Source organism: Rhizobium sp. 05N430 (assembly GCF_056396985.1).
The window spans coordinates 1-54,325 of sequence record NZ_JBFTMO010000024.1 but is presented as its reverse complement, the minus strand read 5'-3'; the positions used below and the strand labels follow the sequence as shown (position 1 = coordinate 54,325).

Annotated in this window: 61 protein-coding genes and 4 pseudogenes (1 of these 65 cut by a window edge); 33 read left to right on the top strand and 32 right to left on the bottom strand. The window is 57.0% G+C overall.

Annotated features, from left to right (window positions below; translation table 11 throughout):
* From AC1DJO_RS28140 to AC1DJO_RS28120, 5 genes are all read left to right on the top strand, one after another.
* Positions 1-271 carry the 3' portion of a hypothetical protein gene (locus AC1DJO_RS28140; protein ID WP_112443995.1) on the top strand. It extends 20 nt beyond the left edge of the window, so 271 of the gene's 291 nt are visible here — the last part of the coding sequence; its start codon lies beyond the left edge, outside the window; the stop codon is at positions 269-271.
* Positions 272-436: 165 nt separating this feature from the next.
* Positions 437-910 (top strand): Hsp20 family protein, encoded by a 474-nt coding sequence (locus AC1DJO_RS28135; RefSeq protein WP_112443996.1) that lies wholly within the window; start codon positions 437-439, stop codon positions 908-910.
* Positions 911-987: 77 nt separating this feature from the next.
* A complete protein-coding gene (locus AC1DJO_RS28130; RefSeq protein ID WP_112443998.1) occupies positions 988-1,287 on the top strand; it encodes a DUF982 domain-containing protein in 300 nt (99 codons plus the stop codon).
* 11 nt (positions 1,288-1,298) lie between these two features.
* Positions 1,299-1,574: a hypothetical protein gene (locus tag AC1DJO_RS28125; RefSeq protein WP_112389376.1), complete on the top strand. Its 276-nt coding sequence runs from the start codon at positions 1,299-1,301 to the stop codon at positions 1,572-1,574.
* An 830-nt stretch (positions 1,575-2,404) separates the two neighbouring features.
* Positions 2,405-2,635 carry a hypothetical protein gene (locus AC1DJO_RS28120; RefSeq protein ID WP_112444000.1) on the top strand — a complete coding sequence of 77 codons (231 nt, stop codon included), beginning with the start codon at positions 2,405-2,407 and terminating at the stop codon, positions 2,633-2,635.
* A gap of 1,075 nt (positions 2,636-3,710) precedes the next feature.
* Here AC1DJO_RS28120 and AC1DJO_RS28115 read toward each other — a convergent pair.
* The gene (locus AC1DJO_RS28115) at positions 3,711-4,277 is read right to left on the bottom strand and encodes a 3'-5' exonuclease family protein (RefSeq protein ID WP_477973954.1); all 567 of its coding nucleotides are present in this window, start codon (positions 4,275-4,277) and stop codon (positions 3,711-3,713) included.
* A gap of 147 nt (positions 4,278-4,424) precedes the next feature.
* Positions 4,425-4,625, bottom strand: a complete 201-nt coding sequence (locus AC1DJO_RS28110; RefSeq protein ID WP_477948295.1) for a hypothetical protein — start codon at positions 4,623-4,625, stop codon at positions 4,425-4,427.
* A gap of 452 nt (positions 4,626-5,077) precedes the next feature.
* Between AC1DJO_RS28110 and AC1DJO_RS28105 the strand changes: the two genes are divergently transcribed.
* Positions 5,078-5,344, top strand: a complete 267-nt coding sequence (locus AC1DJO_RS28105) for a hypothetical protein (RefSeq protein ID WP_477973953.1) — start codon at positions 5,078-5,080, stop codon at positions 5,342-5,344.
* A 253-nt stretch (positions 5,345-5,597) separates the two neighbouring features.
* Here AC1DJO_RS28105 and AC1DJO_RS28100 read toward each other — a convergent pair whose 3' ends face one another.
* Together AC1DJO_RS28100 and AC1DJO_RS28095 are read right to left on the bottom strand one after the other, a co-directional pair.
* On the bottom strand, positions 5,598-6,695 hold the full coding sequence (locus AC1DJO_RS28100) for a sialidase family protein (protein ID WP_477973952.1): 1,098 nt from the start codon (positions 6,693-6,695) through the stop codon (positions 5,598-5,600).
* Positions 6,692-6,952, bottom strand: coding sequence for a SemiSWEET family sugar transporter (locus tag AC1DJO_RS28095; RefSeq protein ID WP_477973951.1), 261 nt, complete (start codon positions 6,950-6,952; stop codon positions 6,692-6,694). The genes AC1DJO_RS28100 and AC1DJO_RS28095 overlap by 4 nt, the downstream gene beginning before the upstream one ends.
* Positions 6,953-7,116: 164 nt before the next feature.
* Between AC1DJO_RS28095 and AC1DJO_RS28090 the strand changes: the two genes are divergently transcribed.
* Entirely contained in the window at positions 7,117-7,407 is a 291-nt protein-coding gene (locus AC1DJO_RS28090; protein ID WP_477973950.1) for a hypothetical protein, read from the top strand.
* Positions 7,408-7,753: 346 nt separating this feature from the next.
* Here the strand turns inward: AC1DJO_RS28090 and AC1DJO_RS28085 are convergent, their stop codons facing one another.
* Positions 7,754-8,218 (bottom strand): OmpA family protein, encoded by a 465-nt coding sequence (locus tag AC1DJO_RS28085; protein WP_477973949.1) that lies wholly within the window; start codon positions 8,216-8,218, stop codon positions 7,754-7,756.
* 176 nt (positions 8,219-8,394) lie between these two features.
* A complete protein-coding gene (locus AC1DJO_RS28080) occupies positions 8,395-8,847 on the bottom strand; it encodes a DUF1573 domain-containing protein (protein ID WP_148194380.1) in 453 nt (150 codons plus the stop codon).
* A gap of 660 nt (positions 8,848-9,507) precedes the next feature.
* On the opposite strand from AC1DJO_RS28080, the gene AC1DJO_RS28075 reads away from it, so the two are divergent.
* Genes AC1DJO_RS28075 through AC1DJO_RS28065 form a run of 3 tightly spaced genes read left to right on the top strand, consistent with a single transcriptional unit; the run spans position 9,508 to position 13,635 of the window.
* Complete coding sequence (locus tag AC1DJO_RS28075) at positions 9,508-10,164, top strand: ABC transporter ATP-binding protein (protein ID WP_112389366.1); 657 nt, start codon at positions 9,508-9,510, stop codon at positions 10,162-10,164.
* Entirely contained in the window at positions 10,164-12,572 is a 2,409-nt protein-coding gene (locus AC1DJO_RS28070; RefSeq protein ID WP_477973948.1) for an ABC transporter permease, read from the top strand. The genes AC1DJO_RS28075 and AC1DJO_RS28070 overlap by 1 nt, the downstream gene beginning before the upstream one ends.
* Positions 12,562-13,635 carry a lipocalin-like domain-containing protein gene (locus AC1DJO_RS28065; protein ID WP_477973947.1) on the top strand — a complete coding sequence of 358 codons (1,074 nt, stop codon included), beginning with the start codon at positions 12,562-12,564 and terminating at the stop codon, positions 13,633-13,635. The genes AC1DJO_RS28070 and AC1DJO_RS28065 overlap by 11 nt, the downstream gene beginning before the upstream one ends.
* A 159-nt stretch (positions 13,636-13,794) precedes the next feature.
* On the opposite strand, the gene AC1DJO_RS28060 is transcribed toward AC1DJO_RS28065, so the two are convergent.
* The 5 genes from AC1DJO_RS28060 to AC1DJO_RS28040 all read right to left on the bottom strand — a co-directional run bounded on the left by AC1DJO_RS28060 (position 13,795) and on the right by AC1DJO_RS28040 (position 17,222).
* Complete coding sequence (locus AC1DJO_RS28060) at positions 13,795-14,607, bottom strand: DUF1206 domain-containing protein (RefSeq protein ID WP_477973946.1); 813 nt, start codon at positions 14,605-14,607, stop codon at positions 13,795-13,797.
* A gap of 130 nt (positions 14,608-14,737) precedes the next feature.
* Positions 14,738-15,142 carry a copper resistance protein CopC gene (locus AC1DJO_RS28055; RefSeq protein ID WP_477973945.1) on the bottom strand — a complete coding sequence of 135 codons (405 nt, stop codon included), beginning with the start codon at positions 15,140-15,142 and terminating at the stop codon, positions 14,738-14,740.
* Between the two features lie 452 nt (positions 15,143-15,594).
* A complete protein-coding gene (locus AC1DJO_RS28050; RefSeq protein ID WP_477973944.1) occupies positions 15,595-15,885 on the bottom strand; it encodes a hypothetical protein in 291 nt (96 codons plus the stop codon).
* A gap of 459 nt (positions 15,886-16,344) precedes the next feature.
* Entirely contained in the window at positions 16,345-16,953 is a 609-nt protein-coding gene (locus AC1DJO_RS28045; protein WP_477973956.1) for a J domain-containing protein, read from the bottom strand.
* Between the two features lie 26 nt (positions 16,954-16,979).
* The gene (locus tag AC1DJO_RS28040; RefSeq protein ID WP_477973943.1) at positions 16,980-17,222 is read right to left on the bottom strand and encodes a hypothetical protein; all 243 of its coding nucleotides are present in this window, start codon (positions 17,220-17,222) and stop codon (positions 16,980-16,982) included.
* 132 nt (positions 17,223-17,354) lie between these two features.
* Here AC1DJO_RS28040 and AC1DJO_RS28035 point away from each other — a divergent pair, with 132 nt between their 5' ends.
* Positions 17,355-19,541: a bifunctional diguanylate cyclase/phosphodiesterase gene (locus AC1DJO_RS28035; protein ID WP_477973942.1), complete on the top strand. Its 2,187-nt coding sequence runs from the start codon at positions 17,355-17,357 to the stop codon at positions 19,539-19,541.
* Between the two features lie 229 nt (positions 19,542-19,770).
* Here AC1DJO_RS28035 and cyoD read toward each other — a convergent pair whose 3' ends face one another.
* From cyoD to cyoA, 4 genes are read right to left on the bottom strand one after another with little or no spacing between them, the layout of a single operon-like run.
* Complete coding sequence (cyoD, locus tag AC1DJO_RS28030; RefSeq protein ID WP_477973941.1) at positions 19,771-20,154, bottom strand: cytochrome o ubiquinol oxidase subunit IV; 384 nt, start codon at positions 20,152-20,154, stop codon at positions 19,771-19,773.
* Positions 20,154-20,771 carry a cytochrome (ubi)quinol oxidase subunit III gene (locus AC1DJO_RS28025; RefSeq protein WP_477973940.1) on the bottom strand — a complete coding sequence of 206 codons (618 nt, stop codon included), beginning with the start codon at positions 20,769-20,771 and terminating at the stop codon, positions 20,154-20,156. Before AC1DJO_RS28025 ends, cyoD begins: the two co-directional genes overlap by 1 nt.
* Positions 20,768-22,723, bottom strand: coding sequence for a cytochrome o ubiquinol oxidase subunit I (gene cyoB, locus AC1DJO_RS28020; protein ID WP_477973939.1), 1,956 nt, complete (start codon positions 22,721-22,723; stop codon positions 20,768-20,770). Before cyoB ends, AC1DJO_RS28025 begins: the two co-directional genes overlap by 4 nt.
* Complete coding sequence (gene cyoA, locus AC1DJO_RS28015) at positions 22,723-23,553, bottom strand: ubiquinol oxidase subunit II (RefSeq protein WP_477973938.1); 831 nt, start codon at positions 23,551-23,553, stop codon at positions 22,723-22,725. Before cyoA ends, cyoB begins: the two co-directional genes overlap by 1 nt.
* Positions 23,554-24,524: 971 nt before the next feature.
* On the opposite strand from cyoA, the gene AC1DJO_RS28010 reads away from it, so the two are divergent.
* Complete coding sequence (locus AC1DJO_RS28010; RefSeq protein ID WP_477973937.1) at positions 24,525-24,806, top strand: hypothetical protein; 282 nt, start codon at positions 24,525-24,527, stop codon at positions 24,804-24,806.
* An 88-nt stretch (positions 24,807-24,894) separates the two neighbouring features.
* Positions 24,895-25,119 (top strand): annotated as a pseudogene (locus AC1DJO_RS28005) (hypothetical protein); the annotation flags it as partial.
* Here the strand turns inward: AC1DJO_RS28005 and AC1DJO_RS28000 are convergent.
* Both AC1DJO_RS28000 and AC1DJO_RS27995 read right to left on the bottom strand, forming a co-directional pair.
* Positions 25,116-26,378 carry a HipA domain-containing protein gene (locus AC1DJO_RS28000; protein ID WP_477973936.1) on the bottom strand — a complete coding sequence of 421 codons (1,263 nt, stop codon included), beginning with the start codon at positions 26,376-26,378 and terminating at the stop codon, positions 25,116-25,118. The pseudogene AC1DJO_RS28005 and the gene AC1DJO_RS28000 sit on opposite strands and share 4 nt — an antisense overlap.
* A complete protein-coding gene (locus tag AC1DJO_RS27995; RefSeq protein ID WP_112517401.1) occupies positions 26,375-26,605 on the bottom strand; it encodes a helix-turn-helix transcriptional regulator in 231 nt (76 codons plus the stop codon). The genes AC1DJO_RS28000 and AC1DJO_RS27995 overlap by 4 nt, the downstream gene beginning before the upstream one ends.
* Before the next feature lie 663 nt (positions 26,606-27,268).
* Between AC1DJO_RS27995 and AC1DJO_RS27990 the strand changes: the two genes are divergently transcribed.
* Together AC1DJO_RS27990 and AC1DJO_RS27985 are read left to right on the top strand one after the other, a co-directional pair.
* The gene (locus tag AC1DJO_RS27990; RefSeq protein ID WP_477973935.1) at positions 27,269-27,664 is read left to right on the top strand and encodes a response regulator; all 396 of its coding nucleotides are present in this window, start codon (positions 27,269-27,271) and stop codon (positions 27,662-27,664) included.
* 16 nt (positions 27,665-27,680) lie between these two features.
* Positions 27,681-27,983: a hypothetical protein gene (locus AC1DJO_RS27985; RefSeq protein ID WP_112540246.1), complete on the top strand. Its 303-nt coding sequence runs from the start codon at positions 27,681-27,683 to the stop codon at positions 27,981-27,983.
* An 85-nt stretch (positions 27,984-28,068) separates the two neighbouring features.
* Here AC1DJO_RS27985 and AC1DJO_RS27980 read toward each other — a convergent pair whose 3' ends face one another.
* Together AC1DJO_RS27980 and AC1DJO_RS27975 are read right to left on the bottom strand one after the other, a co-directional pair.
* Entirely contained in the window at positions 28,069-28,485 is a 417-nt protein-coding gene (locus AC1DJO_RS27980; protein WP_112444051.1) for a hypothetical protein, read from the bottom strand.
* An 88-nt stretch (positions 28,486-28,573) separates the two neighbouring features.
* A complete protein-coding gene (locus tag AC1DJO_RS27975) occupies positions 28,574-29,014 on the bottom strand; it encodes a MarR family transcriptional regulator (protein WP_112444053.1) in 441 nt (146 codons plus the stop codon).
* A 243-nt stretch (positions 29,015-29,257) separates the two neighbouring features.
* Between AC1DJO_RS27975 and AC1DJO_RS27970 the strand changes: the two genes are divergently transcribed.
* Positions 29,258-29,422 carry a hypothetical protein gene (locus AC1DJO_RS27970; protein WP_477973934.1) on the top strand — a complete coding sequence of 55 codons (165 nt, stop codon included), beginning with the start codon at positions 29,258-29,260 and terminating at the stop codon, positions 29,420-29,422.
* Positions 29,423-29,842: 420 nt separating this feature from the next.
* Here the strand turns inward: AC1DJO_RS27970 and AC1DJO_RS27965 are convergent, their stop codons facing one another.
* The 3 genes and pseudogenes from AC1DJO_RS27965 to AC1DJO_RS27955 form a co-directional block, all read right to left on the bottom strand.
* Positions 29,843-30,394: a hypothetical protein gene (locus AC1DJO_RS27965; RefSeq protein WP_477973933.1), complete on the bottom strand. Its 552-nt coding sequence runs from the start codon at positions 30,392-30,394 to the stop codon at positions 29,843-29,845.
* A gap of 108 nt (positions 30,395-30,502) precedes the next feature.
* Complete coding sequence (locus AC1DJO_RS27960) at positions 30,503-30,898, bottom strand: GFA family protein (RefSeq protein ID WP_477973932.1); 396 nt, start codon at positions 30,896-30,898, stop codon at positions 30,503-30,505.
* Positions 30,899-31,163: 265 nt separating this feature from the next.
* Positions 31,164-32,518, bottom strand: a pseudogene (locus AC1DJO_RS27955) (chloride channel protein).
* A 125-nt stretch (positions 32,519-32,643) separates the two neighbouring features.
* Here AC1DJO_RS27955 and AC1DJO_RS27950 point away from each other — a divergent pair.
* Complete coding sequence (locus tag AC1DJO_RS27950; RefSeq protein ID WP_442208165.1) at positions 32,644-32,853, top strand: acetyltransferase; 210 nt, start codon at positions 32,644-32,646, stop codon at positions 32,851-32,853.
* A gap of 30 nt (positions 32,854-32,883) precedes the next feature.
* Here AC1DJO_RS27950 and nhaA read toward each other — a convergent pair whose 3' ends face one another.
* A complete protein-coding gene (gene nhaA, locus AC1DJO_RS27945; protein WP_477973931.1) occupies positions 32,884-34,071 on the bottom strand; it encodes a Na+/H+ antiporter NhaA in 1,188 nt (395 codons plus the stop codon).
* 623 nt (positions 34,072-34,694) lie between these two features.
* On the opposite strand from nhaA, the gene AC1DJO_RS27940 reads away from it, so the two are divergent.
* Positions 34,695-34,904, top strand: a complete 210-nt coding sequence (locus tag AC1DJO_RS27940; protein WP_162698825.1) for a cold-shock protein — start codon at positions 34,695-34,697, stop codon at positions 34,902-34,904.
* Between the two features lie 810 nt (positions 34,905-35,714).
* Here the strand turns inward: AC1DJO_RS27940 and AC1DJO_RS27935 are convergent.
* Positions 35,715-36,797 carry an AI-2E family transporter gene (locus tag AC1DJO_RS27935; protein ID WP_112446139.1) on the bottom strand — a complete coding sequence of 361 codons (1,083 nt, stop codon included), beginning with the start codon at positions 36,795-36,797 and terminating at the stop codon, positions 35,715-35,717.
* Between the two features lie 542 nt (positions 36,798-37,339).
* On the opposite strand from AC1DJO_RS27935, the pseudogene AC1DJO_RS27930 reads away from it, so the two are divergent.
* From AC1DJO_RS27930 to AC1DJO_RS27910, 5 genes and pseudogenes are all read left to right on the top strand, one after another.
* Positions 37,340-37,486: pseudogene (locus tag AC1DJO_RS27930) on the top strand (type II toxin-antitoxin system HipA family toxin); the annotation flags it as partial.
* Positions 37,487-37,836: 350 nt separating this feature from the next.
* Complete coding sequence (locus AC1DJO_RS27925) at positions 37,837-38,250, top strand: CBS domain-containing protein (RefSeq protein ID WP_112389269.1); 414 nt, start codon at positions 37,837-37,839, stop codon at positions 38,248-38,250.
* 48 nt (positions 38,251-38,298) lie between these two features.
* Complete coding sequence (locus AC1DJO_RS27920) at positions 38,299-39,201, top strand: DUF72 domain-containing protein (protein WP_442208169.1); 903 nt, start codon at positions 38,299-38,301, stop codon at positions 39,199-39,201.
* A gap of 44 nt (positions 39,202-39,245) precedes the next feature.
* On the top strand, positions 39,246-40,271 hold the full coding sequence (locus tag AC1DJO_RS27915; RefSeq protein ID WP_477973930.1) for an ATP-dependent DNA ligase: 1,026 nt from the start codon (positions 39,246-39,248) through the stop codon (positions 40,269-40,271).
* 800 nt (positions 40,272-41,071) lie between these two features.
* Positions 41,072-41,353, top strand: coding sequence for a hypothetical protein (locus AC1DJO_RS27910; RefSeq protein ID WP_442208171.1), 282 nt, complete (start codon positions 41,072-41,074; stop codon positions 41,351-41,353).
* Positions 41,354-41,525: 172 nt separating this feature from the next.
* Here AC1DJO_RS27910 and AC1DJO_RS27905 read toward each other — a convergent pair whose 3' ends face one another.
* Complete coding sequence (locus AC1DJO_RS27905) at positions 41,526-42,251, bottom strand: Crp/Fnr family transcriptional regulator (protein ID WP_112446142.1); 726 nt, start codon at positions 42,249-42,251, stop codon at positions 41,526-41,528.
* Positions 42,252-42,883: 632 nt separating this feature from the next.
* Here AC1DJO_RS27905 and AC1DJO_RS27900 point away from each other — a divergent pair.
* The 5 genes and pseudogenes from AC1DJO_RS27900 to AC1DJO_RS27880 form a co-directional block, all read left to right on the top strand.
* Positions 42,884-43,036, top strand: a pseudogene (locus AC1DJO_RS27900) (hypothetical protein); the annotation flags it as partial.
* Positions 43,037-43,115: 79 nt separating this feature from the next.
* On the top strand, positions 43,116-43,388 hold the full coding sequence (locus AC1DJO_RS27895) for a DUF4142 domain-containing protein (RefSeq protein WP_442208173.1): 273 nt from the start codon (positions 43,116-43,118) through the stop codon (positions 43,386-43,388).
* Between the two features lie 1,490 nt (positions 43,389-44,878).
* Positions 44,879-45,079 carry a hypothetical protein gene (locus tag AC1DJO_RS27890; protein WP_112389264.1) on the top strand — a complete coding sequence of 67 codons (201 nt, stop codon included), beginning with the start codon at positions 44,879-44,881 and terminating at the stop codon, positions 45,077-45,079.
* Between the two features lies 1 nt (position 45,080).
* On the top strand, positions 45,081-45,287 hold the full coding sequence (locus AC1DJO_RS27885) for a hypothetical protein (RefSeq protein WP_112389263.1): 207 nt from the start codon (positions 45,081-45,083) through the stop codon (positions 45,285-45,287).
* Between the two features lie 346 nt (positions 45,288-45,633).
* Positions 45,634-45,891, top strand: a complete 258-nt coding sequence (locus AC1DJO_RS27880) for a GlsB/YeaQ/YmgE family stress response membrane protein (protein ID WP_112389527.1) — start codon at positions 45,634-45,636, stop codon at positions 45,889-45,891.
* A gap of 461 nt (positions 45,892-46,352) precedes the next feature.
* Here the strand turns inward: AC1DJO_RS27880 and AC1DJO_RS27875 are convergent, their stop codons facing one another.
* Together AC1DJO_RS27875 and AC1DJO_RS27870 are read right to left on the bottom strand one after the other, a co-directional pair.
* Positions 46,353-46,583 carry a hypothetical protein gene (locus tag AC1DJO_RS27875; protein ID WP_112540252.1) on the bottom strand — a complete coding sequence of 77 codons (231 nt, stop codon included), beginning with the start codon at positions 46,581-46,583 and terminating at the stop codon, positions 46,353-46,355.
* 314 nt (positions 46,584-46,897) lie between these two features.
* Positions 46,898-47,128 carry a hypothetical protein gene (locus AC1DJO_RS27870; RefSeq protein WP_112446145.1) on the bottom strand — a complete coding sequence of 77 codons (231 nt, stop codon included), beginning with the start codon at positions 47,126-47,128 and terminating at the stop codon, positions 46,898-46,900.
* 435 nt (positions 47,129-47,563) lie between these two features.
* Here AC1DJO_RS27870 and AC1DJO_RS27865 point away from each other — a divergent pair, with 435 nt between their 5' ends.
* From AC1DJO_RS27865 to AC1DJO_RS27845, 5 genes are all read left to right on the top strand, one after another.
* On the top strand, positions 47,564-47,833 hold the full coding sequence (locus tag AC1DJO_RS27865) for a DUF982 domain-containing protein (RefSeq protein WP_112389260.1): 270 nt from the start codon (positions 47,564-47,566) through the stop codon (positions 47,831-47,833).
* 438 nt (positions 47,834-48,271) lie between these two features.
* Positions 48,272-48,481 (top strand): cold-shock protein, encoded by a 210-nt coding sequence (locus AC1DJO_RS27860; protein ID WP_037135461.1) that lies wholly within the window; start codon positions 48,272-48,274, stop codon positions 48,479-48,481.
* Positions 48,482-48,605: 124 nt separating this feature from the next.
* Complete coding sequence (locus AC1DJO_RS27855; RefSeq protein ID WP_112389259.1) at positions 48,606-48,830, top strand: hypothetical protein; 225 nt, start codon at positions 48,606-48,608, stop codon at positions 48,828-48,830.
* Positions 48,831-48,861: 31 nt separating this feature from the next.
* A complete protein-coding gene (locus tag AC1DJO_RS27850) occupies positions 48,862-49,242 on the top strand; it encodes a DUF6481 family protein (RefSeq protein ID WP_112389258.1) in 381 nt (126 codons plus the stop codon).
* A gap of 486 nt (positions 49,243-49,728) precedes the next feature.
* Positions 49,729-50,835: a Fic family protein gene (locus AC1DJO_RS27845; protein WP_112446146.1), complete on the top strand. Its 1,107-nt coding sequence runs from the start codon at positions 49,729-49,731 to the stop codon at positions 50,833-50,835.
* Between the two features lie 124 nt (positions 50,836-50,959).
* On the opposite strand, the gene AC1DJO_RS27840 is transcribed toward AC1DJO_RS27845, so the two are convergent.
* The 5 genes from AC1DJO_RS27840 to AC1DJO_RS27820 all read right to left on the bottom strand — a co-directional run bounded on the left by AC1DJO_RS27840 (position 50,960) and on the right by AC1DJO_RS27820 (position 53,895).
* Complete coding sequence (locus AC1DJO_RS27840; protein ID WP_148194382.1) at positions 50,960-51,211, bottom strand: hypothetical protein; 252 nt, start codon at positions 51,209-51,211, stop codon at positions 50,960-50,962.
* Between the two features lie 133 nt (positions 51,212-51,344).
* Positions 51,345-51,587: a hypothetical protein gene (locus AC1DJO_RS27835; protein ID WP_112389255.1), complete on the bottom strand. Its 243-nt coding sequence runs from the start codon at positions 51,585-51,587 to the stop codon at positions 51,345-51,347.
* 68 nt (positions 51,588-51,655) lie between these two features.
* Complete coding sequence (locus AC1DJO_RS27830) at positions 51,656-51,847, bottom strand: XRE family transcriptional regulator (protein WP_112389254.1); 192 nt, start codon at positions 51,845-51,847, stop codon at positions 51,656-51,658.
* Between the two features lie 836 nt (positions 51,848-52,683).
* Positions 52,684-53,517: an ammonia-dependent NAD(+) synthetase gene (gene nadE, locus AC1DJO_RS27825; RefSeq protein ID WP_477973929.1), complete on the bottom strand. Its 834-nt coding sequence runs from the start codon at positions 53,515-53,517 to the stop codon at positions 52,684-52,686.
* Between the two features lie 48 nt (positions 53,518-53,565).
* Positions 53,566-53,895, bottom strand: a complete 330-nt coding sequence (locus AC1DJO_RS27820) for a hypothetical protein (RefSeq protein ID WP_112446148.1) — start codon at positions 53,893-53,895, stop codon at positions 53,566-53,568.
* Between the last annotated feature and the right edge of the window lie 430 nt (positions 53,896-54,325).

Sequence of the window (54,325 nt, the reverse complement as noted above, 5' to 3'; positions counted from 1 at the left end):
CATCAAAGGTGCCAGCATCCCGGAGAGGGAGGAGATCATTGTTGATTTCGCGCGCTGGCTCGAGACTGCCTCGCAAGATGCACTTGTCTACGGTGAGGGCCGTTTTGCTGTGATGTCGGCGAATATGGCGCAAGCGATCCGCATAAACGCCGACGAACTTGCGCGCGACAATCCCGAAGCGACCGAACGGGTACTGCAGCAAGCCTGCGCGATGATTTCAAAGTTCAAAGCAGCGTACCCGCATCGCGTTCTCAGTCGCTCAGTGCACTGACGATGGGGCAACTTGCGATCGGCGAAAAAAATGCGCAGCCGATCTTGAAATGGAAAATCGCTAAAACCAAATCGATTATTGCCAGCCGCTGAGACAGGGCTGACTTCGCCGGGAGCGCCGCTTTTGGCACTCTCGTACCCATGTTGCTTCAAGGAGGATATGGCTATGGCAACATCTTACGACTACGCACCTCTCTACCGCTCGAGCGTAGGTTTCGACCGGATCTTCACTCTTCTGGAGAACGCCCAGCGTGCCCGGTCGACCAATGACTGGCCGCCTTATGACATCGTCAAGAACAATGACGACACCTATACGATCTCGATTGCGGTGGCTGGATTTGCACAGGACGATCTCGATATCACTTTCCAGTCCAATCTGCTGACCGTCACCGGTAAGAAGCAGGAGACACCGGCCGATGGCTACCTGCATCGCGGCATCGCCGGACGCCCGTTTGAACACCGGTTCGAGCTTGCCGACCATGTCCGGGTGAACGGAGCAGATTTGAACAGCGGCCTTCTCTCGATTGAGTTGGTCCGTGAGATCCCTGAAGCATTGAAGCCCAGGAAGATCTCAATCCAGAGTACGCCTGCGTTGACGTCGACTGCTCCGGCGCAGATCGAAGCGCAGAAGGCGGCGTGACCTTTTAGTTCATTCAATGGTCAGCGGCGCCATCGCGATGGCGCCCATCGACATTCCGGGTTGGAAAGGAGAGAACGATGAAACCCGATATGTTCAGAAAACCTGTCACCATTCTCGTCGGCCTTGGCTTTCCTGCAGAAGTTCGCACCGTCATGGATGCTTACCGACATCTTGTTGAGTGGCCCACTTCGTTCAGGGACACGGCGCATTCAGTCGCCCTTAAAGCATGCCAGGCGGCGCTTCGTGGCGAGATCGAAGCGGAGACGGCGCGTGGTTTGTTTGTAGCATTCGCGCAGAAGCATGAACTTCTTGCGCCTCAAACATCTGCTGTCGTGGCGTCTCGCGCGCGAAGCGACCGCGATCCCCACGTGCAGTGAGGTCAAGTATTATGAGGCACATCGTGTTGCAGCAGTTGATCGACAATGCAGCAACAATGGGTCCGATTGTGTTGATGCGGGGGATGCATCTTAGACGGCCGACAGATGTTGTAGAGGCGTCGTCTCTCTCGACCGATGACAAACGGACGATCCTTGCTGCGTGGGCGTCCGACCTTTACGCGGTCGACTCGAAGCCGGCGCTTCGGCACTTGCCGGGAACGCCAGAACCGGTCTTAATCGATGAGGTTCAGTCAGCACTAATAGAACTCGATTTGCGGAATTCTTAGTTCCGTGCACCACACCGGAAGTACGGACCTTTCCCCAATGGGATGCCGGACTGCGGTTTAAAAAGATGAGGATTTGGCCCTGTGGTCGAGGAGATGCACGGTGTTCGAAAGCCGTGCATCGAAACGACGGTATCGATGTGGCGACACGTTGCCCGTATGAGCCGACACGAAGGCTGGAATGCAGACACGCACTTCCTGTGGTAGCGATCTCGTTTAGGGTTTCGGCTGCCACCTAGATGGTGGCGGCAACCGAGCGACATGGCAGGTGATCAACCCCCGCTAAGTCTCAAGGAACTGCCTCATCGTGACCGCGCAACGCATATTGCGGCCAAGGCTCGAGGCCCCGCGGCCCGTGCTTAATCAGAAGCGTTGTCGTTTACCCCGGGCGCTGTTGGCTTGCTTTGATCTACCACGGCCTCGCGGGTGAACCTCGCGCGGCCGTAGTTACCGACGATCATGCCTATTCCTTCCAGCCGCACGTGTGGAGATCGTACAAGCGTGGGCCTGTGCAAAGTCTTGGGCGTCCCGTCAAACGATGACGTCAATGCTCTGTTGAGATTCGCCAATCTAGCAAAAGGCCCGCCGGAGAACGTCGGGCGGGCCAAGAGCTGGATGGGTCCAGAAGGCTGATGCCTGTTTCAGCCGTGCCGACTGAACCATCAAGCCGAAGACATGGCAACACGCTTAATGTGCTGGACTTCAGTGTAGCCGCGCAGGAACCAGAACACGGCCAAGTGCATTTTTGTATTCGGTCGTGTGCACGTGGCCGCGCGGCCGAGCCCCCCAAAGTGTGGAGGGCGCGCTATGTAACAGGTCATGGTGGAGCTTGCATGAAACAGTACAGTTGGACCCTGATGAGGCCTGGAGCCATTCCCAACATCGGGGTGGGAACCCTTGATGAAGTGGCAGGAGCGGTGCATCGTTGTCAGCTGCCGGGAATTCCATCTGCAGCCTGGCTGATGGACGAGATGAAGGCCAGACAAGATTTGACCGGTACGGCCAGATATAATTACGCGCTAGGTCAACCCGACGAATGGCGCTTTGCCTGGATTGCCCAGTGAAGCGCTTACAGGCTGGCGGCATCTCACTTGGCAGGATGACAGGCTTGTCCCTAGAGCAGTAGTCCTAGAGGGGATTTCTCGTTCTCTGATGCCGTTGCGAGACGCGGGTTTGCTTCGCAATTCCTTTTCAATGCCCGAAGCCGACTTCCAAGGCCAAACGTCGACAAGAACGCGGCCCATCCAGAGTTCCGGTAAATTGCGGCCGCGTCCCTCCGTTCGGCGGTAATCACCAGCGTGATTGAGGCGAGCGGGTAGCGAAGATGCGGCGTCTGATAGACTTTATGGCAGAGCGGCACGGCGCCCATTTCGAAAAGGCCGTGTCGCATCAATGGAAACATTCAGAGTTGAGGACAAAGGCCGCGCGTCGAGCTGATGCTCTCCAGCAGCGAGCAACGGGATGATTGACTCGGCTTGCCATAGGCCGACGATCTGGACGATGATTTGAAGACCCTCGCCACTGGTACCGAACCCATCGCAACACCGGCAGGTCAGTGACGTTCAGCGCCCGCCAGACCGCCGAATCCGGCGCCTCCATGCGATCAAAGCGTCGCGCGCTGCTGTGACGGCGTCTCGCGAAAGCCCGGTTGCGATGATGTCGTTGATCGCTTCGTCGACGATACTTGCTGTGTTCCGGACTAGGTCTTCGAAATCGCGATCGCCTGCGCAGCAGCCGCCGAAGAAGACGAATGTGTTGCGGCGAGGAACTAAGCCAGCTTGATGAAGCAACTGCGCGAGGCGACGACCGACGACGGGATTGTTTCCCATGCCTATCATAGGTTCGCTGGTACGCATGCCAGACCGGTGAAAACCCCGGTGGCTCGGGCAAGAACAGTAGTCCGTCGTAGTCGTCGTCGCACGGATGACGCGTCCTCCCGGTCACAACGCGCATGCCATGTTGCGCACCACATGTAGCGGGTCGGGGATATGCCAGCGTACGAAGCGGGAATGAGCGACGCCCAGCTTGTCATCGCGGAAAGGCGGATCGAGGATGTTGCCTCCTTTCATCTCAAAGAGATCGGTTTCGCCGTCGGTTCTTAGAATTCGCCGACCAGTCTCAAAGCCGGAGTCGGTTGGTTCACCCTTCGGCGATTTGGGTAGGCGACGGCGCGGCGACTAAGCTCTCGACAGCCTCTTGCACCATGTGCAATCTCTTGAGTTCTAGGGCGGCGTCCGGGAGCGCGCGATGGGCAGGCCTAGCGGGCTCTGAGCCGGCGATAACTTCGGAGACGAGCGCAGCAGGGTCGACGCCCCGCATTTGGCTGTCGTGAAGCCGCTTCGAAGCAAATTCAACGAAGAGATCGTCCGACTTGCGAACGCGAAGCGCGTGTCTCGCAACGCCACCAGCGCGAAGGAGGACGCTGAGCCACTTCCCATCCCACGACGGTGAGCTCGCGTAGAGATCATGATTTGCGAGCGTCGCCATCATCTCTTGGACGACAAGGGTAACCGGAACGCCTTCATTGGCTAGCGCCGTTCGGGAGATGCCGTGGATGCCTTCGGCCTCTGCCGACCAATCCGTCCAGTTCGGCGCCGGGGCGATCAGGAGGGACCGTGACCGGCCGTCCTCGAACACCCATGCGATTTCGATCGGGTAGCTGTGCTTGCCAAGCGAGGAAGCTTCGAAATCGAGGAACACGTTCATGATAGATCTCTAGTCGAAATCGCCGGTTCTACCTAGCCGGAAAACGACGACGGGGTCGGCTTCTTCTCCGACTGCGGGACGGCCATCTCGCCGCACCACAAGAACGCCGGCGTGGTGGCCCGCGCCACAAGCGCGGGCCTCAAAACGTCAATGGCTGTTCTTATGGCTCTGCTGGCCCGCTTTCACGTGCTGCTCATGCGAGCCGCCCTGCTTACCGGAGGACGTGCTGCCGGTGTCGGGCGACGCCGACTTCGCGGTCGAAGACTTGCCAGGGGAAGCCTGCTTGGAGCCCGACTTACTCTGACCAGCCTTCGCGTGCTGCTCGTGCGATCCGCCTTGATTTGCCATGGTGTTTTCTCCTCTGTTTGAGACCTTCATGGTCCCGTCTAGAAACTTCGGCACCTTGATCCTTGTTCCGCAGAATGTTCGAAGGTTTACCCCTGTTCGCACTGGGCTGCGCTGGTACCGTTCATTACGCAAAGCGGCCCGAGTTTCACCTTCGGACAGAGGCCCGCCCCAATGAAGGCACGTAGAGGTCCATCAACGCCAAATCTGGATGACCGAGCAGGGTCGCCTGATAAACAGAGCCCACCCACCGAGACGGTGCCATCATTAGAACGGGGCAGTCTCTGAGCGCACCCTGTGACCGAGTCGGCACAGCCTTAGTGTGATCGACATCCGCCGTACCGGCGCAAAGCTTTAGTCGCACTATTGGCAACTGACCGCATGTCTGTCTACTTCCGCACGGGAACCTCTTCAGCGGCAAATAAGTTTTCTCCGATCACAACAGAGGTAGTCAGATGCAGCTTATCGAAACCCATATCGGAAATTTGAATGACGGGATGATCACGGTCGAGTTCCGTGGAGAAGGCGACGAGCTGGTGGCTGTGAAGCTCGCTTCCGACGGATCACTCGATGGCGATGCAGCCGTAGGTTACGCTAAGGCCGTCCTCATTCAAATCACAACTTTCAGCGACGACCGTGACCCTTCCAATGACGAGTTCGAACATTCGGTGGACGATGAAACGGCGATTGATGGTTCGCGCGGCGGAGAGCCCAACCGGTGAGTCTTCCCATTTGCGTGAACAAAGCAGCGGTCGGGCTTCGCCCGGCCGCTGCCGTCCCCACTAGATCATAAACCTTGCCTCTCGCTGCAACGGACAAGCTCTTCCTCGACAGTCTGTAGTTCGTTATGCCGTCATCCAGTTGACTACTAGCGGAGGAGAGGCCTGGGACTGTGGTCGACCCGGTGAGGCGAGACGACTGCGATATTGGCATGGGCGATCTCCACGCCGACATCGGGTTGGCACGAGGGCCGAACTAATGACCGTCGCCCGAAATGGTGGACGCCGCGATGAAGCGTTCCTTCCCGAAATTGTAATAGTAGAGAGAGAGGATACGCCCGTCGTTGAGGACGACGGAACGGGGATATCCTATGTCCGGCAGCACTGCGTCCCTGCGGATGTCGATCGTCTCCGACCATTTCCGTCCGCCGTCTGAACTGGTGACCATAAGCATGCCAGGGCGGTCGCCCCGGAACCCGTAGACAAGAGCAAGGCGCTGCGGGCCCAACCGAACAAGGCTTCCGGGATTGCCGCCAGGTCCGGTATCCTCGACTGGAATGCCTAACGGATGCCACGTGGCACCGTTGTCTTCAGACCGGAAGGCCTCCAGCCAGCCCGGTTGATCAATTCCCCGGCCGCGTCGGACAACGCTAACTATCGCACCGTCACAAAGCCGCAGGCTCGACGGCATGATGGCGTACCCGTCTCCATCGAACGGGAGGGAACTCTTCCAATGAAACGTCAACCCGCCATCGGTTGTCGCAACGCAGAGGCAGCGACCTTCGTTGCCGTCGGACTTTGCTGCGGTCATCATGAAGAGGGCGTGGTCGTCTGATAGGGGGACGATATCGGTCCGCGAGGCCAGGCCTTTGAGGTCGAGCCCCTTGAATAAAAATGGTCCTTCCCAGCGCCGGCCGCGGTTTCTCGTGAGGTAGAACCAGCTATGGGCGCGACCGTCAAGGCCGGTACGTGCGACCAACACTGCGATTTCAGGATCCAGAAAATTGACAGGGGTAGAAAGAGCTGGAATGTCTTGCCCACGAAGCTTGGAGCCTGAGCGCAACGGTACAGCGAGATGCTCGTCGGCGGAAAGGCTCTTGCCTCCCGGCACGAAGCCCGCAAAAGTCTCGGGCGACCATGTGGCGCCGCCGTCCACGCTTCTCGCCTGCATTGGCTTGAACTCGTGACTCTTATCACGGGCGTGGAGTACACCTTGCCTGCCCAGTTTTCCGTCAGCGAAGACGGCTACGATTTCCTCATCCCAAGCCCAAAGACCATAGTTGGCCGGCCACGCCGAAAAATGACCAGGCCGACGAAAGACCTCGTGATGGCTGATCTGCAACTGATCGCTCATTTTCGACGCCCTCGTAGCTTCACGGCGAGGATGAAGGCTGAAAGACAGAAGCAGATGCTGTTCGCGAGAATGATCGGAATCTCGCCTTTCATTGAGCCGAACGCGGTCCAGAGGGCGAAGCCGGTTACCGTCAGAAAGTACATGCGGATCGAGATTGCCGCTGTGTCCTTGGTGCGCGCGACCTTTAAGGCTTGTGGAATGAAGCTCACGACAGAGCAGGAAGAGGCGGCGTAGCCGACGAGAGAAATAGGATCCATGGACTCCTCGAGAATTCGTCCAATGAACTTCGCTGTCAGTATGATGTTCCTTGGCCCTGTCGACAAACGACCTGCAGGACCGCTCTAAACCTCCCCGAGGTCATTCACGATGGAAGTTCCGGAAACGATATTCCGCTTCCCAGGGCTCGGACGTGCACTCTCGCTTGTTCCACATTGCTGGAGATTGGCAGGACAGCCATACGCTCGAAGCCGACATCGGCGCTGCCGTGTCGTCGGAGGGAATTTTTGCTACGATTCGGCCTATCGGCGATGCGGCAGGATGTCCTCAAACCGTTGCTGTAGCAGGCAGTGCCGACCACAGCAGTCAAGAACGTGACGGCCGCAGATACGCAAAACAAGCGACCGTCACGTTGGACGAGCGCAACCCCACCGAAGCGCTCGCAGTTGGCCCCCACCAGTCGTTCAAGTTAGCGGTCGCTAATGGATTGGCATAGTGCAACCCTGCAACACTGTTGGACGATCGATCGCCAAGGGGCAGGCTAAGAGCGGTAGATATCGCGTGGCCCAAAGCTCCCTCCCATAATCTGAGGAAGGATCCACAGATCCCGCAAATCAGTTTGGCTTCCAGTCAAATGGCGGGGCCCTGGCGGCGTGTTCTTCGTCTAGGCGATTGAAGAACACCCGCGCAAGGGCAAGGAAAATTTTAGATGTCACTCCCGTATCTGTTCTCGCCGCGCAGCACGCGAAGGTGGCAGCGCCTGGAATGGGGAATAACTGAAGCTTTGGGAAGAGCTCTGAATGTTGTTTGCACGGCACCAGGCGGCCTTCGCACTTATCGTTCTAGTCGGTGGGCCTGACCAAGATTTCGACGCGTCGGTTTTTCTGACGGCCGTCGGGATCATCTTGCCCGTCAGGGGTCTCGTTGGGGGCAACTGGGTTGGCCTCACCGCGTCCTTCGATTGCGACAGTCGATGGATTGAAATTCGCCGCCGTCGCGAGGTAGTCCTTGACGGCCGCCGCTCTTCGGAGTGACAGCTTGAGGTTATAGGCGTCGCTTCCCTTGCTGTCCGTGTATCCGTCAACAACGAAGCTTGCTTCCTTGAAACGCTGACGGACATCATTGGACATCGCTTGAAGGGCTTGGGTAGCCTTCGGACGCAGTGTCGCCTTGTCGAAGTCGAAGAGGATGTCCGCCGAGAGCGTGTATCGAACGCCGCCTCCTACCTCGGTCACCTCTAAGCCCTTGACGATCGGCGAGGGAGGCGCCTTGGGCCTTGGTCCCAATGCTAGCTCTTCTTGCGTCATTGGTGGTGACCGAAATTCGATGCGGGGTGACGAATAGCCGATCGAGGGTGACACGAAGCCCACGCTAGGCGAGCGGGCCGTAAAATTCGGCGGCGCCACGGTAGGGGCTTCTTGTGCTTGCGTTGTGCCTATTGTGACCACTAACAAAGAGAGTGTTCGAATTGCTAGCCTGGTTATCATTGAACAGGAACGTCCATCACGGGAAGCGTTGATCCGAAGCGAACGGCAAACGGACCCGGGTTGCTTTCAGGCGGTGCGAACCATGCCCATGCCTTGAATGTTTCACCTGGCTTTAGTGGCGCTTCTGGCGGCTGTGTGCAAAGGCACTCGCTCGCGACGCCTATCTTGAAACTGATTTTGTTGGGAAAGTCATACAAGGTGATGTCATTAAGACCGTAGCTTGCACGCCCGATGCCGATCTCCGCCAGGTTCACAGGGGCGTCTCCGGTGTTGCTGATCTCATAATCCAGCTGCACGATCTGCTGACCAGGGACGCGTTTCAAATCGAGGATCTTGGCCGAAACGCCAGGCTGAAGCTCAACGGCTGGCGGGAGATTTTGGGCCAGGGCGAGCGTGGCGGCGAGCAACGGGGTGATTACCGTGACGATTGATAGCACGCGATTGAGCAAGTCCCATTCCTCCGAGTTCTGTGGCACCACAAAGTGATAGCGCATCCTAATTTAGGCAATCAGCAATATCGGTTATCCAAAGTATTGTTATGTCGGTGACGGCTACTTGGCAAACTGTCCGCTATACCGACCGTTTCACTCCGCAGTCTAGCTCACCGGCTCTATGACCCTCAATTCAGAAAAGCTTCGGGATGGGTTTCTCTCGATAGAATCAGGAGCCAATGAAAGAGCACGCGAACTTTTCCGGGGGACGTGAGGGACCTCTTTTGATGGCTAGCCATGAGCGCGAACGTACTGGTGAACCCGAGGATCTCGCTCGCTCTGCTGACTCCTTTCAACTGGAGGCCTATTGTTATGCCTTCCACGTCATGGGCTTTACTTTGTGATCTTACGCCTTGGACTAAATTCTAGGGACATTCGCAGTCGCCACGGCTTTTCGATTGGGTGATGGAACCCAATGAAGCTAGGGTTGTTGTCCAATACCGCAATACGCGGAGCCACCTCCTGCGCATGGCTGTGGCTGGTAGTTGGTACCGAGGGTCCTCGCGAATAGCCCCAGGCCTGGGGCCTCTGCAATAAGCAACTCTGATCTTGTAGACGGGCGCCTTCCCGCATAGTGCATTTAGATCGGATAGTTCTCGGAAGTGACCTGAGCAAATAATGATCCTTACCCTCAACAATGTTCGAAAATCGTACCCGACAGCGGAAGGTACAATCGAAATTTTGAAAGGGATCGACTTTGGTGTGGCTTCAGGTGAGACCGTCGCTCTTACTGGTGAATCCGGTAGCGGGAAAAGCACACTTCTTCACTTAGCAGGAGGCCTCGATCGTGCAGACTGTGGGGCCATCGTCATGGATGGCGATGATCTCAGCAAATACTCCGAGAGCGAGCGAGCCCAGTATCGACGGACCAAGGTCGGGCTTATTTTTCAACAGTTCAACCTGATCCCCTCCTTGACCGTCTCGGCAAACATCTCTTTTCATGCCAAGTTGGCTCAGCGCCACGACGGTGCTTGGGAAAAGACTTTGATCGAGGCGTTGGGTTTGCAGCGGTACGCAACCCGTTATCCCGAGCAGCTATCAGGAGGCCAGCAACAGCGTGTCGCCATAGGCCGCACTCTGGCGGCAAGACCGAAGCTCATTCTTGCTGATGAACCGACAGGAAATCTCGACGAGCAGACAGGTGACGCCGTCCTGGACCTGATGCTTGACCTGGCGAGCAGCGCAGGGTCGGCATTGCTTCTTGTTACCCACTCGACGCGGCTCGCGGCTCGGCTGGACCGCACTGTGCATCTTCGTGGTGGAAAGATCGCTTAATGAGCTGGGTCGCGTTTTCCGCGCTTTTATCGCACTGGCGCCGCAAACCTCTGCAGCTGCTCACTTTAGTGCTGGGGATCGCGCTTGCGACAGCGCTTTGGTCTGGTGTGCAAGCAATCAATTCTGAGGCGAGGGCCAGCTATGCTCGCGCCGCATCTGTTCTGGAGCAAGGGTCCCTTGCTCAAATTGTGGCTAAGGACGGCACCGGGATTCCCTACGAGATCTATGGGAGGCTTCGACGCTTCGGCTTCAATGTCTCGCCGGTTATCGAAGGGAACCTGCGCCTTGGCACGATCCGCATCCGGTTAATCGGCATAGATCCTTTAACGATGCCAGAAGAGGGTTATGTGCTGAGGGTGACGAGCGGACGCGATCTCACCGGCTTCATCTCTCCTGTTGGAGAGCTGGTGTTGTCCAGCGAAACGGCGGAACGGCTGCGCGGCAATACGGACATGAGCTTTCGGATCGACGAAAACGTTCCCGAAGGCGCGGCATTCGTGGACATCTCGGTCGCTGATCGGTTGCTTGACAAGCATGGCAGGATTGATCGTTTGACAGTCGCTTCCGACCAGGAAATCAGCGCCATCGCCGTCAAACAGATTTCATCTGGGCTCTTGATCCGGCAACCGGTTGAGCAGCCCGACGTCGCGCAATTAACTGACAGCTTCCACCTTAACCTGACTGCTTTCGGCTTTCTTTCCTTCATCGTTGGCCTCTTCATCGTTTACTCCGCTACCGGGCTTACCTTCGAACAACGTCGCAGCACGTTTCGAACGCTGCGATCCCTTGGCATTTCCCTCCGGCAGCTTACTGCGATGCTCGTTGTTGAGCTTTCGATACTTGCTGTCGCATCCGGCGTCATCGGGGTCGTGCTTGGATACCTGATTGCGTCGATCCTCATGCCGGGGGTCGCCGCAACCCTTCGCGGACTTTACGGCGCGAACGTCTCCGGGTCACTTTCCATACGCCCAGACTGGTGGCTCGCAGGGCTAGCGATGGCGCTTGCCGGGACAGCAATTTCGTCCGCTCAAAGCCTCTATCGGGTCTGGAAACTTTCCATCCTTGCGGCCGCGCAACCACGAGCATGGGCGCGAGAGTCTATGCAAGGATTGCTAATCCAGGCGGCGCTGGGAGGGGTGCTTCTACTCCTTGCAGGTGTTTTGGCGATAGCCGCGTCCGGATTAGTGGCAGGCTTCGCGGTGCTCGCATGCTTGCTTTTGGGCGCGGCCCTCATGCTTCCGGCCGTGTTGGCAACCTTTCTCGCCGCCATGCAACGTACGTCGCATAACGCACTTGTCGAATGGTTTTGGGCGGACACCCGCCTTCAGCTTCCGGGGCTTTCACTCGCGTTGATGGCATTGCTACTGGCGCTATCGGCGAATATCGGCGTCGGCACGATGGTTTCCAGTTTCAGGCTGACATTCATCGGATGGCTCGATCAACGTTTGGCCGCTGAACTATACGTTACGGCCAAAGACGAAGCCGAGGCGGCGAGGTTACGGGCCTGGCTTCCATCACACTCCACATCGGTCCTTCCAATCTGGAGCGTGGATGGCGACGTTACCGGCGAGGAGGTCCAGGTCTTTGGCGTTGCGGACGACCCGACCTACCGCGACCATTGGCCCCTGATCGCGTCCCAGAATGAGGTTTGGGATAAGATCGCCAAAGGTGAGGGTGCTCTGATCAACGAGCAGATGTGGCGGCGCGGGGTAGCACGAATGGGAGAGCTCGTAGCCATGCCTGGGGGCTGGAATGCTAAGGTGGTAGGAGTCTACTCTGATTACGGAAACCCAAATGGGCAGGTTATCATCGGGATCGACACCTTGGTCGCCCATTACCCTCAGGTAGCCAAGCTTCGATACGGCGTACGTGTTCCGGCTGAACGGTCGACGGAGCTGAAGCGACAGCTAATCGAGGATTTTGGTCTCCCGGAAACCGCCGTCGTGGATCAAACCTCGCTCAAGAGGCAATCGCGAGCGATTTTCGATCAGACGTTCAAGGTTACGGGAGCCCTTAACGTGCTCACCTTGGCTGTAGCCGGTTTCGCCATGTTTTCCAGTCTCTTGACGCTCTCGGGAATTCGGCTTCCCCAACTGGCGCCTGTTTGGGCGATGGGGGTGCGTCGGCGTGATCTGGCACTGTATGAGGTCGCCCGAACGCTGGCGCTTTGGCTAGCCACGTTCGTCACGGCGATACCCTTGGGCCTTGTGTTGGCATGGGTGCTGCTAGCCCGTGTCAACGTTGAGGCATTCGGATGGCGACTACCCATGCAAGTGTTCCCCGTGGACTGGCTATTGCTCGGTGCTATCGCTCTTCTCGCGGCTCTCGCTTCGGTACTTCTTCCGGTGCGTCGCCTTGCAACGATCAATCCGGCCGATCTGCTTAGGATTTTTGCCAATGAACGGTAGAGCCGTTGCTTTAACATTGCTGGGCGCCGCCATGATGGGTTCAGCGGGAAATACGCTGGGGCAAGGGTTTGCCGGATTGGGATCGGACGCCCAAGGCTTTGCGATTCCTCAGCGCGGCTCCGAATTATCGTTTCCAAGAGACCATGGAGCGCACCCGGACTATCGCATCGAATGGTGGTACGTGACCGCCAATCTCAAGGGGCAAGACGGCACGCAATATGGAGCACAGTGGACGCTTTTCCGATCAGCGCTTGCCCCGGAAAGTAAGGCTGGCTTCGCTGATCCTCAGATCTGGATCGGACATGCGGCCATAACGACGTCCGACCACCAATACGTTGCAGAGCGGTTAGGCCGTGGCGGCGTTGGTCAGGCGGGCGTGACGGCCGCGCCTTTCCGCGCCTGGATAGACGACTGGACAATGTCAGCTGCTGACAATTCCAGCTCCGATGCTTTGGCAAATCTCTCCCTAAAAGCCCCTGGGCAGGACTTTAGTTACGCTCTGGACCTTACGGCCAAAAGCCCACTCGTTCTCCAGGGTGATAAAGGCTTTTCTATTAAGTCGGCAAGCGGGCAGGCGAGCTACTACTACTCCCAGCCGTTCTATCAGGTCTCCGGAACTATTGAGGCATCGGGGAGGCGCATCACGGTCAGCGGTAACGCTTGGCTCGACAGGGAATGGTCTTCTCAACCCTTGGCTTCGAACCAAACGGGGTGGGATTGGTTTTCGCTGCACTTGGCCAGCGGAGAGAAGCTGATGGCGTTTCGTCTCCGTGACGACAAGGATGGGTTTATTTCAGCGAACTGGATCTCTCCCGATGGACAAACACTGCGGCTAACAAAAGACCAGGTTCATCTCACGCCAGTGCGTACCGCGACGGTCGATGGGAGGCAGCTTCCGGTGTCATGGCGAATAGAGATCCCCTCAAAATCGCTGGATATCCAAACGCGACCGTTAAACGATCAGTCGTGGATGGCAACGTCCACCCCGTACTGGGAGGGCCCTATTTCGTTCGAAGGCTCTACCACCGGCGTAGGCTACCTTGAGATGACGGGCTACAGGTAGGAACCAGTAGCTCAGGTTTAGAGGAGATGCAGACTTATGTGGCCTTTCAAGTTCGCGACTTAAAGGCGCCAGGTCGCGGACATCAATTTCCAGGTCATGCAGCAGGCAAAGGCCAAAGACCATCTTCGCCCGGACTTGCGTCGAAATCCTTAGAGCTTATTAGCTATGAGACAGCGGCAGTTCACGTTTCACCTTGGAAACGCTCGGTGTGGATACGGTTCGATATCGCGCTTCGACCAGATTGTAGATCCCAAAGGCGGCAAGGCCTATGGCAACCGCAAGATACAACACCCCGCCAAGCGGAAGCTGCCTCACGAAAGTCAGTGCATCACTCATGCTCCCAGCTTGATCGGCGTCAACGCTGAATGCTGCGTAGCAGAAGAAAACCCCGACGATCGCGAAGACGATCCCGCGTGAAACCAACCCGTAGATACAAACTAGTATCAGCGGTCGGCTCTGACCGAGCTTTAAGTACCTTTCGAACTTTCGAGAAATTCCTTTGAATGCGGTCGCTATACCGCCCCCCAAAAACCCGACGCCGATGGCACCGGCCAGATATCTACCAAACGGTTGCGACATCGCCCACTCGGCAAGATCTTTTTCGCCACCATCGCCTGCTGATCCCACGCCCAGCGCGCCTTTGAAAGCGTAAATTGCCAGGCCGATATACGTAACGGCACTCCCGAGAAGGGCAGCTCGGATCAGATAACTTTTCGCACTTGCGTCGTGATTGTCGGCATTGGCAATTGATTGAGCAAGTCGCCAGGCCACAAACCCCAGCAAACCGAGCCCTATCAGTCCGAGCCATAATTTGCCAAAGGGCTGGTCAAGCAGTGAGTCGAGCGCAGATTTGGTGTCCGGCTTACCACCGCCAAAACTCGAAAACAGAGCGAGCCCTGCCACAAGCAAAAAGACAATCCCTCGGGCGCTGTAGCCCGCTCGGGCAAGCCATTCAAACTTTGGTTCGTTCATTTTTCGATCTCCCCGCCGCTCGTAAACGAGCAGGCTGTAAAACGGTTCCTGGCCGGACGGGCCCCATCGTGGTCCCGAATTTGCCACGTCGCCGACGAATTCCTGTAGGCGAAAAATGAGCGCGGGCGTGTTATCGGCTGGTAGCATCCGCTGCCGATGGCAATTCGATGTACCTTCTTAACGAAGGTCGCTCTGGCACTGTAATTGCGGATGTTCCCGTCACCGGCTGCCCAAGCGTCGAGTATGCCGTGAACTGCACGATGTAGAGGCCAGGCTGAAGCTTGTCCGAAACGGGGATCAACAAATTCGTCCGATCCGCTCCATATTCGAGCGTACCTGTGGGAATGGGGCCGCTTGGTCCGAAAATCTCAACTTCCGAACGTTCAGGATCCACTGGCGCGGTAAAGGTGAGACTGATGTTGTCGTTGAAATTGACATCGTCACGCATATCGGGGGTAGGGTTAATGCTTGCATTTGCCATCGGGGTGAGGCCGAGAAATGCCGAAATGGCGATTGCATGTGCAAACCTATACATAATCGACTCCGTTTCCGTTCTTGCGGTGATAATTCGCGACGCTGCTATCCGTTCCGAGCACTGCAAGACTGCGAGGTGCCAAGCTGGAATCGGCCAGCTGGCGTCATTGTTGAATCCAAAGGGTATAAATTCTGTTCCCTTTATGTTCTTTTCTTGCTACTCGTATTTAAAAGGCAGGTGGCGACATGAAATTCGATATAGCACTCCATCGCGATCAACGCCGTTTGGCGGTTGCAAAGTTTGACGCTCTTCCCGAGGGTAGTCCCCTCCGCGAGAGATATCTAGATTGGATTCGGCGGTTGGATGAAATCATCGCCAGCGTCGTTTTGCCAACGCCACATGAGAACTCGAATGCGTTAGTGACGACCACAGGCCAACTCGATGATGTCTCTGATCTACCCGAGAGCCACATTAGAAGTTTACCTGGCGCGATATCCCAAAGTCCGGTTGGTCTAGGCAGGCCCATCGGTTCGACGAACAGCAAAGCTGTTCGGCAACCGGCAAGTGCCCTGGCGCCACAGCATGCAAAGCTCAAAATGGAAAAGGATTTTGGCAGATCGCGCAAAAGTGAGAAGGCCGCCGTCTGTGGTCATGAGGGGCAGGCCCGAAAGGATAGGCTCATCGCTGAAAATCGGCTGCTTAAGTGCATGCTGGCCAGGTTTGGCTAATATAGGATTGTCAGCCGTGTCTTGCGTGACGTAGTTGCCGCCGAGCAAACTCGCTGTCATGATTTCGAAGGTCAAATGAGATATTGCCATATGGGTGCGCCGACCGACGAAATCGACCTCATACTCTCATTGATCCCGACTGGTCCGCTAGCGGAAAAGCTTCGGAGGGAGCCAGATCCCAAGGCAGCAGCCTTTATCGCTGCGGTAGACACAGATGACGAGCTTGAGGTCGATGCTGACGTGGTAGTTTCACGCGGTGAGGGTGATGGTGCGCTCGCTATGAGCTGGATATGGGTACCAGCAAGCCGCTGATATCTCCTTGGTCGTGAGGAGGACGGCGAGATCGGTTTCCGGATGTAATCGCTGAAACGCGATGCCTCTCACCTTGGCGTCGGCATCATAGGCTTGGGACGGTGATACTGGCCATTGCCGCCGAGATTGTTGCCGCGGAGAACGCTGGTGCAGATTTCCAGTTCACGACCAGATGCGAGTACCGAAGTAAACAGCGGGCAGGACGACGAAGTGATTTTCGTTTTAGCAAAAGCCGTTTATTTTCAGCACCCTATAAGCTTTTATTGTGGCCTGCAACCGATCCTCTGAGTGTCGACTGCCGTCATTGGAATCTGGATGATCGAGTTTCAGCTTCTCCTTGTAGCGGAGTCTGATATCGTCCGGACTTGCATTATGTGACAGCCCAAGTGTGTCAAAAGCTTGGGCTTCAAGCGGCCTTAGCCTGCGATGCTGAGCCGAGGAAGTGGTGCCTGCTGAATAGCTGGCTTTCCCGCGTGCCCTGAGTGATTTCGCTGAGCCTGAGGGAACAGATGAAGGGAGCGGTGTCTCCAAGTTATGCGCGTTTGTCCTCACACCACGCGCCGGAATTTTGCCGCTCGCGGCATCGAGCTGGTACTTTGCGACAACAGGGTCCGACTTACTTGGCGAATAGTCGTAGCCCTTGTTGTATTGGCGTGAATGCTCAGCACAAAACAGAAGATACAGCCCTTCCGCAGCGCCACCCACTGGAGCCCTCTGGGTGCCAAAATTCTCGCAGCCTTCCCACTGACACTTGGGGCCGCTTTGTTCAGTGTGCTTTTGGCGGCTAGCGCGTATTGGCCGAATGCCAACGAAGATCTTTGAAACGGTCATCAGGCTGATATATGGTGGACGCTCCGTCACGGGCAAGCTACAACTTCGCTGTGTGGCGTGATGATGTCCTGGACCATTTCACTTATGACTGCCGCTGCAAGAGCTGGTCCGAGCATCAGCTCTATCGGCACGGTGGTGGTGACCAACTTCACACGTGTGAACTCACAGACATCGGCAGTCGAAAACACCTCCGCGTTGACGGAGAAATTAATCGGCTTCGGCGTCAACTTGCGAACGAACTGAGGCTGCAGAACGATCAGCTCAAACAAATGCTTCGGCGCTTCGATCCGTCTTAGCCTGTCACAGCCAAAATTGCCCCGATTGCGACGGCTCGGTAAGCAACCATACATTGGCGTCTTTGCATGTTCTTAACCAGGTAAGGGCTAGTGATAGGCGATTGTGTGCCGGAAGTCGTCAAAATGTCTCCATCAAACACGTCTGTCTCTGTCTCCCTAAAATTCCTTGTATCGGTTGCCTGCTGGGCCGTCGTGGTCGGGGCGATTTACGGAACAATGGTATGGGCCACTCGCCAAAGTGACGAAACGGCGGTCCAGCGCCAGGAAAGTCTCGTCAGCCGGATCGTCAGCGAGATGCAGGATAGAATTGCTCACGACCAGGAAAGTGCAACCGTTTGGGACGATGCTGTTCGCAAGGTAGGTGAGGGGGATCGCGAATGGATACAAGCAAATCTCGGCAAGTGGATGCATACCTACTTTGGCCACGACGCTGCTTTTGTGATCGGCCCCGCCAATAACCTGGTATATGGATTTTCGGTCGCCGACAACGATCCGGAGAAAGCTTATCCGACTGTCTATGTGAAGGTCCGAACGCTGATCGATGAACTTCGTCGACGCCTGGCTGCTGGTGATACATCCGGCACTTCCGACCGGACACTCAGCATCGGCGAGAGCGATATAGTAAGCATCAACGGTAGCCCGGCAGTTGTAAGCGTCAAACCGATCATCTCCGATAGCGGCGAGATTAAACAGCTCGCAGGCGAACAGCCACTCCACATCGCGGTACGTTATCTGGACGGCGACTTCACTCAGATGCTCGGTTCGCGCTACTTGTTTACCGGAATGCAGTTCGACTGGAGCAGCGGCAATCCCAACCGCCGTTATTTTCCACTGACGGCACATGACGGGAGCAGTATGGGATTTTTCAGTTGGGAGCCATTCCTGCCTGGAAAGGCCGTGCTTGAAGCGACCAGGCCCGTTTTCGCGCTGGCAGCACTCTTGATGCTGGGGGCAGTTGCAGCTTTCGTCATGCTTCTACAGCGCCGCGCGGACCGTTTGCGCAAAAGCCAGGGCGAGCTTTTCTATCTCGCCCATCATGACGCTCTAAGCGGACTTCCGAACCGTATTTCATTCAACGCCAAGGTCGACCAGGTCCTGGCGAAATCCGCGGCAGCTGTATTTTTCCTCGACCTTGACCGTTTTAAGCAGGTCAATGACACATTGGGCCATCCGGCCGGCGATAGCTTACTCGTCGATGTGGCGGCGCGGCTAAAGGCGACGGTTGGAAGCGACATAATGGTCGCTCGGATTGGCGGCGATGAGTTTACCATCCTCATTGAGGCACCAACTTCAAGTGGGGTCCAACAGCTGGCGGAAAAGCTTATCTCTGTGGTTCGTCAACCTTTCGAGATCGATGGTCAGCCAATCTTGATTGGTATGAGCATCGGTATTGCTTTCTCATCTGGCGGCAAGTCGGATACCACCGACATCTTGCGGAGGGCTGACATCGCGCTCTATAGCGCCAAGAGCACCGGCCGCAATCGTTACGTGATTTTCGGGCCGCATATGGACGAGATGGTCAAAACGCGGCGCGACCTGGAACAGGACTTACGCACGGCTATTAAAAGCGGAAGCCAGATTGAAGTGCACTATCAACCCGTCTACGGCGCAAAAAGCAATCATTTGGTGGGCGTTGAGGCGCTTGCCAGATGGCGGCACCCGTCAAAAGGGCTGATTTCCCCGGACACGTTCATCGCGATCGCCGAGGAGGCGGGCCTTATCGATAGCTTGGGCGAATGCGTACTAGCAACGGCTTTAAGCGACGCCAGAGCTTGGCCAAACCTTTCTGTGGCAGTCAATGCCTCGGCGGTCGAGTTGCGGGGGGAAACCTATGCGCTACGTGTAATTTCGGCTCTCGAAAAGACGGGTTTTGATCCTGCGATGTTAGAGATCGAAATCACCGAAAGCGCGTTGCTCGAAAACGAGGACACCTGTCGCCGCAATATCAACGCTCTGCGTCAAATCGGCGTTCGGTTCGCGCTCGACGATTTCGGAACAGGGTTCTCGTCATTTGGACGTTTGCAGCAGCTCGATGTTGACCGCATCAAGATCGACCGTTGCTTCGTTGCAAGCTATGGGACCGCAGAGAACAATGACGCGATCGTCCAGGCGATGATCAGTCTTGCCCGCGCCAAAGGACTGAAGATTACGGCGGAAGGCATCGAAACCATCGAGCAGAAAGCATGGCTCAGTGAGCTAGGTTGCGACGATCTCCAAGGCTATATCCTATCCAAGCCCCTGCTCCCGGAACTGATAAGCGAACTCCATACCGGCAATGCTCGCCGAGCGTAGACTTAAGGAAAATTCCGTTCAGTGGCTGAACAGGCCATCACCAGGGCGCCGAATGATGGGACATCGGTGTCGGAATGGCACGCGGGTCGTCCGCTGGCTGCCGGAGAAGAGTCCAAGCCATGCCGATTTTAGTACGAGTAAGATGAAGTGGCGCTGGACGCCACAACTGACTGCGACTTGTCGACCTCATCTTATTCAAAAATGGGCTAAGCAAGTCGGGTGCCTTTCGCTATCCCATATCCATGAGATGCCCGGGCGGCATCATGTTGACGTTGAGATTGTGAATGATAATCATCGAGCCAAGAACCACCAATCCGACCACGAATACCCCGAACGCGAGCGCCAAAACATTGTTCGTGTCCTCTGGCCCGCTCGATATATGCAGGAAAAACACCAGGTGGACCCCCATCTGTCCTATGGCCAAAGCGGCTAACAAGACCGGAACGGCTGGGGCGTATATAAGGTCTGTTTGCGCTGCCCAGAAGGAAGCTACTGTCAAAAGGAAGGCAAGGATCAGACCCGCAACGTAATTTTTGATCGCGGCCTTCCCTTTGCCGTGCTCGCCGGGAGCTTTCGCTTGCTCATTGTCTCGGCGGCCAGTTGTGTCAACCATCAGCTCGCTCCCAGATAAACAATGGTGAAGACAGCGACCCAGACGATGTCCAGCGCGTGCCAGAATAGCGTGAAGCAGAACAAGCGCCTTAAGACCATGTCTCGCAACCCAAGGGTTGCTACCTGCGCCATCATGACGATGAGCCACAGCAGCCCTGCGGTAACATGCAGTCCATGAGTGGCTACCAGGGCAAAAAACGCGGATAGAAACGCACTGTGTGTCGGCCCGGCTCCTCGTGCAACGAGATCGATAAACTCGCTCAGCTCAAGTCCAAGGAAACAAGTGCCAAGGACAAAGGTGGCGAGTGCCGATAGGTAGATCAGCATCCGCTGGCGGATCTCGACCCCAACGGTCATCAAACCGCAGGCAAAACTCGACAGCAAAAGACAGGTGGTCTCGATAAACGTATGGGTCCGGCTAAACAGTTCGGGCCCGGTCGGTCCGCCCGCCGTCGACTTCGACAAGACCGCATAGGCGGCGAACAATCCAGCGAAGACAACGATATCGCTGAGGAGAAATAGCCAGAACCCGAACCGGACGACCATCTCCTTGGAAGCTGGTCCACGCTCAGAGAGCGGGGTTGTGGCTTCGTCACCGGTTACGCTGGCGTCACTCATCCTCGAAGCACTCCGGTGGCAATCAAGTCATGAGCGGGAATCTTGGTCTCCGTGGACGTCCGCCAGGCATAGACTAGGCAGGCCACCACAAAGCCGAGCCCGCCGACGATTGCCATCCACCAGATATGCCAGATCATTGCAAACCCCAGGATGACCGCAAAGAAGGCGAGCGTGATTCCGATCATGGTGTTCTGCGGGACGTCGATGGCCTCCACCGGTTCACTGCGGTCGCGGCTATCGCCGTCTTGCTTTGTCTTCCAGAAGGCATCCAGGCTCGTCACCTTGGGAAGGACAGCATAGTTCCAGGCCGGGGGCGGGGAGACTGTCGACCATTCGAGCGTGCGGCCATTCCACGGATCGCCCGTTTCGTCGAGATTTTGATCACGGTTCCTGATGCTGACGACGAGCTGGAGCACAATAAAGACGATCCCGAGCAGGATAAGCGCTGCCCCACAAAGAGCAATGATCATCAATGGCTGYCATGTCGGATCGTCGTAGTGTTGCATGCGCCGGGTCGCGCCCATCAGGCCAAGCAGATAGAGCGGCATGAAGGCAAGATAGAAGCCGACGAACCAGCACCAGAACGCTGCCTTGCCAAGGCGTTCGTTGAGCTTGAAACCGAATGCTTTGGGAAACCAATAGTTATATCCGGCGAAGGCTCCAAACAGGACGCCGCCGATGATGACGTTATGAAAGTGCGCAACCAAGAACAGGCTGTTATGCAGGTTAAAATCCACGGGCGGGATCGCCAATAGTACGCCGCTCATGCCGCCAATCACGAAGGTCACCATGAACCCTAGCGCCCAATAAAGCGGGAGGGCGAAATGGATGCGCCCGCCGTACATCGTGAACAGCCAGTTGAAGATCTTTACGCCGGTCGGTATCGCGATGATCATCGTCATGATGCCAAAGAAGGCATTGACGTCGGCACCGGCTCCCATCGTGAAGAAATGGTGCAGCCAAACCAGAAACGACAAAACGCAGATTGCCATCGTTGCGGCCACCATCGAACGGTACCCGAAAAGGGACTTGCGCGAAAACGTCGCGATTACCTCCGAGAAAACCCCGAAGGCCGGTAGAATGAGAATGTAGACTTCGGGGTGTCCCCACGCCCAAATGAGGTTGATGTACATCATGGCGTTCCCGCCAAGGTCATTCGTGAAGAAGTGGAAGCCGAGGTATCGATCCAGCAGGAGCATCCCGAAAGTTGCGGTCAAGATTGGGAACGCCGCGATGATAAGCAGATTAGAGGCCAGCGCCGTCCAGCAGAAGATCGGCATGCGCATGTAGCCCATGCCTGGAGCCCGTAGCTTCAGGATCGTCGCCGTCAGGTTAATCCCAGACAGCAGCGTCCCTAGTCCAGAAATCTGCAACGCCCAAAGGTAATAGTCGACGCCTACGCCTGGCGAGTAGGTCAGTTCAGATAGTGGAGGATAGGCTAGCCATCCGGTCTTGGCGAACTCCCCGATGACCAGCGACAGATTGATCAGCAGCACGCCTGCCGCCGTTAGCCAAAAGCTGACCGAGTTGAGGACCGGGAAGGCGACATCCCTGACACCCAGTTGCAGCGGAACCGCAAAGTTCATCAAGCCGACCATGAACGTCATTCCCACGAAGAAGATCATGATCGTCCCATGGGCGGAAAAGATCTGATTGTAATGCTCGGGTGGAAGGTACCCTGACTCCCCATTGGCCGCCATTGCCAGCTGGGTCCGCATCATAATGGCGTCGACAAATCCGCGCATAAGCATGACGAACGCTAGCGTCACGTACATGACGCCGATCCTCTTGTGATCGACGCTGGTGATCCACTCGTTCCAGATATAGGGCCACCACCCTTTCACAGTGATAGTGGCGAAGAGGGACAAGGCCGCCAGCAAGACAAAGCCTGCGGCTATTAGCGGAATAGGCTGATCAAGCGGGATCGCATTCCAATCAAGCCTGCCGAGCATCAGCGCGTCTCCATGGCGGTTGGGGTGGCGGTTGCCTGATTGGGAAAGTGGGCGGTGCCGCCTGATTGCTTGACAACCTTGTCGAACAGACCCTGCTCGATTTTCCCGAAGGTTTGTACCAGCCTGGGTGTGCGGTCCTTCATCAAGTCAGAGTAAGCGGCTTCGTCCAGCATATCGTTTCTTGCTCGGGACTGATCTAACCAGGTCTTGTATTGGTCTGGTGCAAGTGACTGAAGATCAAACACCATGTCCGAGAAGCCTTCGCCGCTAAATTGGGCCGACAGCCCGCGAAACGTTCCGGCGTGGTCGGTCTGGAGGTTTAGCTGCGTCACCATCCCGGCCATCCCGTAAATCTGGCTCCCTAGCTGGGGGATCAGCAGGCTGTTCATTACCGAAGCCGAGGTGATTGAAAAGTGCACGGGGCGACCGACTGGGATGACGAGGTGGTTGACGGTTGCTACTCCGTCGTCGGGATACACGAACAGCCATTTCCAATCGAGCGAGATTGCTTGGACGTTCAAGACTTTCTGGTCGGAAGCGATCGGCTTGAAAGGGTCCAACTGGTGGGTGCCGAGCCAGGTTATTCCCGCGAGGAAGAGAACAACCAATGTGGGGACGGACCAGACGACAAGTTCGATATGCCCAGAGTATGTCCAGTCTGGCCGGTACCGGGCATTCTTGTTGCTCTCGCGGAACCACCAAGCAAAAGCGATCGTCCCAATTATGACTGGAATAATGACCGCCAACATGATGGCTGTGGCATTGAACAGTATCTTTGCCTCGGCTGAAGCGATGGGTCCTTCGGGGTTAATGATACCGCTCGTGAACACGATTTTTTTCCTGACGCCCCGATTACCTTAGGCCTTAGTGGCGAAGTATACTGATCAGGCCGACTTTCAAGTCGGTGCTGCAGGATACCGAGGCTTCACGGAACATTGTGCCGAGCGCTGGGTTCTCATCATCAGGGCCGGGTCAGCCGACTTTAGCCCGCGTAGCTGCCGGAGGATTAATTTGGCGAACGATCGACCTAGACCTTACCGCACTATGATCGCCTACGTTGCTGCAATTGTTGTCGTCGCTTTTGCGCTGGCAGGTTGGTACTCTTACAAGGTTCATCCAGGTGACCCACAGCGGCCTGCAAGTGCGACAATAACGGTGAATTGATTGACCCGTCGTGTAAGCAGCGTCCAAGTGGACGCTTCATATCGTGATCTCAGCCAACCCAATCAAGTGTCTCAATGCGTTTGCATTGAGCGTTGAGCAGGTGCGCAGGAGACGTTGAACTTTCACGGTGCTGATTGTTTGCGCTGGCCGGAGGCGCCGCGAAAGTAGGTTTAACGGCGGCCGGGGGAGGCCAAAGGCTTAGGGTCACATTGAGCTGACGTTGACCACAGCAGCGTCACCCTTGCCGTTTGATCGCCAATGGCCAGACTTGCAAATGCGCCTGATCAGCATGGAAAGAGCGCACAGATCTGACAATCGCGTTTTAAACCGAACCGAGGCAGTGTTAAGCCGTCAGGCGCCCTCTATGTGTTGTCGAGAATCTGATAGTCGTAGAAATCAATTTTTGAGAGGTGAACTTGCCCGCGTTTCTCGTGACTGCGACAATACTCGTTGAAGCTGACGACGAAGTCCGCGCTTCCCGTAAAGCGCTAGCGAAGATCTTAATGGAACCCAGCATCGCCCTCGACGTCCAATCCGACGGCGAGCACCATGCACGCGTTATTATCCAAGGTGTTGAGCGGCAAGAGTTGATTAGAGAAGCTGGCCTCATCGATAAGACGAACGAAGATCGGACATCATGACCGACGAAGGAGATGTCTCAAATCGACGACGGGTCACGATCAATAAAGCACTTGCAAGGGCGCAGTCGCTGGGGATCCAAGTCGATGCTGATCTTCGGTTCGCTGAGCTTCTGGAGAATTGGGCAGATGGGCACATCACGATGAAGGAAGCTTGTGCTGCGTACCTAGATCATATCCGGGAGAGGGACCAAGCACAGGCCGACTGGCGTTCACTTGGGATTGCATCGGCGATAGCCAAGGCTAAGGCCGCGCTGGTCAAAAGACGCGGCGAAAGCTGAGGCCTTTCCACAGCAGCTTTCTGCCAGAGGTTCGTGAACTCGTTGTTGAGTTCGTCCGGTCACACCCGCAGCCGCCGCTTGCTGGCGCGGTGCGTTCGACGTGCTTCCCGTTGCAGCGACGGAACTTCGGCGGAAGCTCTTAGCTATGACGGCGGACGGCGGCTCTCGCGACTCCGCCGCGCGTGAGCTTCGCGAAATCGACCGCATCCGCGATGAAAGCGCACCCGAAGACGAGCCGCGGCATCCCGATCTGTCGTCCGGAAAGCCTTCGCCTATTCTTGTGCCCGATCCCGACGTGGAAGACAGCGGCTAAATCGACACCCTGACGTGTTTGGCGCGGCCTGCGATCAGATCCGCAAAGTGATTTATCCTAGCGGAATCGATGCAGAGGTCTGAGATGTCTTCCACTACTCTCGCTACGGCTTCAGCGGTGGAGTCGACCAAGTCTGTAAATCTGCGGCGCACCAAAGGTAAGCCAACTCCAGCTTCCTTCGCAAAAGTCTGCCATCCAACAGCGTCCATCTCGGCAAGTGTGGCACGTTTCCCGATCCTCATGGCCATTTTCGGTGAAAGGTCTGGATAGGCGATCGTAGAAAGCAGATCGTACAACGGGGCCATTCTTGGTCCCTGATCGTCGTAGAGGATCGAGAAATTCTTGCCGTGGGCGTCGGCGTTTCCGACAACCAGGTTGAAGATCGCGGCGTCCAGTAGCTTAAGCACATCAGTTGCAGGGCGCGCCGACACTCGTCGCAATAGCTCGAAGCAGTCCTTGAAAGTGGGGCCGCCTTCGCTCGCATATTTCGTTTCGGGTGGCACGCCGAGCGCTTGGCAGAAGTCTTCCTGGTGGATGCGATGCACCACGCCGCGTCCATCGCGCACGCGGTCATATCTTTCAACCAAGAGAAACGAACGCCCCTCAACAGACCTTGGCTCCACTGGGGCTACATCGAGGCCGATGGTGGCGGCGAGCCTCATCACAAATGCTTCGTTTTCGGTTGTTCCCTCGAAGCGTGCGATAGGCGGTTTCAGGATATGCGTGGTCGCCTGGCCGGGAAGCGGAAGTGCTATCTGCTCGCCGATCAGAACAATCGGCACCTTGGATTGCGCACCGGCCAAAGACAGCCTCAAGCCTTCTTCGCCGGCCAGGAGAGGTCGCATCGGAAGTGCGTCCAAAACTCGAACGATTCCTGCATCATCAAGGGGAGTCGGCAGTCGCTTTGCAAGCGGCGCTATCTCAATTGGCTTTTGATTTTCAGGCAGGAGCTGAAGAGCGCCTGCAACGTCACCACCTAAGCGGTCGAGAAGCGCAAAGTCGTTCGCAGGTGAAACACCCAATGCCTGGGCGGCGACTTGGCGTTGGCTCTCCTCGGGCAAAAGGCCGCCGAAGAACGGGCGGCATTCTCGGCGGGAGAATTGCTCTGGCCGCTTCGGGAGTGATGCTGAAAGCGGAAGCGCTTTCTCGTCATCAAGCCAAGCTTGAGAATAGGTGAAACTAATGTCGTCGTGCCTGTCTTGCGTGAACTGACCGACAAAGCTGCCATCCCACCAAACGTTGAGAGTTTTTGCCGTCATTGCCTACGCTCGCCAGGGGACAGAATATCGACGGAGCAGCCGAGCGTTTGCAAAACCTGCAAGACCTTCCCAATCTGGGCCGTTGGCTTGCCGGCTTCGAGATCGACAATGAAGCGAAGACCGACGCCAGCAACTCCGGCAAGCTCATCCTGCCGCAAGTTTTGCTCCTTGCGTGCGCTGCGTATCAGGGCGCCGATATCCGATGTATTTCTGACTTGTTTTGCCATCTTCATTTTCCCGATCGGGAAAATAGCAAGATATCAGGCGTCTTGTCGAGAAGAATTTCCCGATCGGGAAAATTGACGGCTACTGATGTCTTTCATCCATGAAATTTCCCGATCGGGAAATTCGTTTATAGATGTCTCCTAGGCAAGGTCATTCCGTTTCTCGGTGGTCAAAAAGATTGGATTAAACAATGTTTGGAGAGTCGAATTTACTCGGGTACGTGTGCCCAAGCCAAAATTGACTTCGGTGTCTGCCCCTGTAAAAACTTCACGAGCGCTTCAGATGCCTCTGCTCCCGTTGCAGCGTCCGGAGCGGACATCGAAAATCCTAAACCGCTCCGGGCCGATCCACAGGATCTTTTCCCCAAACACTGATGGCTCGACGCGACATGATCAACCGTCAACGCAGTCCCGTCCAGTGCCCCGCAAGTCCTGGCGTTTAGTTTAACGTCTGGATCGGTGCGGCCTGAGACAATTCGGACGGGGCCTCGCCGGGGATCGACGCGACCGCGAACATGACCGCGACGTAGCTTGCGAACACGGCGGAAAGTATGGCGCTCCTGGTCAATGGTTCACTCCCTTGTATCATGTCATGACATTCTTTAACTGTTCGCTCATAATGTCAATCCTGAATGCGGGATGAACGAATATGGGAGGCGATGGTTTATGGAAAAGATTTTGATCGTTGAGGATGACGCACTGATCGCGGCGGATGTTCAAGATATCGTGGCGAGTTCCGGCTACGTGGTCGTGGGGATTGCCGACAGTTTCGAGAGCGCGCAGCGGCTCGCCCCGTTCGCAACCATTGCCCTGGTCGACGTCAACCTTCGCGACGGCGCCACCGGGCCGAGGATTGCGCAGTATCTCGCGAACGACTTCGGCGTCGCGGTCGTCATGGTCACGGCCAATCCGGAAATGATCGTCACCGATCTGTCAAAAGTCATCGGTCTGATATCGAAGCCCGCCCAACCAAAGATAATCTGCAATGTTCTCGAATACCTAAGGACGATTCGCGAGGGCTCGCCCGGCTCACCGCCGGAAGGGATGCGTGTCTTCGCGTGAAGGAGGGGTCGATACCATGATCGACAGACGTGCAGAACTCGGTCTCTGGTTGGGCCGGTTGGAAACCATTCTGATCGAACGGGGAGTGCTGAATGAGGACGGCGAGGTCGCCTGCGATGCAGGATCTCGATTCCCAAGGGACGTCGAAGAGGCGCTGGATGGTTTCATCGAGAACCCGGTCGAGTTCGTCGGTCTCCTCAAGATTTGCCGCGACGCCCGCGAGGGAAGACCGTTGTCTCCCGCAGTTCTGATGGCAGCCCATCTCATGACCAAGGAGATATTGCTGGCTTTGCAAGAGGCCATAGGCGCCGGACGGTAGGGGATTTCCAAAGAAAATGGCCCGCCCGAAATCATTTCGGACGGGCCTCGCGCCAACCAGGTATCTCATCACGCCTGGTCGAAGCCTAGCTGTCGGTCACTCCCGCATCTCTTCCCGATTGCGGCAATTCCTTCATCTTGACGAGCTGGTCGGCGCAGGTATCGGCGGCATTCGTGACGGTGCCGTCGATCCCCGCGATCTTGGCCCAGCCGCCCTCGGTGATGAAGTCGTCGCGCTGCCACGAGGACTTTGCCTGCAGGGCCTCGAGATTATGCTCCGCGTCGGTCGCGGTGACAAAGTTATGGACGCAGATGCTGGCGACCAGATCTGCCTTCGCGTTGCGGACGGCGATCTCGGTCATGACGTTCGCCCTGCCTGATGTCGTCCAACCGCCCCAGGTGAAGCCGAGCACCATCGTCAATGCCGAGGCGCCGACGATCGACCACCCCCAAAGAGTCTTGGAAGGCCGGTACCCCGACCAGCCCCTTTCGCCATTTTGCATAGCTGTTCTCCTCTGGTTTATATCATAGCATGATACAAATTTGAGAACAGCGGTCAATCACGGTGTGATCAAAAAATGGTGACGCCGATCAGGCGAGTTCGGTCACCTGACGCAGTCGCGCGAGTGATTCTGCTAGGAGTGGTTCGTTTTCGAGCATGCCGTCGACATGGATCCTCGCCAGAGCTTCAAGAACCTTCTCGCCTTTCGTCGTCATGCCGATCAGCACGCTTCGCTTGTCGTCTTCGGCGGGGATCCGCTCCGCAAGACCCGCGGAACACATGCGGTCCACAAGCTGGACCGCGCCGTTGTGGTGCATCAGCATCTGACCAGCGAGATCACGAAGTTTAATCTGCCGGCCGGGCGCCGTCCGGACGACGAGCAGAGCCTGATATTGATGGGACGTCACGCCAGCCTCGGCAAGCGCCGCCTCGCTGAACGACAAAAACCGCCGCATGGCGAGCCGGAAGCCTGCGAGGCCATCATAGACTTCGTCAGCCAGGCCGGATGTCCGGCGTCCCGATCGAGGCATTCATTAGTCCTTCCAAAATGTCATGATATGATATAAATGACGAACCACGCCAGGAGAACGGTTCGCGAGTGCTGCCGACGCGGGAGACGGTGCATAGCACCGGCGTCGGCGGATCGCTCGTAGACCATATTCTCCCGATGGTGGCAAAAAGACTGTGCCAATTTCGTGACGTCGCGAGAAAATTACATCATGCTTGGTAACCGAAGGCCGAGAACGCAGCTATGTGAGACCCATCGTTTCGGTGTGCGGGTCGAAGGGGATGGCACCTGGACGGTGTTCGACGTCTTCACCGGCTGGCCAGCGGATTATCTCGGACGGTCCCTCGACGGATTGGAAGAGGGCGTTGCCGATAGCCTTTGTGCCGTCGTAAACACGCTGGACAAGCGCCGCCGCGGAACGCTCCCCTGAAGCGGTTCTTTCGAGCCCGATTTCAGACCCAGAGCAATTGCCTTCCATAAGGGAGCACCGGGTAGAGGAGTACATGGCCGCGAGCGAAAGCGCTGGGATATCAGCATGCACCACTAAGGGGGTGCTTTGTCGAACACGGCGCCTCATTCATTCGTTTTAGCCGAAATCGAAGGTTCCCACTGAGGCTGGTATGGTTCCGAGGACATCCATAACGCAAGGCAGACCACAACGGTGATCATGATTCCCGCCACCACGCCCAATAAGATCTTCGTCTCTCTTCGCATGCGAACCTCTGTATCATGGCATGATATAGTGCGCGCGAAATTCGACGTCAACTTTATGTTTGTCACGTAGATTTGCAGAACATTATTGCGGCTTAACGGCACACCGGTGTGTGTTGATTGCTGCCTTCTGCAAGCGTCAGGGGGTCCAGGGCACAAGCTCTCCCAGCCTTGAAGGCCACAGTCCCAGATCGTCTTGCACCGCAACTGGCAACGCGTCCCTCTGCCTGACCAACAGGGCGTGATGGATTGCGGCTTCGAGGGGTTCCGCCTCGCTTTGATGAGGTTGGCCTCTAATTGCGAGTTCGCCGGTTGTCCTGACGTTGTCGCCCGCGACGACGATGACGTGCCCCGGATAGGCCGAGGCGGTTCGGCTGTCGACCAGGTCGAATCTTTGCATCTGTTTTCCCTTTTCGATGTCTTCGGCGTCCGACGCAGCTTCCGAGAGAATCTCGAACCGCACGTCCTTGATGGTTTTGCCGGCCACTTGGAGCGCGACGATTTTTGCAATAGTGGCATAGGCCATCGGATCGCTTCGGTTGACCGACGAACGCCTGCACCACTCGTCAAGCAGAAGGCTCGCAGCCACGAGCTCACGGGCGTCCGTCCTTGGGACGTCCGGTCGACGACGGAAGGCAGGGCTTATGAAACCGATGACCTTCAGGCCTATCGCTGCTGCTGAAAATATCATGATATGATATTAATTCATTTCTTGACGTGAGGGAAATGACAATACCGCGAGCGGTCCGCGCTGGTTGGGCAAGCGGAGCCGGTCGTCAGGCAAGAACTCGCTGGAATGTCAGTCTCCGCCGGGCAGGTCGAACCCCACCCATCTCAAGCGACTTTCCTCGTAGACGCTCTGTGTCGGAACCAGGGACGACGGCTCGTCAAAGCATCCCAATGCAACCGCGACGAGATCTTTTCGGAACTCAGGTATCCAGAAGACCGTCGACCCGCAGGCCGGACAGAACCTGAACTCGATCGATCTCCCGCTGTCGCCAGCTCTTGTGTAACTATTCGAGGCTCCGGAAACCGCAACCTTCTCCCTGTCGAAGAAGACCGCCACGCCGAATGCGCTGCCCGTGCGTCGCTGGCATTCCCGGCAGTGGCAGGCGGAGATCTTGACCGGCTCTCCCTCGGTGGTGATCGAAAGCTGGCCACAGGAACAACGAGCTTTTCGTCTGACTGGCGCCATTGTGTGCTCCTCCATATGACTTGTGTCGCCCCCAAAGGTGCTGCGAGAGCTATTTCGAGATTTGTCGCCGCCGTTGCTTGTCGAGTGCATTCATGACGATGCACAGGGACTTTGATCCGTCCTCGTCCATCTGAGTTGTCGGGCGTCTGTGGTGGTCCGCAGCGAGCCCGGTGAACAGATCGAAGATCGTCCAGGAGCCGTCATGTTCGCGGCGAGTAGAATACCGGTCAGTGAGATAGTCGCGCATGGTCGTCGGCCGAGTGTGTCAGGTTCGAGTTGTTTCCAATTCCTTCTCCGCCGCGCGTCGTGCCCGAATAGCAGCGGCGATGAACACCCGTGACAGGCCGTGATAGAGCGGTTCGCGCGAGAGGATGCGCGAGGTCACATAGCCGATCATCGACACCGCCATGATCGGGATGACGGCCTGGTGATCGCCTGTCATTTCGAGAATGATGACGAAGGCCGTCATCGGCGCCTGCACGACGCCCGCGAAATATCCGGCCATGCCAAGGATCGCCGCCAGCGCGATGCTGGTGCCGAGAGCCGAGCCGACCGTGCTGCCGAACCCGGCGCCGACGGCCAGCGACGGCGCGAAGATGCCGCCTGGTATCCCTGAAAGCATCGACAGGAAGCTGGCGGCCAGTTTGTCGACGAAGAACAGGGTCGGCAGCGCATGGCCCTCTACGGCGCCGCGGGCCTGTTCGTAGCCGGTGCCGAAGGTGGTGCCACCGGAGAGGATGCCGATGACGGCGATCGCTAGTCCGCAGGTGCCGGCCAGCACAAGCATGCGCTTCAGCGGTTGCGGCTGCGCCCAGCGGCGGATCTTCTGGCCGAAATGTAGGGCAAAGCCGCTGAAGGCAGCACCCAGCGCCCCGCCGCCGATGCCACAGACGAGCACCAATCCCCAGTCGCGAAGTTCGGTCGGGGCAGCCGACGCCATGCCGAAATAATTGTAGCTGCCCGAAAGCCCGAGTGCGGCCAGGCCAGAGAGGATCACCGCGGTCAGCACAAGGCCGTTGGCACGCGACTCGTATGTTCGGCTCATCTCCTCGATGGCAAACACGATACCGGCAAGCGGTGTGTTGAAAGCGGCCGCAATGCCTGCCGCCGAACCGGCGAGGATCAGCCCGCGCGCCTGCGCCATGCCGCCAAAGCGGGCGACGGCGAGCATGATCGACGCGCCGACCTGCACCGTCGGCCCCTCGCGGCCGATCGAGGCGCCGGAGAACAATCCGAGCACCGTCAGCACGATCTTGCCGAAGGCGATCTTCAGCGACAAGAGCCGCGTCCTTTCTTCTGCGTCATGCAAATGTCGCGCCGCGATCGCCTGCGGAATGCCGCTTCCACCCGAATTCGGAATTAACGTCGCCGCCAGGTAGGCCGACAGGATGAAGCCAGCGGGCGTCAGCAGCAGTGGCATCAGGAAGGTCCATTGACTGGAAGAGGCGAGGGACCGAATGCGTTTTGCGCCAAATCCGCAAGTTTGGCAAAGCCGACGCTGATCACGCCGATGGCGAGCGCCCCGCACCAGAACACCAGTCGCGGTTTCCAGACCGAAAACGAACCCCAGATCACGCGGGAGCGGCGAAGGAGCTTGGAATAGCGGTAACGGCTTGGCATGGCAGACTCGGTACGTGACGATTGGAAGCCTTTCTAATGCCAAAGGCGCCCGAAGATCACCCCTGACAATTGAAAAAGCGCGGGATCGGGGTAGGATCGCTCGGTGCCGAACCACGGAGGACGTTATGTTCAGTGCATTCGGGAGGGGATCGCCATCCCTTGAGCCAGACGACGTTTCCATGATGCAGACTCTGGTGAAAAACCACTGCCTGACGAATGCGATCGATCCGGATAGCGAGGAGGCGCGGGACGCTGCGCGTGAACTGCTGAAGTGGTTTCAGGGCGGCGTGACCGATATGAGCAGACTGCAAGAACTGCTTGCGTCACATACCTGACGCCGATCGGACCTTGTAACGCTTGCGGGTCTACGCCAGCAGTCTCCTGCGGGCCGACGCCATCAGGACGGCGGCCCCGGCCACGCCGGAGGCGAACGAGCCCGCAAGGATCCCGATTTTCACGTGATCCTGAGACGACGCATCCGCAAAGGCCAGCAGTCCGATGAACAGGCTCATCGTGAATCCGATGCCGCAAAGCAACGACACACCTGTCATCTGCGACCAGGTCGCCCGCGCTGGAAGTTGCGCCAACCCGGATTTGACCAGAAGCGCCACCGTTCCAAGTACGCCTCCAAGCTTCCCGAAGAGAAGGCCGGCGGCGACTCCCAAGGTCACTGGCTCCGCAAGGACGCTTGCCGAAGCGCCCGCAAAGGAGACGCCGGCATTGGCGAAGCCGAATATTGGCACGATGAAGAAAGCCACCGGCTTCTGGAGTGCGTGCTCCAGTTTGTGGAGCGGAGAGTCCTCCTGCGCGGCTTCGGGCGTGCCTGGGGTGACTTTCAGCGGAATGGCAAGCGCCAGGACGACGCCCGCGAGCGTGGCGTGAATCCCGGACAGGAAGACGGCAATCCACAGAAGAACCCCAAGCCCGAGATAGGCCCAGATGTTCTTAACGCTGGATCGGTTCAGGATTACCAGGTTCGCGATCAGGACGGCTGCGACGGCAAGTGCAATCACGTTGATGTCTGCAGTGTAGAAAATAGCGATGACGATCACCGCGCCGAGGTCGTCGATGATCGCCAGTGCCGCAAGGAAGATCTTAAGCGAGGCTGGCACCCTGTCGCCGAGAAGGGGGAGGACGCCAAGGGCGAACGCGATGTCGGTCGCGGTCGGAATGGCCCATCCGCGCAGGGTCAAAGGGTCTGAGAGATTGAAGCCGATGTAGATCAGTGCGGGTAGTGCCATTCCGCCCGCCGCGGCAGCACCCGGAAGGATTCGTCGGCTCCAGCTCGACAGTTGTCCGTCCAGCATCTCCCGCTTGATCTCAAGGCCAACCAGAAGGAAGAAGACGCTCATTAGGGCGTCGTTGATCCAGTGCTGCAGACTGAGCGGACCCAGGTAGACATGCAGGGCGTGGAAGTAGACGTCGGCGACCGGAGAGTTTGCGACGACAATCGCAAGCGCGGCCACTGCCATCAGGATCAGGCCGCCCGACGCCTCGCTGTCGAGAAACTGCCGGAGGGTGGATTTGATGCGGCCTCGGATTGTTTTCGACATGGGTTCGCTCCCTCGATGAAGGTTGATCTCAGTCTCCGTCAATCAGGGAAATCCCCAGCGCACGCAGCACACGCCTGTCTTACAATTAAGGAATGGAGAGAGATTTGCCTAGTAAAATCGGCAGGCACTGGCCCTTCTGAAAAAGGCTTGAACGGAACGTGAAACGTCTTATCTGTTCGAATCCCGTCTCTTCTGATAGGAGGTCGCCAATGCGTCTCTCTCAAACGATTTTTTTTGCAGTTGCAGCAGTCGCCATCGTTGGATTGTTCTATCTCGCACTTTCCGTCGGTCATACTATTGCGCCGCCACCGGTGTAGCAGGCACATACGATGAGGCCTAGTGCCGAGCTATCCAGCACCGCTAGCGCCGACGACCGCGAACTGTGCCAAGGCAAGGAAAACCAGGGCTGCGATCACATACGGAACCCGACAATGCATGCGCGTCATCCACTCAAATTAGCGAGCCCAGTCCTTTGCGCGAAGCGTTGGACGCCCGCGCTGAGCTTTGTCTACCGCGCGATTGACACCGCGCTCTAAGCGAACTTCCCTTTCAAAAGTAGGCGGTTTTCGTCTGCGTGGCACGAGCTTCGCGGTTCCTCACTCTATGCTTTGAAAGGGTTCATCATGACCACTGGCACAGTAAAATGGTTCAATTCCACCAAGGGCTTCGGCTTCATCCAGCCGGACAATGGCTGCGCTGACGCCTTCGTTCATATATCCGCTGTCGAGCGCGCAGGAATGCGCGAGCTGGTCGAAGGCCAAAAGATCGGCTTTGAACTCAAGCGCGACAACAAGTCGGGCAAGATGTCGGCCTGCAATCTGCAGAACGCTTAATAGACACTTGGAGGACGCCTCAAGCGCTATGTCCAACGTCAGGAGGTTTTGCCAGACGAATGCGCGCCCTTGCTTCAGGAGGCCCTGCCCGCGGCGAATTCGAGCGCGGAGAGGCTTCGCGTATCACCCGTCTGCCAGATCCATCGGCACGGCGCGTTCTGAAGTCGCTGACCGATGAGTGCCTGCTTGCGTCAATTACCGACAAGGGGGCCGTGTGGCTGCGGTTTCCGGTCCAGGCGCTCGAGACTTTTTCCCTCGTCTCTATCCCGAGGGCGCGTGGCTAATTCGTGCACTAGCAGACTCTTACTACTGTCAATCATAACGGTAAGCCTGCGTTCGAGAGGTAATTGATCATAACGACCATTGCCGAGTATTTTGGATTTGATGCGCCTGATCGATAACAAAGGTCGCCGGTTCTAACCGTCCAAGGCGAGCATGTAGGCGGATGGCGATCTGGGGCACGAGGCGAGGGCCGCCGTATCAAACTTGCTCGGCAGGAAACGAGCTAAGACCCCGCCTAATTTTTCGGGGCCGGACATTTGCCGGGCCGGTTTAGTCGGCGCACCGGCGCGGAGGTGCTATCACCTTTTCTCCGGTCGTGTGGCTGTGGTGCGGGCTGGTCATCGGCCCGCATCAAGCTCTTACGCAACCCGGTTCAGCGCGTCGCCGATCGTGACGACGATGTTTTCGATCTGCGATGGCGCCGCGGATTTGTGATTACTGGTCCCAGTTGCCGGGCGTCAGCGTGGAGGCGAACCGCCGCCAGATCTATCGGACAGGCTCGCAAGCTCGTCCGATCACCTGCCTTCATCACTCTCGTCGTGCCAAGTGCCGGGCGGTCGGTGAACCCTCATTCAATAGTTTTGCCATTGATCGGTCAGCATTGCGCTGTTCGGCGAAAATCGACCATGCGGCGATGAACAAAGCCGCGATCAAGGGGCCGATGACGAAGCCGTTGATACCGAAGAGGGAGATGCCGCCGACTGTCGAGATCAGCACCACGTAATCGGGCAGCCGCGTTCCCTTTCCCACCAACGGTGGGCGCAGCAGATTATCGACCAGCCCGATAACGAAGATGCCGACGAGGACCAGGATCGATGCTTTCAGCCAGGCACCTGTGAGGACCAACCAGATGGCAGCCGGACCCCATACAAGTGCGGCTCCGATTGCAGGAAGCATCGATAGGAACGTCATCGTCACACCCCACAACAGAGCAGCCTCTACACCAAGAGCCCAAAATGCCACGCCGCCGATCGTGCCCTGGATGATCGCTATGATGACGTTTCCCTTTACGGTAGCGCGCACCACTGCGGAAAACTTGTCGAGAAACTGCCGCGTGTAATCGTCGCTGAGCGGGATGGCATGCCGGACTTTGCCGCTGAGGTCAGCGCCATCTCTGAACAGGAAGAAAAGCAGGTAAAGCATGATGCCGAAGCTGATGAACAACTGCAGGGTATTTTGACCAAAGCTGAGCACGCTGCCGCCGATCGACCGGCTCGCCTGTACGGCGGCAGACGAAATGTTCGTGCCCAATTCGGGAAACCCGCCGAGCTTCAATGAGGTCAGCCAGTTGTCTATAAAGGGCGGCAGGGCATTCTGGATCCGGACCAGAGATCCGTTGAGATCAATTTCGTTGCTGCTGATACGTTGGTACAGGCTGGTTCCTTCCTGGATAAGTGAACCTAGAATGATCATTGCAGGCACGATCACGAGGCATATGCACATCAGCACCGTCAGCAGGGCGGCAATGCCGCGGCGGCCGCCTAACAAATGCTCCAGCCGCTTATGCACTGGAAAGAAAATGATTGCGAGGATGACGGCCCAGAAGACAGCGCTATAATAGGGAATGAGCAGCCAGATGAACGCGATCGTCACAACTGCCGTCCGGGATATCGCAGCCGGAGGCTCTTGACGATCCAGCTAGTTTTGACCTTGTTGACACAACGGGCCGGACGCACCATGACAGCCGTCGCGTTCGGGCTGTCGTCATCGAGCCCTTTTAAACGCTCGGAAGTTGAGGAAGGATTGCATGCTCGTACCGAGATAGCGTTCTGCGGGTAGTGGAGGCACAAGCCAGGAAATGCCGCGTCCAGTCGTGCAGAACCTGCAGCAGTCTATCACCGACGATTGCATCAGCCGCTATCCACGGCGTCCTCTCAGTGCGCCATGAATATTGGCATGCTGCTCGGCTCGATCATGTCTCGCGTCACCGTCACGATGGTCGATCCGCTCTCGCGAAAGCGGGTGAATGGAGAAGAGCCAGGCGCCGATATGCCAGCACTATCGATTTGTAATTGGGCGAGAGCGGCCGCCTTCCGCGGTTGATGATGACCGGCGTCGGCGTATCGAACAAAGCGCCATTCATGACGCGTTTCTGCAGTTCCTCGTCGTTGCACGCTTTACGGCTGACAAGAACGACGTCGGCCTACAGCGCCCGAATGATCAGTCGTGTTCTGGGAATCGAGACGGGCACGGCTGATGTGGCCGAGTTCATCCGCCGCCTGGTCTTCAGCACGCTGACCGGCAATGGCGACATTCACTTGAAGATCTGGTCGCTTGTCTATTCCGATCGTCGCACACCGTGTGGTGACTTTCAGCCCGAAGGAACACTGTGCTCTTGCCCGGGTTAGTGCTCCGAGATCAATCCGATCTCTCATGGAGGAAATAAAATCATGGCATCGACAAGTGGATCGCACGGCAGCAAAGCCGGTAGCAAGTCTGGTGGCGCCAAGAGTGCGTCCTCGAAGGAAAGCTCAAGCTCGTCGTCAGGCAAGCAGGGTGGCTCGCACGAGCAGCACGTAAAAGCGGGCGAACAAAGCCACAATAACTCAAAGTAACAGAGCGATCGCAAGCCGCTTCGGCGGGCATTACTGTCGCCAATGGCTCGACGCATCGCCAGCGAACCGAGAACGCAACCTACAGGAGATTTTGGATGAAAGTACGAGAATTCATGACTGCTCAGGTGGTCGCTGCCAAACCGACCGATACCGTCGAAGATGTGGCAAGGATGATGTCTGAGATAGATAGCGGCGCCATCCCGGTGATTGAAGATGACCTCGTCATTGGGATGATCACTGATCGCGATATCGTCATACGCGTCATCGCTGAGCGCAAGGATGGTTTCACGCCTGTCTCCGAAGTTATGACGCAGGGGGTCGAAAGCTGCCTTGAGGATGACGACATTGCTGAGGCTGCGAGGAGAATGGCCGAATTACAGATGCGCCGGCTCGTCGTGTTCAACAGTGAGGGCGAGCTTTCCGGCATCATCTCACTCGGCGACATAGCGATAGAGCATCAGGGCAATTTGGCGACTGAAGCGCTTGAGGAAATCTCACAAGATGAATGATGTCCTTGCTCTGCGCGAAACTACCGACGCCTCTGCGAGCCAACCGTGATGACGGCTGGGGTCGAGGATCGAACCGCGGAGGAAATCGCGGCACGACGCGTGCGACGCGCTGAACGGCGGCTGAAGCAGCGCGAGGCCAACATCAATCGCGCCGCCAAGATGCATCAGGTGCGGATTGCCGCTCCTCCGACTGGCAAACCAATGCCCGAGGATCCCCTCCTAGGTCGCGTCCATATCGGCTGCTCCGGTTGGTACTACTGGCATTGGAAAGGGAATTTCTATCCCTCGGATGTTTCGTCGGACCAATATTTCTCGATCTATCAAGAGCATTTCGCGACAGTCGAGCTCAACGCGCCGTTCTATTCCTGGCCGACCATCAGTTCGGTCAAGACCTGGATCCGCCAAGCCAGGCCGGGCTTCGTCTACACCATCAAGGTCTGCGAGCTGATCACCCATATTGAGCGGTTTGAGAAGACTAAGACCCTGATTGAGGATTTCGGCTATATCGCCGATCTTCTCGGCCCGCAGATGGGATGCTTTCTGTTTCAGCTGCCGCCGAGCGTCCACTACAATCCGAACATGCTGCAGTCCATTCTGGCGCAGCTTGATTCACGCCATAGGAATGTCGTCGAGTTTCGTCACAAAAGCTGGTGGAACCAAGAGGTTTTCAACGCCTTCAAGGCAGCGGGGGCAATCTTTTGCTCTTGCAGCGGTCCCCGGTTGCCCGACGAACTCGTATGTACCGCCGATGATATCTACATTCGGTTCCACGGGATCGAACAATGGTATCGCCACGACTATTCTGACGATGAGCTCATGGTTTGGGCCGAGCGCATAAGCAGGAGCGGAGCGAAAACGATATGGGCGTATTTCAACAACGATCGTGATGGTCATTCAATCAAAAATGCCAAGAGACTAGCAGAGATGCTCAGTCTCGCCCTGAAAGTTTGACATTTCGATGCAACAAACGGTGAAGCAATGAAAGTTGTGGCGTGATGGCAAGACAGTCGGCGGAAAAACAGGCCAACCTCGGCATGTCGGTCGAGATTGAACCGATGGAGGCCAAGTCTGCGGAGGCCCTGCCAACTGGCATGGGATGGCAGTTCGAGCCGAAATGGGATGGTTTCAGGTGCATCGCGTTCAGGAGTGGCGGCCGTGTCGACCTTCGATCAAAGTCTGGAAAACCGTTGGGTCGCTATTTTCCGGAACTGATCGCCTTCCTGGCCAGTCTCCCGGTTGACCGCTTCGTCATAGACGGCGAGTTGGTCGTTGAGATCGACGGGAGGTTGGCCTTTGACGCTCTCCAGGCGCGCCTTCATCCAGCCGAAAGCAGAATTCGCAAGCTTTCTAACGAGACGCCAGCGCGGCTTGTGGCCTTTGATATGCTCATGGGCAAAGACGGCGTACTGCTTCTCGATCAGCATCTTGCCGATCGCCGAGCTCGGCTGGAAGAGTTTTGCAAGACAATCCCCGCTAATCCCCGTCAGTTCGTGGTATCCCCGTTCACGCGCAATCGTGAGAAGGCTGCGAGCTGGCTTTCAGGGTCCGGCGGCGACACCGATGGCGTTGTTTGCAAACGGCTAGATGAGCCCTATCGCCCTGGCGAACGGGCAATGGTAAAAGTCAAGCGAGTGCGTACCGCCGACTGTGTGGTCGGTGGATTTCGCTACGGGAATGATAGTCACCTAGTGGGTTCGCTTCTGCTCGGACTTTACAATGATAATGGCGAGCTCGACCACGTGGGCTTCACGTCAGCCATTTTGGATGCAGAGAAGCCAGAACTGACAAGGCGGCTGGAGGCATTGCGCGAGCCGCCGGGATTCACGGGTAAGGCACCCGGCGGACCGAGTCGGTGGAGCACCGAGCGTTCATCCGACTGGCAGCCGCTGAAACCGGAGCTTGTTGTCGAAGTGCGCTTTGACCAGGTGACGGGACATCGTTTCCGACATGGCACCAAGTTCTTGCGGTGGCGGCCGGACAAGAGCCCGTCTCAATGTGACTTCCGCCAGATTGGCCAGTGAATCGTAGTGTTTGCCGAGATGGACAGGCGAACTAAGCCCTCATTACAGAGAACAGGCGATAGCTATCGACAAAATCAGAAAACACACGCTCGAATTTGGGAAGCCAAACAGCAGCCCGGAAGGGGAGCACGAGCGCCCCTCGCAGCCAGCCGAATAGGAACCGGGAGCAGGAAGCCTCCGGAGGCAGCCATCAGCTGATTGCGGCGCGGCGTCAATCCCAGAATGCGAAAGAAGAGGGGCACACCCTGTTGCACCGGGGGGCGCATGCAGCCCCATATTCCAGCCCGGCTTTCTAAGATCTAATCGGTCGGTGGATGGTGTTTCCCGTACTGATTGCTGTCGTGGGACACGCGACACGAACGCGGCTCTTAACAAGATGCCAAGCTCGCGGTGTGGCGCTCTTGGGCCTTCGCCAATACGACGACGGTCGTCGTAAGGTGAACGTCCTCCACGGCGGCGCAGGACGCTAGCAGGGTGGTTGCTCGACCGATTGTCAGTGACATTCAAAGCAATGTCCGGTACCGTGCGTTTGATCGAGCATCCTCCGGTGGCCGAGAGAAGATCGAAAGCGGTCTTTCGAGCTTGCCTCCCCGCACCGATGGGGTGCACCGAGGCGGTTGAATGCTGACTTGACGACGGCGTCCCAAGCGTCGTGCGAACGTTTCCCAGCAGGCACCGTGTGCCAGTCAGTTTAATCGATGCATCAGCAGTTGCAGTGCAGCGCAGGCACCGTCCTGCTGCTTGAGGGACGAGCCAACGATTGCGCTCGACGTCGAGGACGTCCTCAACGAGGCCGGTTAATGTCGTGCGGATCATATCGTCGTCTGGCGACGCCACCACCTGGCTGGCCAAGGGCACCGGTCGTCGTGATCATCGATCTCGGTCTCCGCGATTGCTTCTGCAACGCCGAGGTGTGGCTGCTGGCCGAGAGCAAAATACCCTTCGTCGTCCACTCGGGCGACGACCATTCCCTAGTGGAAGAGGAACCGGCTTTCGCAAGGGGATACTGGCTCTCGAAGCCGTCGATTTCGGCCGACATTGTCAAGGCGATAGGCGTGGCGATGACGGGTGTCAGAGCATGACCGACAATCACCGGCTCGTTATGGCCCGTATCGGGGCCGAAATGGAAAAGGGAACGTCCACGACGGAGGTTGTCATGATCGTCGCACGCATCTTCAGACGACAGCAGGAGGCCGATAGAGCTGTTTCTAGCCGGACGTCAACGGAAACGAAGTCTAATCGAGGCTGACGCGCTCACTCCTTCGTCACGAGGCCGCCCACATTCGCCTCGTAGTCGCGCTCCGGTATACCATAGGCGTCCCCCGCAAGCATTTTCAGACCGGCTCTGTCGCGAATGGTTATGGACGCTCTGGAGGCCGTGATCAGGCGTTTGCCTTCGAGAATATGGATAGTCGTCGTCACACTCTGTCTGCGCACCGCCAGCATGATGCCGATGAACTCGTGGGTCAGTTCGATATCGTCGCCCTCGGATCGGTCGTGGCACATCAGCAGCCATCGGGCCAGACGCGCCTCAATATGCTGGGTGGCGTTGGAGAAGGCCGTATAGGCGACCTGTACGGACGCCGAATGCAGATAGCGGGTGAGGAGATTCCGCAGGGTGACGCTTTCGGCCATTGCTGCTTGGAGGCGCACGTTCTCGATACGGTGTCCGGCGCCCGGGACTTGCATGAAGACGTGGTACGGACTGGAAAGAACACCGGAGACGCCGGCGGCAGGTGTCAGGCCCTCCCGGCCAAACAGACCGATTTCGGCTTCTGGTTCGGTCGTTGATGGAACGACGACAGATCCGATCCCACTCTCGGGAAAATACGTGAAGTCCCCCGCTTTACCAGGTTCGGCGAGGGCCAGGCTCCGGGGCAGATCCAGGAACTGAAGGTGCGGCGCTATGCGCGACAAGTCTTCTGGGTTCATTCGGATCAGCAGGTTGTTTCGATAAGGGGACGAGTTGGGATTTTGCATATCGCTCTTCCTGATGAGGCAAGAGCAAAACGGTCTCCCAGCCGGTCGCGCCAGACGTCAGCAACCGATATTCAACGGTACGCGCAAAAGGTGTTTTCTTTACGTTCGTGCCACTCCCAATGAAGGCGTACTCCCACAAGAAGAGTGTCCGTAACAAACAGTAACGAATCGAACTCTCTCAGCTTCGCGGCGCCAAAGCCGCGGGAGTCGCGCTGTGGACGTGAGACGTCAACGACGACACGCTGGTGATGGATGAAAAGGGGTGACGGCTATAGGAAACGGGGAGCTGACGTTCGTGCATTTGTTTGAAAAGATTCATCCGGCAGACCGCGACCCCCGTGCGCGCCGCGTTCGTTGCGACCAGAGCGCTCTTCGGCCCCTACAAAATCGATTTTCGGATATTAACGGAGGCATCCAACGTTCGCTGGGTCTCGGCGCGCGGTGAGGCCCGCCTGCCGGGCCGGGAGGCTAGCCCAGCAAGCTCCTCCATCCTCTGGTTCCACGATAAACCTTCAAAACTTCAAGGTACCGGCCCTTTTTCTAATGGCCGGGGGCGCAGACCAAAGAATGCCTGGCGGCGGGAACATCGCTCTCTACTGGAGGTTTAGGAGCGCAACGGAGTGTAAAGCACCATGAATATCTCGAAGATCGCACCCGTCATGATTGCAGCAACCCTCGCAGGCACGGCCTGCCTCGCGGCTGAACGACCGAAGCAGGCAGCTCAGGAGTTCGCCACGAAAGCAGCCTCCGCCAACATGTTCGAAATCGAGGCTGCGAAAGTCGAAGCCGCAAAAGGCAAGGACGGCCCCGCAAAGCAGTTTGCTGCGGACATGCTCAAGGACCTACGGGAAGGCCGGCCCGGAGTTGGAAGCCGCCGCGAAGGCCGACGGCGTAACCGTCCCCACCTCGATCGATGCCGACAGCAAAAAGAAGGTGGATGCCCTGGCGTCTGCCGACAGTGCAAATCTCGATCAGGCCTATCTCTCGACTCAGCTTACGGCCCATCAGGACGCCGTCAAACTCTTCGAACAATACTCAAAATCTGGTCCGGATGGACAGCTTAAGAACACCGCGGGAAAGATTTTGCCCGATCTGCGGATGCATCTCGTTCGCGTCCAAGGCCTTACCTCCAAATAAAGGGCCGAGCCTCACCAAAAAAGGCATCGTGACCGAAAAGACCGCGAACCGGGAAAACCGACGATACCAGATCGTCGGATACCCCGGAATCTAACAAGCGCCCAGACGACTTAGCAAAAAATGCAAGAGAAGGCCTTCAAATGATGTCTTCAAAAGTGGACCCGCTGAGCCTGCCAAGGCTAAGCGAGCGACCACCGACGACGATGAGGGCGGAGACCCCCCCTTGAATAAACGCGCAGAGACCTTCGAAGACCACTTTTTGTTCGTCTAACAGCCACTGATATGCTGTTTCGAGTACTAGTCCGCATACTCAGTCGTGCGCGCCAGATGCCACTTGAGATCCAGCGCTCCGTCGGTCCATCACCCTGTCCCGCGCTCTCCACGACTATCTTCGCCGCGTCCACGGCCTTCCGCGCGGCTCGCACCCGCTCGTCCACGCCTGCGGCTACCTTCACTGCGCTGCGCGCCGAGATCAGCTCTGACATAAAGCGTTTCCGTTCTTTCTCTAGGAGACGAAGTTTTGCCCTTCGCCAAAGTATCCCGCCAACGACGGTGTAGTGGCGGTCTGGGGTCTACAGAAGATGCCGCCCGTTTTTCAAGCGCCGACACCAGCGCTCGAAGTGTCGACATTCCTCAGCCGGAAGAAATAGCGGCGGTCGCCGCCGTCACCGACCGCCGCTGTGGCTCCTCGCCGTCGACCACGCGCCGATTATGCGACGCCGTCGTCGCGCGAGCGCGCAGAACTTGCTGACAGTGGCACGAGCTTGGTCCTTCCCAGCAGTATTACAGGGAAAGGCCGCGATCTACGATCCACCCGGAGCGAGACGATCTCCTGCGGGAGCGCACGAATTTGAGCGTCTTAAACCACGTGCGCCGCGCCAGCTGTAGATCGTCCGCCATCGCTGCCTCCTCTATAAAGCCCTGAGGCAGGTCCCGGCCGCATGAATAACATCCGTTCGCTGTGATGCGAGTCGCTTCTAGGCGCCGCACCGAACACGAACGCGAGGGCTGATACGACGGCGACTGCTGCGATCGGCCTCTTGCGGATCTTGTCCTCGACGCTCTTCACAAACGTGCGAGCCTCCGACATGGCGGGAGATGTCGCGCCGGACGCCATCTCTGTTGCAGGGCCGCCCGCCATGCGATCTACATCTCGTTGAAGCGCACCAAGAGCATCGCGACTCTCGTAGAAGCGATCCGAGTGACGGCGCTCCCGGATGATCGGAGGGGCTCTTCAACCATTCCTTCAAGACGCGTCGCGCTCTTCGGCCTGTTCGATTTCAATAGACTGCACTGCTGGGGAATTTTTCGGTCGGGCATCGTCATTCTTCTGTCTGCTCAGGAAGTCCGCCCAAGAGCTGAGGTTCCATCGCCGCCGTCGCTTCGGAAAGAAATCGTGGTCTGGCCATTCTTTTAGAAAGTCCGACCTAGGTGCGAGAGCGGAACATCCGTTCGCGATGAAGGTTAGCCTCGCAGAAGGAGTAAGCATCATGGGAATGAATAAGCCGAAAGACGGTGCGCCAGGCACCACCGACCAGTCTCCTCGTTGGGAGGGCCCACAGGAAAACACGCCGCGAGGATACATGCCCGCGAAGGACGATCCGGACCGCGCCGAAGATGCCAATGGGGAAACCAATGCCAATCCAGTGGTCAAGAAAGTTTCCCACGGCCTCAAGCAGAAGGGCGAATGAGATGACGGACGTTGAAAAGGATGCGAACGGCCAATATGCGAAGTCGGTCGGTAATCGAAAGGCAACCGGTGTGGCCAGCGCCAAGCCAACCGTCGTCACCGGATCGGAAGACGCGACGGAGCATAAGACGCCGCCAGGTAAGAAGCCCGTCAAGGACTGGGACATCAACTATGATCCAGCCAACATGAACGAAGGCGAGACCCGGTAGCGAGACGTCACCCTCGGGGCTCAGACGACTTCCAACGGAAGCAACGGCGGAGGCCGCGCGGAGTTCGACCACGGTGGCGTCACCGGGCGAAACGACTTGGCCCTTGAGCGCGATTGTCATGCCGTTCTCCAAACCCGGTGCTTTTCCGGGTAGCGCGCAGACCGGTCACCTCAAACTTGAACTCCGGGTATGGCAACGAGGTAGCGCGACGGAGTCGACACTGCAAACGACTGGCCCACTGCGACTGAAACGCCCTCGGGCGGAACAAACGGTGGTTGCGTGTGTTTCGGTGCTGACCGATCAGCAATTTCGCGGCCGGCGGCATTCGAAATCATCGGAGATCAACATGGAAAACGCACAAATCGGCTGGATCGCGGCCATCATTATCGGCGGCCTCGCAGGCTGGCTCGCCGAGATGTTCATGAAGTCGAACATGGGCGTCCTGATGAACGTCATCCTGGGCATTGTCGGCGCGATCGTCGCCAACTTTCTCCTGTCGCTCTTCGGTGTCGCGCTAGGCGGCTGGCTTGGTTACCTGATCGCTGGCTTCATCGGCGCCTGTATCCTGATCGCACTCGCGCGCATGCTTCGTCGTACCGCGTAGGGAAAGCGCGCTGGGGCCCCCAATACCGTCACGGAGTTCAAGTATTTTCGGTCTCGTGTCTCCGGACATGGTCGGCAAACGAGCGGTTCGACGAATATCTTCCTGACGCGAGGTGGACCAGATAAAACGGTCGAGATGCTCCCGCCTGAAAAGCAACAGCGCTCCATCTCGTCATTGCAAAGGTTGCCCAGGTCATTCCCGATGCGAAGGCGCCAGTCATGGTATCTGGCGCGCTGCATTGGCTAAAATTAATTATGAAGCCGAAGACGACGTCTATCATCTGCTGGGGCCATGCCGTCGGCGAAGAAGCCAGGTAAATGGACGAAATCGCCAGCGGTGGTTCGAGACTTAGAGTCGGCGACAGTGACGCTGAAACAAACCTACAGCAGGCCTGCATCACTAGAATTAGAGTGGTGCTAAAGGTCAGTTGGCAGGTGGTTCAACCTGCGTGACAGCGACAATCAGGTTTCAGGCGGCCGGCGAAGCTTTGATTTGGTGGTTGCCTGCATTAGATCGCGCGCAAACAAGTGATATCGAAGAGACTGCCGCCATTTTAAGAGGTCGGCACGAGCGATCGCGGTAGTTTCGCCGCGAATTAAACCCTCGGCGATTTCGGCCTCAGAAGCGGCTATATTGCGCTTGTCCTCGGTTATGTTTTGTCCTGCTACTTCGAACGCAGATCGGTTGGGCATTTTCCGCTCCTTCGTGGGTTTTGGGAAAATCCAGAGTGCAGTATTAAGCACTGGCGCATTTGTAGACTGAGTTCAAAAGGTTGGTCATCGATGGACTCAGTGAGTCAGGATTTGTAACAGCGCTTCGACTTTCAACGGTCGGGAAGCTCTCGCTTCTGATCTCCCATCCGGCTCACTTGTCACTATCGGTATCCCTCCATCCTCTTTTCCGATAGGATTCTCACCCGCCTGTTTCGCTTTACCAGCAAGCCCATGATGGCTTTCTGTCATCGCCGGCACCCTCCTGACGACTGGGACCCGGCACTGTTGGGAGATTACCCCTCCCCATCTTCGACCATTCCCTCGGCTGGCGTGCCGATCGCGGAGGAAGCAGCGGTTTTGACAGGTGTCTTGATCTTTTCCGTGTCCCGGTCGCGCTTGTCTGGCATGGCTATGCGCAGACCCTTTCCAGCCTCCTTCCCAAGCTTCTCGCGGCGCCGGTCGGCATCCGCGCTGTCAAAAGCTCGGGCGTCATCAGTCTCCGGCGGTATTATTGTCTTCGTCATAGGATATACCTTTCGTGCTTATTGCGGCCTCTGACAGAGCGACCTGACGTCCGCATACAGTGCGGGATAACGCGTTTACGCGCCATCTTCCTTAGTCTGCTGTGCGCGTGCGCGTAGATTCTTCTGAACGCTTCCGATGCGCTTGTCCTGCAAATCGGCAGACCTTCAGAGGCACCCAAACCTTCCGCCTGTCGTTAAGTTCCCGGAGAGAAATTGGTCATTCAACCGGGTATCCGGATTTTCCGTCGCAAGCGCTACCGATGAGTTCTCGGGCTGTGCGAACCAGGGCATCAACTGAGATTTCGAACTTGGCTCAAACGTCGTCGCGGTGATCAGAGCAAGCCTTCGTCATACCGAAAACGTATTTGCTTCCGGCCAGGAAGCACCACCCTTCATCTAACTGGAAGCCGTTCACGGAACATTCGCCCGGCCGGAATGTTCTTGACAGAAAGGAATTGTGCAATGCAGCAAGTCTTATCTTGGGCGCGGCCCGTCCAACTTGGCCTCGGTGACGGGGCAGCGCGATTGATATACGGCCCGGCAGATGCCTTACGGTCGCTACGGGAGTGGCCGGCAGGGGGCGGCTGGTTTTTCGAACGCGCCATAAACCGGTGTCACGCCGCGCTTGAGACGGAGGGGGATCTGGAGCTCTCCCGGCAGGCCTTCGTTGCAGCCTCACTGGAAGCCTCGATCCCATTTGTCTGACCAGTTTTCACACTGCAGCACGATTAAGAGCATTGCAGTGCTTGGCAAAGGTCGATCTTTCATTTTCTGGCCAAACAGCGTCGACCATTTTGCATGATGCACACTGGCGTATAACTCTGGACCTTGAAGAAGGAAAAGCTGAACGAAATCTGAAGGAACTGCTAAGAAGAGGAACGTCGGTCTATCGCCCGACTAGGCGTGGGTCTTGCGCGCGAAAGCTCAACCAGAAGACGAATAGCACGGTCCTCGAAAACTAACCGTTGACGAACCCGCTCCCCTGTCGTATAAGATAGCTTATCGATCTTTTGCTTGCCGAGCTTTGTCTACCGCGCGATTGGCACCGCGTTTTAAGCGAACTTCCCTTTCAAAAATAGTCGGTTTTCGTCTGCGTGGCATAAGCTTCGCGGTTCCTCACTCTATGCTTTGAAAGGGTTCATCATGACCACTGGCACAGTAAAATGGTTCAATTCAACCAAGGGCTTCGGCTTCATCCAGCCTGACAATGGCGGCGCTGACGCTTTTGTCCACATCTCTGCCGTCGAACGCGCAGGAATGCGTGAGCTGGTCGAAGGCCAGAAGATCGGCTTTGAACTCGAGCGCGACAACAAGTCGGGCAAGATGTCGGCCTGCAATCTGCAGAACGCTTAATAGATATCTGCTTCCCTTTGACCACGGATGTACTGGCATCGCCGGAGGCAACTATCAGTTTGAGGCCAGGCAATTCGCCTGGCCTTTTTCGTTTTGGCGTCATAGCTGACATCGAGGACATTCAATGACAGAGACATATAGTAAATCTCGCCAGCAGGCCGAGACCGCCTTCGGCCATCTTCAGACGGAGTTCTTCGCCAAGAACAATGCGGCGGAAGAGCTTGAATCCGTGGCCCAGGCGCGCGATGCCAAGACGTTCAGGCTGCGCGAAGCGCGCCTCGCCAAGGAGCAAGCCGACCGGATATCTGCAACATCTGCGCTGCTTGCCAAACGAGCCAAGGCCGGCTGATCATCCCAACGACAACTATCAGGATAAAAATTTGAGACACGCCAGAAACAACGAACTTACCGACCGACGCTCCGCTGCTGCGGACGCCAAGACAGCTCTTCTCACGAGCTACCGAGCTGCAAAGACGGCGGCTGAGCCGTCACAGGCCGCCAGACAGGCCGAGCGCATCTCTCTTGTTGAAGCGCGCGAGGCGCGCCGTGCGGAACGGGATCGGCTAAAGCATGAGGAGCTTACCCGGGTCGAGACCCTTGCGGCTCAAGAACAGGCGGCGATCGAGGCAGCAGCTGCGGCAGAGATCGAGGCGCGACAGGCGGCAGAGAATGCCCGGATATCACGGGTTGTTCAAGATGAGGCCGCTCGCAAAGCCGAGCGCGACAGACGTTATGCCGCCCGCAAGGCCCGGCATGCTTAGTATCCAGGGACCCACCTTTTATTGGATGGTCCGTGGATGATTGCATCTGGGCCTGGCCGGAGCTACTTTTTCAGTTCTGCCGTCAACCCTGCTTCGATCCCACAGGCCTGAATGAACATCGTCCAGTCGATACGGCCATTCAGAAGCGGGGGCGATTTCCGGTAGGTGATCAATCTGGCCAGAGATGGCCGTATATTCACCAACACTCGCCTTGATGTGATTGGGGCGATGCGAAGCTCGCAGAATTCCGAACTTTTTCACTGACGTGATGACGGGTCGTGTTTTGTCATGCTCATTCCGTTTCTGTCGACACCAAGCGGAAATAGGGGCGCCCGTTGACAAAATATGTTTAGGGCAAGTGGTTACCTGTCGATCGCTGGCTCTTGAATGGGGCGCTGCAGATTTTTGTGCTGAGGCATAGATAGGCTTGCAATAACTCACCCCTATGGCAATAATTATGAGTTATAGAGAAGGCGGCTATAACTCATGAAATGGAACTGGCAGAACCCCGATTGGCCAAACTTCAGGTACGATACCGCAAGCCTGGTACCATTGGAGCAGAAATTCTTGCAATCCGCCGGCGAGGTTATCGGTGCTGTTCGACATTTCAACGATGACGACAGCAACCAACTTCGCATTGAGTTGCTGAGCGACGAAGCGGTCAAGACCTCAGAGATTGAGGGGGAATTTCTGGACCGCGCGAGTGTTCAGTCATCGCTCCGTCGGCAGTTCGGGCTAGACACTGATGGCAGACAGATCCGCCCACAAGAGCGGGGGATCGCCGAGATGATGGCGGATGTCTATCGAAGTTGGCGTAGGCCGCTGCGTCGTGAGGGACTGTTCCAGTGGCATTCAATGCTGATGGCCGGAAATCGATATATTGAAACGGTTGGCGCTTATCGCAAGCATGAAGACGCTATGCAGATCGTGTCAGGTCCATTCGAGAAGCCCACAATCCACTTCGAGGCTCCCCCGTCCCGCCAGGTTACCACTGAGATGGAGACCTTCATCGCATGGTTCAATCAATCCGGGCCAGATGGCCACATGTCGCTTCAAGCTTTGACGCGCGCAGCAGTAGGCCATCTTTACTTTGAAAGCATACATCCATTCGAGGATGGCAACGGCCGAATTGGGCGCGCGCTCGCCGAGAAATCCCTGGCGCAAAACATAGGGCAGCCAAGCCTCATTTCACTCGCCTTCACAATCGAGAAGAGCCGGAAGGCCTACTACTCAGAGCTTGAGCGGCACCAACGCAAACTTGATATCACAGACTGGATCATTTTCTTCTCGAAAACGATCCTGGATGCTCAACGGGCGACGCTTGAGCGCATCGATTTCTTCATTCAGAAAGCACAGTTCTATGATCGTTTCCGGGGCCGGCTCAACGAGCGCCAGGAAAAGGTAGTCGCGCGCATCTTCAAGGAAGGCACGGCAGGCTTCAAGGGGGGGCTAAGTGCCGAAAACTACATCTCGATCACAGCTACATCCCGCGCTACAGCAACACGCGATCTTCAGCAGCTCGTGGAGATCGGTGCGCTGACGCGTACCGGCGAACGTCGGCATACCCGGTACTCGCTGTCTTTGCGGAAATAAATTGCAGCTAGTCTAATGAACTCCAACAACGTTATTATCTTGGTGAACGATTATTCGATTCCGCTCGAAGGTCGCGAGGATACGGCCTCCTGCCCAGATACCATCCATTCCTGCCCGCCACAGCTCATGGTGCGATTTTATCGGAATCACCGACATTGAAAGCGAAGAACGGGTTGAGGGCAAATGCCGTCGCGGCCAGCGTCGTCGCGAGGCCGATTTTCAACGGCGTGAGCCACAGTGTGTCGGCGGCCAAAAACTCCGGCCAAGCAAGGCCCTCCAGTCCTCTAGGAGCGGGAAGTGCAGGCTGGGTGTCATCAGCGCCAGAGCTGATAACTCCGACAGGGATTGGATTTCCGAGAGTAGTTTCCTGTGCCATCTTATTCTCCATGGTTCGAGACTGCCTATCGGCAATCCCCATCGACGGTTCCCAGTTTGGTCCAATATGGCTGCCTTTTCATGACATTGAGTACGAAGGTGTCGTTGCCCTCAAGAGCAGCGGCCGTAGACCGTCAGTCGAAACCGTCCGTCTTTCCGGAGCGATACACGACAACCGGGTCGCCTTCTTCGCCGACGACCGGATTTCCGTCACGACGAACGACAAGGACGCCAGCGTGGCTGGACGCCATCTGTTTCGCCTCCTCGATCCCTTCAGTGTCGGAGGCGTCAACAACAGTCTCCCAAGCCTGTACGGCCTGGCCGCGGTCATCGAGGTCGAATGCGAATACGCTGATGGAAGAAAAAGTGCCGGGCATAAAACTTCCCCTTGGGTGTCCCATAAGGGTGTGGGGCGGATAGCGCCAATCGAGTTGGCGCCATAAGTTCATGCCAACGCGTGTTTGATGCGCTCAACATGAGATGATGGAGCTGTGCCCAGCTCATCCTCGGCGACTGAAATCTCGGATACGGTCAGTCCAGTGGCGATCGCGAGGTCCTCCAAGCTGTAGTTTTTGGCTATACGAGACGCCTTCAGGCTGGCAGCTGTCGACTGCGGTATGTGCGAAATTTGATCCATTTTAATGCTCCTTCTCGCCGCATTTAACGGCGAAGCAGAATTCTGGTTCCGCCGAACTATTTCGAGGTCGGATTTTGGTTCGCGGCGAGCCTCATCCGTCTTAGACGCTCGCTCTTTTCGTGGCGAAGTCGGCGCTCTTCGTCGGCGAAGTCCGTAGCAATCTTGTTGGTATGTTCGAAAGCTGCCGCCCGTTGTTCCACAGTCAGTGTCTTTCTGATCCTGCTCACCATGATAATTTTTCCTTTGGGGATTTCGTCCATATGGGAAGGTGTGGCCGCTCCTTCAAACGCATCAACACGCTTTGTCCAGTAACGGACGCGTGACGTCACGGTCTTGAGAAGGGAGCGCCAAGACCCCATTTTAGATCGGCCACCCCACGTCACACGAGCCTCCGAAGCAGCGTCCGCCGGCGCATGCGTGAGGCTTGCGCGCGGGGTGAGAGGGTCGCTCCCTTTCCTGAAGGTCGAGCGCCCTCGGACCCTTTGGTTTCGGAGAAGGCCAATAGCCGAAAAAAAGGCCCTCTCACGGGGGGTGAAGAGGGCCGTAAATATCAGGAGATCGGTCAATGGAGGTCGCCATCGGCCGACTGACAGCGGACACTGTCGTCGCCTAACGTAACGGAACGAGAGTGCTCCGGTATCCCTAGATTTCGCCAGGGGCGTGGAGCCGCTATCTATCTGGGCTCCATGAGTGGGCGCGATTGCCAGACAGTGCTCAGACGGCGGCGATCGCGAATGATCCTGTCACAGCCAAAATCGTTTGGGGACACGCAATGGCCGCCGAAAAGTTATCCGGAATAGTGATCGGCCCCCTTGGACTAAGCCATCGTCTAGCGTTTACTCCGATGGTGCAGCGGGCAGGGCGCGTTTGTGTTCCGACGCACGATACATCGTCACGAAGCGGTCCAGCGAGCTTTGTTTGATTTCCTTGCCTTCCAGAAAATCGTCGATCTCGTCGTAGGTTACACCGTAGGCATCTTCGTCGGGCCTCAACGGAGCATCGCTCTCTAGGTCGGCCGTGGGGGTTTTGAACACGAGTTGCTCGGGTGCGCCGAGATGTTGGGCGAGGGCACGAACACGACGCTTGTTGAGGCCCGACAAGGGTAGGATGTCGGCCGCTCCGTCTCCGAACTTCGTGTAGAAGCCCATCAATGCTTCCGCTGCATGGTCGGTGCCGATTACGAGGCCGCGCGTGGCACCCGCTAGAGCGTACTGGGCGATCATGCGCTGGCGAGCTTTAACGTTCCCCAAATGGAAGTGGAAGCGGTCAACCTCCAGAAGGTCACCTGCGTCTTTTGATATGGCCGCCATCATAGCGTCGGCGGCCGGCTTGACATCAATGGTGACGATCCTGTCGGGTTTGATGGTATCCAACGACAGTTGCGCGTCGACCTCGTCTGCCTGGTCGCCGTAAGGCAGCCTCACAGCGGCGAACCGCGCATCGTAGCCAGAAGCTCGGAGATTCGTGACTGCGCGCTGTGCCAACAACCCGGCGGTGAGGGAGTCGACGCCTCCACTGATACCCAGGACATAGACGCGGCATGCCGATGCCCGCATGTAGTTCTCCAGGAAAGATATGCGTTTTGCCGCTTCCGCATCCAGGCTGAATACTCTGGAGACGCCCAGTCGTCCGATTATCGCTTTTGCACAGGCAGCATGTCTGTCTTCCATCCCAAAATAGAAACTTCTCAAGTGGACGTGTCTCACATGTGGCGAAGCTCACGAAATGATGGAGCCTGAAGGGCGAACACGTGCCAACTGATCTCCCGTCTCGGCATCGTAAATCGAAAGATCGACGACAAAGTCTCCTGACTTGGCAAGCTGATCAAGAAGGGTCGCCGCTAGTCGAAGTGCACAGATCGGATTGACCGCGATGTCCATGGTCTCTGTACTGGACAAGGCAAGCCGGGCCAAATGGCAACCGTCATGAAGGGGGGCGAACATCTGAAAGCTTTCCACCTCAAGATAGGCATCTGCCTCGCCTTCGGTCGTCGGACGGCGGCTCGTGAAGAGCTCTGCGAAAGAAAGCTTCTGATCGTTGGASAGCATAGGTTCAGTCCCTCAGTGATTGGTTATTTGTATGTGTTGGAATATGGGATCAGACGCAGAACCGGATAGGCAGTCCTTCGGGCACAATGAGACGACAAATCCGACCGGTCACTGTCTCGAAATCACCTCGATTAGTGTTGCATTCGCTAGTTGGACCAGCGAACCGTCTAGTGTGCAGTCATAAAATTGTCCTAGCGACGAATGGGCTACAGCGAAACCCTTATGGGAGTAGGCTTTCATGAAGATCGCCGCCGCCGAGTCCGTCCACCCGTCATCAACACGTGAACTGCCCCCACTTTCGACCGGACACTCAGCATAAGCAGGAAGGCTCAAGCACAGGCTTGAGGATAAGCTTATGTCTAACGAGTTTCGACAGGTTGATCTGATGATCGGTGACGTCCGGCGGCGACGCTGGACAACGGAGCGCAAA

What these genes read in the sequence shown, in the direction of transcription:
- AC1DJO_RS28135 (WP_112443996.1), top strand. Translation starts at nt 437, where the DNA reads ATGGCAACATCTTACGACTACGCACCTCTCTACCGCTCGAGCGTAGGT.
- AC1DJO_RS28130 (WP_112443998.1), top strand. Translation starts at nt 988, where the DNA reads ATGAAACCCGATATGTTCAGAAAACCTGTCACCATTCTCGTCGGCCTT.
- AC1DJO_RS28125 (WP_112389376.1), top strand. Translation starts at nt 1,299, where the DNA reads ATGAGGCACATCGTGTTGCAGCAGTTGATCGACAATGCAGCAACAATG.
- AC1DJO_RS28120 (WP_112444000.1), top strand. Translation starts at nt 2,405, where the DNA reads ATGAAACAGTACAGTTGGACCCTGATGAGGCCTGGAGCCATTCCCAAC.
- AC1DJO_RS28115 (WP_477973954.1), bottom strand. Translation starts at nt 4,277, where the DNA reads ATGAACGTGTTCCTCGATTTCGAAGCTTCCTCGCTTGGCAAGCACAGC.
- AC1DJO_RS28110 (WP_477948295.1), bottom strand. Translation starts at nt 4,625, where the DNA reads ATGGCAAATCAAGGCGGATCGCACGAGCAGCACGCGAAGGCTGGTCAG.
- AC1DJO_RS28105 (WP_477973953.1), top strand. Translation starts at nt 5,078, where the DNA reads ATGCAGCTTATCGAAACCCATATCGGAAATTTGAATGACGGGATGATC.
- AC1DJO_RS28100 (WP_477973952.1), bottom strand. Translation starts at nt 6,695, where the DNA reads ATGAGCGATCAGTTGCAGATCAGCCATCACGAGGTCTTTCGTCGGCCT.
- AC1DJO_RS28095 (WP_477973951.1), bottom strand. Translation starts at nt 6,952, where the DNA reads ATGGATCCTATTTCTCTCGTCGGCTACGCCGCCTCTTCCTGCTCTGTC.
- AC1DJO_RS28085 (WP_477973949.1), bottom strand. Translation starts at nt 8,218, where the DNA reads ATGACGCAAGAAGAGCTAGCATTGGGACCAAGGCCCAAGGCGCCTCCC.
- AC1DJO_RS28075 (WP_112389366.1), top strand. Translation starts at nt 9,508, where the DNA reads ATGATCCTTACCCTCAACAATGTTCGAAAATCGTACCCGACAGCGGAA.
- AC1DJO_RS28070 (WP_477973948.1), top strand. Translation starts at nt 10,164, where the DNA reads ATGAGCTGGGTCGCGTTTTCCGCGCTTTTATCGCACTGGCGCCGCAAA.
- AC1DJO_RS28065 (WP_477973947.1), top strand. Translation starts at nt 12,562, where the DNA reads ATGAACGGTAGAGCCGTTGCTTTAACATTGCTGGGCGCCGCCATGATG.
- AC1DJO_RS28060 (WP_477973946.1), bottom strand. Translation starts at nt 14,607, where the DNA reads ATGAACGAACCAAAGTTTGAATGGCTTGCCCGAGCGGGCTACAGCGCC.
- AC1DJO_RS28055 (WP_477973945.1), bottom strand. Translation starts at nt 15,142, where the DNA reads ATGTATAGGTTTGCACATGCAATCGCCATTTCGGCATTTCTCGGCCTC.
- AC1DJO_RS28045 (WP_477973956.1), bottom strand. Translation starts at nt 16,953, where the DNA reads ATGACCGTTTCAAAGATCTTCGTTGGCATTCGGCCAATACGCGCTAGC.
- cyoD (WP_477973941.1), bottom strand. Translation starts at nt 20,154, where the DNA reads ATGGTTGACACAACTGGCCGCCGAGACAATGAGCAAGCGAAAGCTCCC.
- AC1DJO_RS28025 (WP_477973940.1), bottom strand. Translation starts at nt 20,771, where the DNA reads ATGAGTGACGCCAGCGTAACCGGTGACGAAGCCACAACCCCGCTCTCT.
- AC1DJO_RS28010 (WP_477973937.1), top strand. Translation starts at nt 24,525, where the DNA reads ATGACCGACGAAGGAGATGTCTCAAATCGACGACGGGTCACGATCAAT.
- AC1DJO_RS28000 (WP_477973936.1), bottom strand. Translation starts at nt 26,378, where the DNA reads ATGACGGCAAAAACTCTCAACGTTTGGTGGGATGGCAGCTTTGTCGGT.
- AC1DJO_RS27995 (WP_112517401.1), bottom strand. Translation starts at nt 26,605, where the DNA reads ATGGCAAAACAAGTCAGAAATACATCGGATATCGGCGCCCTGATACGC.
- AC1DJO_RS27990 (WP_477973935.1), top strand. Translation starts at nt 27,269, where the DNA reads ATGGAAAAGATTTTGATCGTTGAGGATGACGCACTGATCGCGGCGGAT.
- AC1DJO_RS27985 (WP_112540246.1), top strand. Translation starts at nt 27,681, where the DNA reads ATGATCGACAGACGTGCAGAACTCGGTCTCTGGTTGGGCCGGTTGGAA.
- AC1DJO_RS27980 (WP_112444051.1), bottom strand. Translation starts at nt 28,485, where the DNA reads ATGCAAAATGGCGAAAGGGGCTGGTCGGGGTACCGGCCTTCCAAGACT.
- AC1DJO_RS27975 (WP_112444053.1), bottom strand. Translation starts at nt 29,014, where the DNA reads ATGCCTCGATCGGGACGCCGGACATCCGGCCTGGCTGACGAAGTCTAT.
- AC1DJO_RS27965 (WP_477973933.1), bottom strand. Translation starts at nt 30,394, where the DNA reads ATGATATTTTCAGCAGCAGCGATAGGCCTGAAGGTCATCGGTTTCATA.
- AC1DJO_RS27960 (WP_477973932.1), bottom strand. Translation starts at nt 30,898, where the DNA reads ATGGCGCCAGTCAGACGAAAAGCTCGTTGTTCCTGTGGCCAGCTTTCG.
- AC1DJO_RS27950 (WP_442208165.1), top strand. Translation starts at nt 32,644, where the DNA reads ATGTTCAGTGCATTCGGGAGGGGATCGCCATCCCTTGAGCCAGACGAC.
- nhaA (WP_477973931.1), bottom strand. Translation starts at nt 34,071, where the DNA reads ATGTCGAAAACAATCCGAGGCCGCATCAAATCCACCCTCCGGCAGTTT.
- AC1DJO_RS27940 (WP_162698825.1), top strand. Translation starts at nt 34,695, where the DNA reads ATGACCACTGGCACAGTAAAATGGTTCAATTCCACCAAGGGCTTCGGC.
- AC1DJO_RS27925 (WP_112389269.1), top strand. Translation starts at nt 37,837, where the DNA reads ATGAAAGTACGAGAATTCATGACTGCTCAGGTGGTCGCTGCCAAACCG.
- AC1DJO_RS27920 (WP_442208169.1), top strand. Translation starts at nt 38,299, where the DNA reads ATGACGGCTGGGGTCGAGGATCGAACCGCGGAGGAAATCGCGGCACGA.
- AC1DJO_RS27915 (WP_477973930.1), top strand. Translation starts at nt 39,246, where the DNA reads ATGGCAAGACAGTCGGCGGAAAAACAGGCCAACCTCGGCATGTCGGTC.
- AC1DJO_RS27910 (WP_442208171.1), top strand. Translation starts at nt 41,072, where the DNA reads ATGTCGTGCGGATCATATCGTCGTCTGGCGACGCCACCACCTGGCTGG.
- AC1DJO_RS27905 (WP_112446142.1), bottom strand. Translation starts at nt 42,251, where the DNA reads ATGCAAAATCCCAACTCGTCCCCTTATCGAAACAACCTGCTGATCCGA.
- AC1DJO_RS27890 (WP_112389264.1), top strand. Translation starts at nt 44,879, where the DNA reads ATGGGAATGAATAAGCCGAAAGACGGTGCGCCAGGCACCACCGACCAG.
- AC1DJO_RS27885 (WP_112389263.1), top strand. Translation starts at nt 45,081, where the DNA reads ATGACGGACGTTGAAAAGGATGCGAACGGCCAATATGCGAAGTCGGTC.
- AC1DJO_RS27880 (WP_112389527.1), top strand. Translation starts at nt 45,634, where the DNA reads ATGGAAAACGCACAAATCGGCTGGATCGCGGCCATCATTATCGGCGGC.
- AC1DJO_RS27875 (WP_112540252.1), bottom strand. Translation starts at nt 46,583, where the DNA reads ATGCCCAACCGATCTGCGTTCGAAGTAGCAGGACAAAACATAACCGAG.
- AC1DJO_RS27870 (WP_112446145.1), bottom strand. Translation starts at nt 47,128, where the DNA reads ATGACGAAGACAATAATACCGCCGGAGACTGATGACGCCCGAGCTTTT.
- AC1DJO_RS27865 (WP_112389260.1), top strand. Translation starts at nt 47,564, where the DNA reads ATGTTCTTGACAGAAAGGAATTGTGCAATGCAGCAAGTCTTATCTTGG.
- AC1DJO_RS27860 (WP_037135461.1), top strand. Translation starts at nt 48,272, where the DNA reads ATGACCACTGGCACAGTAAAATGGTTCAATTCAACCAAGGGCTTCGGC.
- AC1DJO_RS27855 (WP_112389259.1), top strand. Translation starts at nt 48,606, where the DNA reads ATGACAGAGACATATAGTAAATCTCGCCAGCAGGCCGAGACCGCCTTC.
- AC1DJO_RS27845 (WP_112446146.1), top strand. Translation starts at nt 49,729, where the DNA reads ATGAAATGGAACTGGCAGAACCCCGATTGGCCAAACTTCAGGTACGAT.
- AC1DJO_RS27840 (WP_148194382.1), bottom strand. Translation starts at nt 51,211, where the DNA reads ATGGCACAGGAAACTACTCTCGGAAATCCAATCCCTGTCGGAGTTATC.
- AC1DJO_RS27835 (WP_112389255.1), bottom strand. Translation starts at nt 51,587, where the DNA reads ATGCCCGGCACTTTTTCTTCCATCAGCGTATTCGCATTCGACCTCGAT.
- AC1DJO_RS27830 (WP_112389254.1), bottom strand. Translation starts at nt 51,847, where the DNA reads ATGGATCAAATTTCGCACATACCGCAGTCGACAGCTGCCAGCCTGAAG.
- nadE (WP_477973929.1), bottom strand. Translation starts at nt 53,517, where the DNA reads ATGGAAGACAGACATGCTGCCTGTGCAAAAGCGATAATCGGACGACTG.